Source organism: Agrobacterium sp. CG160-95, from assembly GCF_053521725.1.
In genome coordinates, this window is the sequence record NZ_JBNWDU010000001.1 from 764,008 (window position 1) to 820,859 (window position 56,852).

52 protein-coding genes and 1 pseudogene (1 of these 53 running past the window's edge) are annotated in these 56,852 nt (G+C 59.6%); 26 read left to right on the top strand and 27 right to left on the bottom strand.

Annotated features, from left to right (window positions below; translation table 11 throughout):
* From ACQZ63_RS03865 to ACQZ63_RS03875, 3 genes are all read left to right on the top strand, one after another.
* Positions 1–348: hypothetical protein (locus ACQZ63_RS03865; RefSeq protein ID WP_448799085.1), on the top strand; the 348-nt coding region annotated here is incomplete at its 5' end.
* A 355-nt stretch (positions 349–703) separates the two neighbouring features.
* Positions 704–1,138: a hypothetical protein gene (locus ACQZ63_RS03870; protein WP_025592588.1), complete on the top strand. Its 435-nt coding sequence runs from the start codon at positions 704–706 to the stop codon at positions 1,136–1,138.
* A gap of 261 nt (positions 1,139–1,399) precedes the next feature.
* A complete protein-coding gene (locus tag ACQZ63_RS03875) occupies positions 1,400–1,846 on the top strand; it encodes a DoxX family protein (protein WP_013635551.1) in 447 nt (148 codons plus the stop codon).
* A 63-nt stretch (positions 1,847–1,909) separates the two neighbouring features.
* On the opposite strand, the gene hisG is transcribed toward ACQZ63_RS03875, so the two are convergent.
* From hisG to hisS, 4 genes are read right to left on the bottom strand one after another with little or no spacing between them, the layout of a single operon-like run.
* Positions 1,910–2,602 carry an ATP phosphoribosyltransferase gene (gene hisG / locus ACQZ63_RS03880; RefSeq protein WP_065688313.1) on the bottom strand — a complete coding sequence of 231 codons (693 nt, stop codon included), beginning with the start codon at positions 2,600–2,602 and terminating at the stop codon, positions 1,910–1,912.
* Positions 2,599–3,726: an ATP phosphoribosyltransferase regulatory subunit gene (locus tag ACQZ63_RS03885; RefSeq protein WP_004432209.1), complete on the bottom strand. Its 1,128-nt coding sequence runs from the start codon at positions 3,724–3,726 to the stop codon at positions 2,599–2,601. The genes hisG and ACQZ63_RS03885 overlap by 4 nt, the downstream gene beginning before the upstream one ends.
* Positions 3,727–3,742: 16 nt before the next feature.
* On the bottom strand, positions 3,743–4,111 hold the full coding sequence (locus ACQZ63_RS03890; protein ID WP_065688461.1) for a VOC family protein: 369 nt from the start codon (positions 4,109–4,111) through the stop codon (positions 3,743–3,745).
* A 4-nt stretch (positions 4,112–4,115) separates the two neighbouring features.
* Positions 4,116–5,639 (bottom strand): histidine--tRNA ligase, encoded by a 1,524-nt coding sequence (gene hisS, locus ACQZ63_RS03895; protein ID WP_113555481.1) that lies wholly within the window; start codon positions 5,637–5,639, stop codon positions 4,116–4,118.
* 156 nt (positions 5,640–5,795) lie between these two features.
* Between hisS and relB the strand changes: the two genes are divergently transcribed.
* Genes relB through ACQZ63_RS03910 form a run of 3 tightly spaced genes read left to right on the top strand, consistent with a single transcriptional unit; the run spans position 5,796 to position 7,053 of the window.
* Positions 5,796–6,029: a type II toxin-antitoxin system RelB family antitoxin gene (gene relB / locus ACQZ63_RS03900; protein ID WP_004432214.1), complete on the top strand. Its 234-nt coding sequence runs from the start codon at positions 5,796–5,798 to the stop codon at positions 6,027–6,029.
* Positions 6,013–6,282, top strand: coding sequence for a type II toxin-antitoxin system RelE family toxin (locus ACQZ63_RS03905; RefSeq protein WP_004432216.1), 270 nt, complete (start codon positions 6,013–6,015; stop codon positions 6,280–6,282). The genes relB and ACQZ63_RS03905 overlap by 17 nt, the downstream gene beginning before the upstream one ends.
* A gap of 6 nt (positions 6,283–6,288) precedes the next feature.
* The gene (locus tag ACQZ63_RS03910; protein ID WP_448799086.1) at positions 6,289–7,053 is read left to right on the top strand and encodes a hypothetical protein; all 765 of its coding nucleotides are present in this window, start codon (positions 6,289–6,291) and stop codon (positions 7,051–7,053) included.
* 51 nt (positions 7,054–7,104) lie between these two features.
* Here ACQZ63_RS03910 and ACQZ63_RS03915 read toward each other — a convergent pair whose 3' ends face one another.
* On the bottom strand, positions 7,105–8,022 hold the full coding sequence (locus ACQZ63_RS03915) for a LysR substrate-binding domain-containing protein (RefSeq protein ID WP_004432220.1): 918 nt from the start codon (positions 8,020–8,022) through the stop codon (positions 7,105–7,107).
* Between the two features lie 82 nt (positions 8,023–8,104).
* On the opposite strand from ACQZ63_RS03915, the gene ACQZ63_RS03920 reads away from it, so the two are divergent.
* Complete coding sequence (locus ACQZ63_RS03920) at positions 8,105–9,148, top strand: YeiH family protein (RefSeq protein ID WP_019564245.1); 1,044 nt, start codon at positions 8,105–8,107, stop codon at positions 9,146–9,148.
* 15 nt (positions 9,149–9,163) lie between these two features.
* Here the strand turns inward: ACQZ63_RS03920 and ACQZ63_RS03925 are convergent, their stop codons facing one another.
* Both ACQZ63_RS03925 and ACQZ63_RS03930 read right to left on the bottom strand, forming a co-directional pair.
* Positions 9,164–9,607 carry a hypothetical protein gene (locus ACQZ63_RS03925; RefSeq protein ID WP_004432223.1) on the bottom strand — a complete coding sequence of 148 codons (444 nt, stop codon included), beginning with the start codon at positions 9,605–9,607 and terminating at the stop codon, positions 9,164–9,166.
* Positions 9,604–10,233: a DNA-3-methyladenine glycosylase I gene (locus ACQZ63_RS03930; RefSeq protein WP_065661330.1), complete on the bottom strand. Its 630-nt coding sequence runs from the start codon at positions 10,231–10,233 to the stop codon at positions 9,604–9,606. Before ACQZ63_RS03930 ends, ACQZ63_RS03925 begins: the two co-directional genes overlap by 4 nt.
* Before the next feature lie 237 nt (positions 10,234–10,470).
* On the opposite strand from ACQZ63_RS03930, the gene ACQZ63_RS03935 reads away from it, so the two are divergent.
* Entirely contained in the window at positions 10,471–11,244 is a 774-nt protein-coding gene (locus ACQZ63_RS03935; protein WP_004432233.1) for a L,D-transpeptidase, read from the top strand.
* Between the two features lie 263 nt (positions 11,245–11,507).
* Positions 11,508–12,167 carry an outer membrane beta-barrel protein gene (locus tag ACQZ63_RS03940; RefSeq protein ID WP_013635541.1) on the top strand — a complete coding sequence of 220 codons (660 nt, stop codon included), beginning with the start codon at positions 11,508–11,510 and terminating at the stop codon, positions 12,165–12,167.
* A 236-nt stretch (positions 12,168–12,403) separates the two neighbouring features.
* Here the strand turns inward: ACQZ63_RS03940 and glcF are convergent, their stop codons facing one another.
* The 3 genes from glcF to ACQZ63_RS03955 form a co-directional block, all read right to left on the bottom strand.
* Positions 12,404–13,705: a glycolate oxidase subunit GlcF gene (gene glcF / locus ACQZ63_RS03945; RefSeq protein WP_113157280.1), complete on the bottom strand. Its 1,302-nt coding sequence runs from the start codon at positions 13,703–13,705 to the stop codon at positions 12,404–12,406.
* Positions 13,706–13,708: 3 nt separating this feature from the next.
* The gene (gene glcE, locus ACQZ63_RS03950) at positions 13,709–14,911 is read right to left on the bottom strand and encodes a glycolate oxidase subunit GlcE (protein ID WP_065658317.1); all 1,203 of its coding nucleotides are present in this window, start codon (positions 14,909–14,911) and stop codon (positions 13,709–13,711) included.
* A 91-nt stretch (positions 14,912–15,002) separates the two neighbouring features.
* Positions 15,003–16,451, bottom strand: a complete 1,449-nt coding sequence (locus tag ACQZ63_RS03955; RefSeq protein WP_236762564.1) for an FAD-linked oxidase C-terminal domain-containing protein — start codon at positions 16,449–16,451, stop codon at positions 15,003–15,005.
* Between the two features lie 98 nt (positions 16,452–16,549).
* Here ACQZ63_RS03955 and ACQZ63_RS03960 point away from each other — a divergent pair, with 98 nt between their 5' ends.
* Positions 16,550–17,449, top strand: coding sequence for a LysR family transcriptional regulator (locus ACQZ63_RS03960; protein WP_065703868.1), 900 nt, complete (start codon positions 16,550–16,552; stop codon positions 17,447–17,449).
* Positions 17,450–17,458: 9 nt separating this feature from the next.
* Here ACQZ63_RS03960 and ACQZ63_RS03965 read toward each other — a convergent pair whose 3' ends face one another.
* Positions 17,459–18,733, bottom strand: a complete 1,275-nt coding sequence (locus ACQZ63_RS03965) for a DUF3422 family protein (RefSeq protein ID WP_113555483.1) — start codon at positions 18,731–18,733, stop codon at positions 17,459–17,461.
* 290 nt (positions 18,734–19,023) lie between these two features.
* Here ACQZ63_RS03965 and ACQZ63_RS03970 point away from each other — a divergent pair, with 290 nt between their 5' ends.
* From ACQZ63_RS03970 to ACQZ63_RS04000, 7 genes are all read left to right on the top strand, one after another.
* Positions 19,024–19,797, top strand: coding sequence for a FadR/GntR family transcriptional regulator (locus tag ACQZ63_RS03970; RefSeq protein WP_019564254.1), 774 nt, complete (start codon positions 19,024–19,026; stop codon positions 19,795–19,797).
* Between the two features lie 102 nt (positions 19,798–19,899).
* Positions 19,900–21,246, top strand: coding sequence for a glycosyltransferase family 4 protein (locus tag ACQZ63_RS03975; RefSeq protein WP_004432251.1), 1,347 nt, complete (start codon positions 19,900–19,902; stop codon positions 21,244–21,246).
* Entirely contained in the window at positions 21,243–22,013 is a 771-nt protein-coding gene (locus ACQZ63_RS03980; protein ID WP_111804414.1) for an HAD-IIB family hydrolase, read from the top strand. The genes ACQZ63_RS03975 and ACQZ63_RS03980 overlap by 4 nt, the downstream gene beginning before the upstream one ends.
* Positions 22,014–22,287: 274 nt before the next feature.
* A complete protein-coding gene (locus tag ACQZ63_RS03985) occupies positions 22,288–22,728 on the top strand; it encodes an NUDIX hydrolase (RefSeq protein ID WP_162632874.1) in 441 nt (146 codons plus the stop codon).
* 161 nt (positions 22,729–22,889) lie between these two features.
* On the top strand, positions 22,890–24,395 hold the full coding sequence (locus ACQZ63_RS03990; protein WP_035252035.1) for an inorganic phosphate transporter: 1,506 nt from the start codon (positions 22,890–22,892) through the stop codon (positions 24,393–24,395).
* Positions 24,396–24,415: 20 nt separating this feature from the next.
* The gene (locus ACQZ63_RS03995; RefSeq protein WP_162763579.1) at positions 24,416–25,153 is read left to right on the top strand and encodes a 16S rRNA (uracil(1498)-N(3))-methyltransferase; all 738 of its coding nucleotides are present in this window, start codon (positions 24,416–24,418) and stop codon (positions 25,151–25,153) included.
* 173 nt (positions 25,154–25,326) lie between these two features.
* A complete protein-coding gene (locus ACQZ63_RS04000) occupies positions 25,327–26,700 on the top strand; it encodes a glutamate--cysteine ligase (RefSeq protein WP_113555484.1) in 1,374 nt (457 codons plus the stop codon).
* Positions 26,701–26,907: 207 nt separating this feature from the next.
* Here the strand turns inward: ACQZ63_RS04000 and ACQZ63_RS04005 are convergent, their stop codons facing one another.
* Positions 26,908–27,201 (bottom strand): DUF1127 domain-containing protein, encoded by a 294-nt coding sequence (locus tag ACQZ63_RS04005; RefSeq protein ID WP_003515205.1) that lies wholly within the window; start codon positions 27,199–27,201, stop codon positions 26,908–26,910.
* Between the two features lie 204 nt (positions 27,202–27,405).
* Here ACQZ63_RS04005 and ACQZ63_RS04010 point away from each other — a divergent pair, with 204 nt between their 5' ends.
* On the top strand, positions 27,406–28,356 hold the full coding sequence (locus tag ACQZ63_RS04010) for a LysR substrate-binding domain-containing protein (RefSeq protein ID WP_003515204.1): 951 nt from the start codon (positions 27,406–27,408) through the stop codon (positions 28,354–28,356).
* 80 nt (positions 28,357–28,436) lie between these two features.
* Here ACQZ63_RS04010 and ACQZ63_RS04015 read toward each other — a convergent pair whose 3' ends face one another.
* Positions 28,437–30,875, bottom strand: coding sequence for a DUF1217 domain-containing protein (locus ACQZ63_RS04015; protein WP_113555635.1), 2,439 nt, complete (start codon positions 30,873–30,875; stop codon positions 28,437–28,439).
* Positions 30,876–31,241: 366 nt separating this feature from the next.
* Here ACQZ63_RS04015 and ACQZ63_RS04020 point away from each other — a divergent pair, with 366 nt between their 5' ends.
* The gene (locus ACQZ63_RS04020; protein WP_003515202.1) at positions 31,242–31,808 is read left to right on the top strand and encodes a DUF6101 family protein; all 567 of its coding nucleotides are present in this window, start codon (positions 31,242–31,244) and stop codon (positions 31,806–31,808) included.
* 78 nt (positions 31,809–31,886) lie between these two features.
* Here ACQZ63_RS04020 and ubiA read toward each other — a convergent pair whose 3' ends face one another.
* The 4 genes from ubiA to ACQZ63_RS04040 all read right to left on the bottom strand — a co-directional run bounded on the left by ubiA (position 31,887) and on the right by ACQZ63_RS04040 (position 37,744).
* Entirely contained in the window at positions 31,887–32,840 is a 954-nt protein-coding gene (gene ubiA / locus ACQZ63_RS04025; protein WP_003515201.1) for a 4-hydroxybenzoate octaprenyltransferase, read from the bottom strand.
* 120 nt (positions 32,841–32,960) lie between these two features.
* Positions 32,961–33,761, bottom strand: coding sequence for a MipA/OmpV family protein (locus ACQZ63_RS04030; protein ID WP_003515199.1), 801 nt, complete (start codon positions 33,759–33,761; stop codon positions 32,961–32,963).
* A 234-nt stretch (positions 33,762–33,995) separates the two neighbouring features.
* Positions 33,996–35,252 carry an SAM-dependent methyltransferase gene (locus tag ACQZ63_RS04035; protein ID WP_003515197.1) on the bottom strand — a complete coding sequence of 419 codons (1,257 nt, stop codon included), beginning with the start codon at positions 35,250–35,252 and terminating at the stop codon, positions 33,996–33,998.
* A 167-nt stretch (positions 35,253–35,419) separates the two neighbouring features.
* Complete coding sequence (locus ACQZ63_RS04040) at positions 35,420–37,744, bottom strand: Tex family protein (protein ID WP_113555485.1); 2,325 nt, start codon at positions 37,742–37,744, stop codon at positions 35,420–35,422.
* 201 nt (positions 37,745–37,945) lie between these two features.
* On the opposite strand from ACQZ63_RS04040, the gene purD reads away from it, so the two are divergent.
* The 3 genes from purD to ACQZ63_RS04055 all read left to right on the top strand — a co-directional run bounded on the left by purD (position 37,946) and on the right by ACQZ63_RS04055 (position 42,038).
* On the top strand, positions 37,946–39,217 hold the full coding sequence (gene purD / locus ACQZ63_RS04045; RefSeq protein ID WP_111782790.1) for a phosphoribosylamine--glycine ligase: 1,272 nt from the start codon (positions 37,946–37,948) through the stop codon (positions 39,215–39,217).
* A gap of 157 nt (positions 39,218–39,374) precedes the next feature.
* On the top strand, positions 39,375–39,887 hold the full coding sequence (locus ACQZ63_RS04050; RefSeq protein ID WP_113555486.1) for a plant virulence effector HPE1-like domain-containing protein: 513 nt from the start codon (positions 39,375–39,377) through the stop codon (positions 39,885–39,887).
* A 327-nt stretch (positions 39,888–40,214) separates the two neighbouring features.
* Complete coding sequence (locus ACQZ63_RS04055; RefSeq protein ID WP_025592543.1) at positions 40,215–42,038, top strand: methyl-accepting chemotaxis protein; 1,824 nt, start codon at positions 40,215–40,217, stop codon at positions 42,036–42,038.
* Positions 42,039–42,097: 59 nt separating this feature from the next.
* Here the strand turns inward: ACQZ63_RS04055 and ACQZ63_RS04060 are convergent, their stop codons facing one another.
* The 10 genes from ACQZ63_RS04060 to ACQZ63_RS04105 all read right to left on the bottom strand — a co-directional run bounded on the left by ACQZ63_RS04060 (position 42,098) and on the right by ACQZ63_RS04105 (position 52,300).
* Entirely contained in the window at positions 42,098–42,592 is a 495-nt protein-coding gene (locus ACQZ63_RS04060; protein ID WP_113555487.1) for a 2-thiouracil desulfurase family protein, read from the bottom strand.
* A gap of 230 nt (positions 42,593–42,822) precedes the next feature.
* Positions 42,823–44,976 carry a glycine--tRNA ligase subunit beta gene (glyS, locus tag ACQZ63_RS04065; protein WP_113555488.1) on the bottom strand — a complete coding sequence of 718 codons (2,154 nt, stop codon included), beginning with the start codon at positions 44,974–44,976 and terminating at the stop codon, positions 42,823–42,825.
* A 98-nt stretch (positions 44,977–45,074) separates the two neighbouring features.
* On the bottom strand, positions 45,075–47,012 hold the full coding sequence (locus ACQZ63_RS04070) for a DUF2207 domain-containing protein (RefSeq protein ID WP_113555489.1): 1,938 nt from the start codon (positions 47,010–47,012) through the stop codon (positions 45,075–45,077).
* A 23-nt stretch (positions 47,013–47,035) separates the two neighbouring features.
* Positions 47,036–48,313 (bottom strand): 3-phosphoshikimate 1-carboxyvinyltransferase, encoded by a 1,278-nt coding sequence (locus tag ACQZ63_RS04075; protein WP_080799348.1) that lies wholly within the window; start codon positions 48,311–48,313, stop codon positions 47,036–47,038.
* A gap of 84 nt (positions 48,314–48,397) precedes the next feature.
* Positions 48,398–48,949, bottom strand: coding sequence for a LemA family protein (locus tag ACQZ63_RS04080; protein WP_113555490.1), 552 nt, complete (start codon positions 48,947–48,949; stop codon positions 48,398–48,400).
* Between the two features lie 78 nt (positions 48,950–49,027).
* Entirely contained in the window at positions 49,028–49,990 is a 963-nt protein-coding gene (locus tag ACQZ63_RS04085) for a glycine--tRNA ligase subunit alpha (protein WP_013635520.1), read from the bottom strand.
* 100 nt (positions 49,991–50,090) lie between these two features.
* Positions 50,091–50,285: an NfeD family protein gene (locus ACQZ63_RS04090; protein ID WP_003515179.1), complete on the bottom strand. Its 195-nt coding sequence runs from the start codon at positions 50,283–50,285 to the stop codon at positions 50,091–50,093.
* A 20-nt stretch (positions 50,286–50,305) separates the two neighbouring features.
* Positions 50,306–51,175 (bottom strand): S49 family peptidase, encoded by an 870-nt coding sequence (locus tag ACQZ63_RS04095; RefSeq protein WP_448799108.1) that lies wholly within the window; start codon positions 51,173–51,175, stop codon positions 50,306–50,308.
* An 87-nt stretch (positions 51,176–51,262) separates the two neighbouring features.
* Complete coding sequence (locus tag ACQZ63_RS04100; RefSeq protein WP_013635518.1) at positions 51,263–52,063, bottom strand: tRNA1(Val) (adenine(37)-N6)-methyltransferase; 801 nt, start codon at positions 52,061–52,063, stop codon at positions 51,263–51,265.
* Positions 52,064–52,069: 6 nt separating this feature from the next.
* On the bottom strand, positions 52,070–52,300 hold the full coding sequence (locus ACQZ63_RS04105; RefSeq protein WP_003515173.1) for a putative signal transducing protein: 231 nt from the start codon (positions 52,298–52,300) through the stop codon (positions 52,070–52,072).
* 111 nt (positions 52,301–52,411) lie between these two features.
* On the opposite strand from ACQZ63_RS04105, the gene ACQZ63_RS04110 reads away from it, so the two are divergent.
* The 4 genes and pseudogenes from ACQZ63_RS04110 to moaB all read left to right on the top strand — a co-directional run.
* Positions 52,412–53,428 (top strand): polyprenyl synthetase family protein, encoded by a 1,017-nt coding sequence (locus ACQZ63_RS04110; protein WP_026330625.1) that lies wholly within the window; start codon positions 52,412–52,414, stop codon positions 53,426–53,428.
* A gap of 191 nt (positions 53,429–53,619) precedes the next feature.
* Entirely contained in the window at positions 53,620–55,464 is a 1,845-nt protein-coding gene (locus tag ACQZ63_RS04115) for a tetratricopeptide repeat protein (RefSeq protein WP_013635516.1), read from the top strand.
* Positions 55,465–55,470: 6 nt separating this feature from the next.
* Positions 55,471–56,352, top strand: a pseudogene (locus tag ACQZ63_RS04120) (4-(cytidine 5'-diphospho)-2-C-methyl-D-erythritol kinase); the annotation flags it as partial.
* Between the two features lie 29 nt (positions 56,353–56,381).
* On the top strand, positions 56,382–56,852 hold the 5' portion of the coding sequence (gene moaB, locus ACQZ63_RS04125; RefSeq protein WP_113555491.1) for a molybdenum cofactor biosynthesis protein B. It continues 75 nt past the right edge of the window; only the first 471 of its 546 coding nucleotides appear in the window; its start codon is at positions 56,382–56,384; its stop codon lies off the right edge, out of view.

The following is a 56,852-nucleotide window of genomic DNA, read 5'->3' on the forward strand; positions in this document are numbered from 1 at the left end:
CGGATCGCCCTTTTTTCGTTGCCGCCCATGCCTTTTGGTGATCTGGCGTCGCAAGCGCGCCAGACGGGCGGCATGGACTTCCAATCAGTCCTGTCACTGAAATACGAAAGGGCGGTCTTCGGATCGCCCTTTTTTCGTTGCCGCCCATGCCTTTTGGTGATCTGGCGTCGCAAGCGCGCCAGACGGGCGGCATGGACTTCCAATCAGTCCTGTCACTGGAATACGAAAGGGCGGTCTTCGGATCGCCCTTTTTCGTTGCCGCCCATGCCCCTTGGGACAGCTGGCGCGATATCTTCACTTGCCGGGATCGGGCTTAAAAAATATTGTCTCTTTTTGAAACAGCGATAACTTTAGTCGGCTTGTTTTTGGCAGCGCGTGCAATAATCGGGTGCCGATAGAGGCGAATCACAATTGCCGATGGGGCGGATTTTCGCCCTCTCCAGTTTATAAGCACGACATTTAGTTGTCTTTTTTTCATATATTTCGCGATTACGATGAAGGAATACATATTATTTTTGATTTTCTCTCTGACAGGTTGTTGTGGGTAGAAGAAAATAAACTATAAGTCAGCGCCCGTGAGGGTGCCGCGGCGGGATGCAAGCATTGAAGGGGTTCGATGCTTGGCAGGCACGCTCGAATGCGGATGGCGATGAAAAATCAACTTGGCAGCGACGCTTGAGATTGCAGCGCTGGTACGATGTTCATGCGGGGGCGCGATTTGTTCGAAATATCAAGACGCAACGATGCTCTGCCTGCGGCCGCGACAACCATGCCGGATACTCAGACCCTCTCGCATTTCTTTATTTCGGAGGAATGGAGCGGCGATCTTTCGAGCGGCGTCATCAAGCTTGGCGAACATGCATCTTTCATGCATGGGCTGCCGCAGGGTGAGTGCGGCCTGCTCAGCCTGATCCGCTGTTATGATCGGGGTCACCACGACCGCGTGCTCGAAATTTTCGAACAGGCTTCCGCCGCACCCTCACGCTTCTGCTTTTCCACCGGCCTGTTCACCCTGCCGGCAATGCGGCAGCCGCTTATTTGCATGGGCGAATCCTCGGGTTTCGAGATCGGCCAGCAAGGGCGCATTTCGGGGCTCTTCCTGTTTCCGCGTTTCGAGGATATGCGCTTCGCCGCCTAGCGCGTTTCCAGTAAAACTGCGCAGCGGCTTTATGTCAGGAAAATTTGTTAAAACAAATAGATAGATCGAGTCGAATGGTCCCGTTCAAACGGGGATGCGCGCTCAATGTCATTGAACGACATTGTTGGTCGTTCACAAAATGAAGACAATTTGTCTTCTATTGTTCATCTTTATAGATGCATGATTTTCGGTCATTGATATCTCCAGACATCACCTTGCAGTTTAACCGGCGACACGCCGATCACTTACCGGAGATACTCCATGTCCAGCAGCCAGAACGCTCTCGTTCTCATCGCCCGCATTCTGCTTTCCTTCATCTTCATCTATTCCGGCTTCGGCAAACTCACCGATCCGGCTGGCACTGCCGGCATGATCTCGGGCGCCGGCATGCCTGCCGCAACCGCGCTTGCCTATCTTGCCGGCCTGTTCGAACTCGTTGCCGGTCTTGCCATTCTCGCCGGTTTCCAGACGAAGATCGCCGCATGGGCGCTTGCAGCATTCTGCGTGTTCACCGGCCTCGTATTCCACAGCGGCACCGTTGCCGTTCCCGGCTGGCCTGAGCCTGCTCTCGGCTGGATCAACACACTGAACGGCATCATGCTGATGAAGAACATCACCCTTGCCGGCGCCTATATCCTGCTCGCAACCTTCGGTGCAGGCGCCTACTCCGTCGACGCAAAGCGCGGCTTCGTTACCGCCCGCGCCTGAACCCATAGGCTGACCAAGAAAAAAGCCGCCGGATCGCTCCGGCGGCTTTTTTCTTTTATGCTATCAGACAGCCGCTTTTATTCGCGCCGCGATCTCCTGAACCGCCGGATCACCTTCGTGGTCCGGCTTGCGGGCGCGCACGAAACAGGCTTCCGAGCGGACGATGATGCCGTCGGAGAGGATTTTCAGGTGGTTAGCTTTCAGCGTCGAGCCGGTGGAGGTGATATCGACGATGATATCCGCCTGCCCTGCCGCCGGAGCACCTTCGGTGGCGCCAAGGCTTTCGACAATACGGTAAAGCTGAATGCCGTGCTGGCGCGAAAAGAACTGCTGCGTCAGCCGCCAGTATTTGGTTGCGATTGCCAAACGGCGACCATGACGGGCACGGAATTCCGAGGCCACATCGCCGAGATCGGCCATGCTGTCCACATCCAGCCAGATTTCCGGCACGGCGACAACGACATCGGCATGGCCGAAACCGAGGCGGGCGCAGAATTCCACCTGCGCATCGGCGTTGGTCAGCCCCTCTCGTACCAGGTCTTCACCCGTCACGCCGAAATCCACGCTGCCAGCACCAATTTCGCGGGCGATCTCGGAGGCTGAGAGATAGGCAATCTCGATATCGTCGCGCCCTTCGATGCGGCCGCGATAGGACCGGTCGTTACCGACAGCTGCGACCTTCAGCCCGGCGCGTTCCAGAACGGCGGAGGCGTCTTCCTTCATCCGGCCCTTGGAGGGCAAGGCAATGGTGATCATGGCTTATCGCTCCCGCGCACCGTTTCGATGCGATCCAGCCAGAGGGAAAAGCCCACGGCCGGTATTTTTTCCTGCGCGCCAAGCAGCGTCAGCAGTCGGTCAAAACGGCCACCACCGGCCAGAACGCTATCGCTACCTTCTTCCATCACCTCGAAAACGAGTCCAGTATAATAATCGAGCGGACGGCCGAAGGCCGCGCCGTAGCTGACTGTTTCGAGATCGACCCCGGCATTCGCAAGGGCCGCGACACGCTTATCGAAAGCGGAAAGCGCACCGTCCAGTTTCAGCTTAGCCTTTGCGGCAAAATCGGCCAGAACTTGCGAGGCCTGCGGCAAGGGCGCCTGCAGGGCCAGAAACTGCTTGAGCAGTTCGAAACTCTCATCCGGCAGACGCGTGGCGGCAAGCGCCAGCTTTTCCCGCAGACGGCGGGCGATTTCCTGCGGCGAGCGGCTGGCATTGGTGGAATAGCCGGTTTCCTGCATTACCGTGTCGAGATAATCGACCAGCACCGCCTCTTCGCCCGTCGCCAGAAGGCCGGCGACCCGCGCGTCAAGGCCGGTCATGGGCTTGGGGTGCACAAGACTTTCCAGCAGCGCGTCGAGCTGCGCCATATCGCCGAAAGCCTGCACCAGCCGTTTCTGCCAACCGAGCGGCAGGCCGAGCGCTGCAACGACCGCCTCGAACACCTGCTGGTCGCCCAGCGTGACGGCGAGCGAACGGCCAGGCAGAAGGCGTTTCAGAATGGCGGTTGCATCAATCACGGCGCGGGCATCGGCGGCGGCGATATCGGTATCGCCAAGATCCTCGATGCCGGCCTGATAAAACTCGTTCGCACCCTCCCGGCGCTGGCGGAAGACCTCACCCAGATAGGAGTAACGCTTCGGCGTACCCGTCGCTGTCTCGATATGGCGCAGGCAGACGGGAATAGTGAATTCCGGGCGCAGACAAAGGCTTTCACCTGTCTCGCTCTCCGTCATGAAAATACGCCGGCGCAAATCCTCGCCCGCCATATCCAGAAACGGTTCGGCAGGCTGGATGACAGGCGTATTCACACGACTTGTGCGGCGCGCGGCGAATTCTTCCAGTAGCTCTCCGGAAAATTCCGGCATGTCGATCAGGGGCATGGAACGGTACTTTTCGTCACGGTTCGAGCGGCTGCATCATTTCGATGCGGTTTCCGAAGGGATCAAGGACATAAAACCGGTGATATCCTTCGAGCGGCTCATCCTCAACCACATGGTAGCCTGCAGTTTCAAGTGTTTTTCGCAAGATATTGAGATCGTCTACCAGAAAGGCAGGATGGGCTTTCCTGGCAGGTCTGAAATCCTGATCGATGCCGAGGTGGAGTTTTATCGGTTCAGATGAGAACCAGCATCCGCCGCGCGCCGCCAGATTGGCGGGTTTCGCCTGCTCCGCAAAGCCGAGCAGGTCGCCATAAAAGGCTCGCGCCTCGTCTTCCCGGCCGACGGGCATCGCCAGTTGAAGGTGATCGAGCGCGAGGATCGCCATCGCCTCAGCGCCCTTCAGCGGCGCGGCGAACGTCCTCTGCATGATGTTCCAGAATCTCGCGAACCTTCGCCACCAGTTCCGTCTCCGGCGCGGTGATCTGTGCCACCCGCGCTTCGCGCCAGCTGGCATTGTCCTCGATCTCGCCGGAGAGGCGCTTGCCTTCGATCAGATCCTTGATCTGCACGACGCCTTCGGCGCGCTCGTCACCGCCCTGGATGATGGCGATGGGGGAGCCGAGACGGTCGGCATATTTCAGCTGATTGCCGAATTTCTTCCAGTTGCCCTGGTACATTTCGGCGCGGATGCCCTCGGCACGCAGCGCCTGTGTGAAGCGTTGGTAACGGCCCATGCTGTCCACATCGCCATCCATGACGGTGATGAGAACCGGGGCGAGCGGCTTGACCTGACCGAGTTTGCCGAGGTTCTTCAAGGCCGTCATCAGACGGGAAACGCCGATGGAAAAGCCTGTTGCCGGAACCGGCTGACCCATGAAGCGAGAGACGAGACCATCATAACGGCCGCCACCGCCGACCGAGCCAAAGACGACCTTTTCGCCCTTTTCGTTGGTGACGTCGAAGGTCAGTTCGGCCTCATAGACAGGGCCGGTGTAATATTCGAGACCGCGCACGACGGAGGGATCGATCTTGATACGCGTCGCATCGTAACCGGCACCGGAAACCAGAGAGCCGATGATGTTCAGTTCATCGACGCCTTCCGCGCCTTTGGATGTGCCCGCAACCAGTTTTGCAAGATCATCGGCGCTTTCCACATAATCCTTGATGCCGACGAAAAACAGAACCTTTTCGATCTGCTCTTCACCGAGACCCGCACCCTTGGTGAAATCGCCGGACTCATCCTTACGGCCGGGACCGAGCAGCAGCTTCACGCCATCAGGGCCGAACTTGTCGAGCTTGTCGATGGCGCGCAGCACGTTCAGGCGACGACCGGCATTTTCCACGCCACCAAGGCCGATGGCCTCCATGACGCCGTCCAGCACCTTGCGGTTGTTGACGCGGATGACATAATCACCGCGCGCAATACCAAGCGCTTCCAGCGTATCGGCCATCATCATGCACATTTCGGCATCGGCGTGCACACCGGCAGCACCGACCGTATCGGCATCAAACTGCATGAACTGGCGGAAGCGGCCGGGGCCGGGCTTTTCATTGCGAAACACATAACCGGCGCGATAGGTACGGTAGGGCAGCTGGATTTCGTTGAAATTTTCCGCGACATGGCGGGCAAGCGGTGCAGTGAGATCGTAACGCAGGCTCATCCACTGGTCGTCGTCATCCTGCAGCGAAAATACGCCCTCGTTCGGACGGTCGCTATCAGGCAGGAATTTGCCGAGCGCATCGGTATATTCAAACAGCGGTGTTTCCACCGGATCGAAGCCGTAAAGCTCGTAGACCTTGCGGATCTTGTCGATCATTTCATTGGTGGCATGGATATCGGCAGCAGAACGGTCCACGAAGCCACGCGGCAGGCGGGCTTTCAGTTTCTGAGGCTTTTTTGCTTTTTCGCTCATGATGCCGATCCGATATTTTTCTGAAATTATGCCGGTGTATTAGATGATGAAGCCCGGTGCGGCAAGCCGCAAAGCCTCTGGTTCCACTGGCCGCACGGGGCAAACAATGCTATATGGGATGCATGTATCCCATTTTAGTCGAAAAGGGCGCAAGCAATGAGCAAACAGACTGCCATCCGCCTGCCGGACGAGACCTATGAACGGCTGAAAGCGCTTTCCGAGCGCACGGGCCGTACGTCCGCATACTATATCCGCGAGGCGATTGAGAAACATATCGAGGATATGGAAGATCTCTATCTAGCCGAAGAGGCGACGCGACAGCGCATTGCCAATAAAGAGCGCACCTATAATCTGGAAGAAGTGATGCGCGATCTTGACCTGGAAAATTGAATTTCAGCACCGAGCCGTCAAACAGCTTGGAAAGTTGGCAAAGCAGGACGCGAACCGCATCGTTTCTTTTCTGGCGGACCGGGTCGTCCAGGACGACAATCCCCGCCAGACAGGTGCCGCCCTGCAAGGCTCAGAACTCGGCAGCTTCTGGCGTTACCGGGTAGGCGATTACCGTATCATCTGCGATATACAGGACCACAAGCTTGTCGTGCTGGTGGTGGAAATTGGCCATCGCCGCGAAATTTACCGTTAGGCATCAATGATCCTCGAAGCCCTGCAATATGCCGCCACGCGTGCGGCCACGCCGAAACCATTCCGGCCGCATATCCGCTATTCCGTCAATCTATGGGCGCGCGCCAATCGCTGCGCAACAGCATGGGCGGAGCATGAAAACAACAGCCAGCAATTTGTGCTGCAATCGGCGAGAAAACTCAAACAGAGACGGACGGCGGTGGTGCTCGGGTCGGGTCTGCTGCGCGACGTGCCATACGATGCGCTGGTGGCGATGTTCGATACCGTGGTTCTGGTCGATCTGGTGCATCTTGCCAGCGTGCAGGCGAAGCTACGCTTCAATTCCAAAAAGAATGTGCGCATCGTCAACCGCGATCTTTCCGGTTTTGACGACATCGTTGCAGGTAAAGAACCGGAACCGCTCGAGTTCCTGCGGCGGGTGCCCTATCTGGATTTCGTCGTCTCGGCCAACCTCCTGTCACAGATCGGCACCGGCGCGCGGCATCGGCTGGAGCGGGAGAAGATTGCCGGCGCGCCTGATGACCTTTTGCCGAGGCTCATTCAGACGCATCTGGATGCGCTGGCCGCCCTTCCCTGCAAGGTGTGCCTGATAACGGACACATCCTTTGACGTTATCGGCAAAGACGGCAGCCTGCACCAGCACGAGGACTTGCTGCACGGTGTTGATCTGTCCGCGCCGGCCGCCGCATGGGAATGGCCACTCGTTCCGTTGGGAGAGGAAAGCAGGGACTATCGAATCGTTCATCACGTCGTTGGGCATGAGCTGACGTGATAGGCTCTGCCCGCGCACCGCGATCCCGATAATGCCGCGCGGCCTTTCGACCTACAAACCGGCAAGACCGGCCTTGTAGTCCTCCGAGGCGGCACGGCTGAGGCGTTCCAGTTCCATGGCGGCACGGCTAGTGTGACGTTCCTTGTGGCGCAACAGAGCAAAATTGCGGGCGGGCAGATCGATGCCGGCGCGGACCAACAATCCCTGGCGTAAGAAGAGGGAGGCGACGGAAGCGGAAACCGCTGTCGCCGCGCCGCCGGAGCGTGCCGCCATCACCACGGCCTCGTTGGAGGGCAGTTCCAGCATCACGGAAAGATCTGCCGGGTCGACACCCATCTGCCGCACCGCCGCCTCGAAGGCGGAGCGGGTGCCGGAACCCTGTTCGCGCAACACCCAGGACGTTCCGTATAGAATATCGAGGGCGGTGAGATAACGGCCGTCGGCGAAGGGGTGGGCGGAGCCGGTGACGACCAGAAGCTTGTCGGATACCACGGGCTGCACCATCAGCGCCGGCTCGTCGATCTTGCCCTCGATGAAGCCGACCTCAGCCAGCCCATCGAGCACGGCCTGCGTTACCGTTTTCGTATTGCCGATATCGAGTTTCAGCGTCACACCCGGATAAAGCTTCTTGAATTGCATGAGGATCGGCGGCAGCCAGTAGCTGGCAATGGTCTGGCTGGCGCAGACAGTGATTTCGCCGCGCGTCAGACCGCCCATTTCGGAGAGAATCAGTTCGGCGCTGCGTACACGCGCCAGCGTCGCCCTGGCCTCACCCAGAAACACCCGTCCGCTTTCGGTCAATTCGATATTGCGGCCGACGCGATGAAACAGCTCGACATTATAAAAGGCCTCGAGATTCTTGATAGCGGAACTGACAGCCGAGGCGGTCAAACCGATTGCCTGCGCGGCCCTTGTCAGGTGCTCGCGTTCGGCGACGGCGATGAAAATGCGGAGTTGTTCGAAGGTCATGGCTTTTTCATTCGATTTTATCGAATAATATATGCCATATTATTTGATAGAATAAAACAGGCCATTCCGGCATTGTCTGGCCATGGCACAGCATCGCACCCTCACTCATCCCTTCCAGTCTTCTTTTCGTTCGCTGACCCCGCTTCTGCCGGGCATTCTGCTTTGCGCGGCGGTCAGTTGCGCTGCCATTCTGGCGGAACGATTTCAGGTGCGGCTTGCCGGACATGCATGGCTCGGCGATCTGGTGCTGGCTATTCTGATCGGTACGCTTTTGCGTTCGCTCGTGTCGCTGCCAGCGGTTGCGTCGGCCGGCATCAAGTTCAGTGCCAAGACCCTGCTCGAGATTGCGGTGGCGCTTCTTGGCGCATCCTTGAGCCTTGCCATTCTAAAAGGCGCCGGCGGTTTGCTGATCGGCGGCATCGCTGTCATCGTCGCCCTGTCGCTGATCTTCAGCTATGCCGCCGGACGGATGCTGGGGCTGCCACCCAAACTCGCAACCCTTATCGCCTGCGGCAATTCCATCTGCGGCAATTCGGCCATTGCGGCGGCAGCGCCCGCCATTGGCGCCAAGCCAGAAGATGTCGCCGCCTCGATTGCTTTTACAGCCGTTCTCGGTGTCGCCGCCGTTCTGCTGATGCCGTTTCTGCCGCAGCTTCTCGGTCTTGATGCCACCCAATATGGCATCTTCGCTGGCCTGACGGTCTATGCCGTACCGCAGGTGCTAGCAGCCACCGCCCCGCTCGGCGCCGTTGCGGTGCAGACCGGGACAATCGTCAAGCTCATACGCGTCCTGATGCTGGGGCCGGTCATTGCTGCCCTCTCCGTCATCCACGGCCAGTCCGGCAAGGGCCGGCTGAAGTTGCAGCAGATGGTTCCGTGGTTCATCATCTGCTTCGTGCTGATGATCATGGCCCGTTCCTTCGGCCTTATTCCCGAGGTTCTGCTCGGCCCCCTCGCCTCGCTCTCCAACATCCTCACCATCATGTCGATGGCGGCGCTTGGGCTGTCGGTCGACATTCGCAGCCTTCGCCATGCCGGGGGCAAGGTCATCGTCGCCGCCAGCCTCTCGCTCGTGCTGCTTGGAATCTTGAGCTTCGGCCTGATCGCGCTGACGCAAACGGCCTGAAGGTGCGGCGGGCCGTTATTTCTGAGTGCTGACCGTCAGGATATAATGCGCGCCGAGCCCGCGACGCGGTGATCCCAAGATAAGCGTCGGGCGGATCAGCCATTCGGTATCCGCCTTCGGCGTCAACGTGGCGATTTTACCTTCGGAGTCGCTGAAAAAGATCGCGTCCTGATCCGGCGTCGAAAAATCAAAGATCGCCATCAGGACAAATTCGCTGGAAGAGGTAAGCTCGACCTTCATCGTCTGCCCGGCCTTGACCTTCAGGCGGTAGACATCGCCACGGCCGCGCCGTGTCCAGCCATCTAGTTTCAGCGGCCCGGTGGGCGGCAGGGCAACTTCCTTGAGCCTTTCGCCGTCGTCCAGCCAGATGCCGTCGACGTTGCGGCTTTCCGCAGAGGATGGATGCGGCACGGCCGCCACGGCCATGGCAAAAGCCAGAAGAAGGGACTTTGCTTTCATGGACGTACAAACTCCCGCCGCATGGCCTCGATCGGCTCACGGCAATGACAGCCTTCGATATGATCGTTGACCATACCCATGGCCTGCATGAATGCATAGACGGTCGTCGGGCCGACGAAGGTCCAGCCGCGCTTTTTCAAATCCCTGGAAAGACGAATGGACGCGTCGCTGGTGGGGTTGGCCCTTAACGTCGCATAGTCCAGCCTTTGCGGCCTTTCTGCGGCGGAAGGCTCGAACCCCCAGAAATAATGGGCAAGCGAACCGAATTCGTCCCGGAGCGCTATGGCGCGACGGGCATTGTTGATGGTTGACACGATCTTGCCGCGATGACGGATGATGCCCTTGTCCGCAACACAGCGCTCAATGTCGGCTTCACCGAACTCCGCCACTTTTTCGAATTCGAAATTGGCAAAGGCAAGACGGAAAGCCTCGCGCTTGCGCAACACCGTCAGCCAAGAGAGCCCGGACTGGAAGCCCTCGAGACATATCTTCTCGAACAGGCGACGATCGTCGGTGACGGGATAACCCCATTCTCTGTCATGGTAGCGGCTGTAATCCTCAAGTCCCTGCTGCCAGAAACACCGCACGCGGCCATCCGCGCCCGTTTCAAGTCCCGCCTCGTTCATACCGCAACCACCCTTTTTCGCTCCCGCCCGTGACCGGCGTGATGCGCGCACTTACCACTCATTCACCACGTTTCAAAACGGGTCGCTAACCTTAAATCCAGCTTTTTCTAATCAAGCGCTTTTTAATGAACAGCCATTTACGATTCGCTGGCGTCAAGGTGCGAACGTAGCCGGCAAGGCGGGCGAATGATCCCGCAATTGCTATTGTTGCGACATACCGCAGAGAGAGTCCACCCGATGACGATGAAGTCCGTTTTTCTGGCGCTGAGCCTCGTTTCCACCTTCGCCGCCCCGGCCGCCGCAGCTGGTGAGCGTTACCGGGAGCGCCCGCCTGTCGTCGTCAGTCCAGACCTTTCCGCCCCCTGGGTAACGCAGCTTGGTGGCGGCAATGTGCGGCCCGTCGTTTACCCGCGCGCGCCAGCAGCCCGCCAGCCTTTCTTCCAGCAGCGCCAGGCCGCCATGCCGCAGCGCCCAAGCTCCGGCGTCACCTCGCAGCGCCCGGCCCGGGTACAGAACGCCGCCGTTCGCCCGAATGCGCCGGTGCGCACGCAGATCGCCCCGCAATTCCTGCCCCAGATCGTGAGCTACCAGACCACCCAGAAGCCCGGCACCATCGTCATCGATACGCCGAACCGCTTCCTCTATCTCGTCATGGCGGATGGCAAGGCCCGTCGTTACGGGGTCGGTGTCGGCAAGCCCGGTTTCGAATGGGCCGGAACGCACAAGGTGACCCGCAAGGCGGAATGGCCGAGCTGGACGCCCCCGAAAGAAATGATCAGCCGCGAAGCGACCAAGGGACACTACCTTCCGGCCTTCATGGAAGGCGGCCCTGCCAATCCGATGGGCGCGCGCGCCATGTATCTCGGCTCCACGCTTTACCGCATCCACGGTACCAACCAGCCCTGGACGATCGGCAGCAACAATTCCTCAGGCTGCATCCGCATGCGCAACGAGGATGTCACCGATCTTTACGAGCGTGTGAACGTCGGAACAACAGTCATTGTGATATGACGGCAACGGTGCCGCTAATACGCGGACTTGCAGCCCACACCGCGGCAGATCGCGCTTGAATTGATGCCCCGCAGCGGTACAATCGCTACTAGATTGATTGAAGGAGACTTGGCGGGGGACGCCAGGCGCCGGACCTCTCTCAGGGGGATGATGGAACGGCCTTGAAACGGGTGGTCAACTGACCGCCCGTTTTTAGTTTCTGTCATTTAAATGTTACTAAAAAGCGGTTTGGTGTGTCCTCAACACCAAACTGGATTCTCCCCATGCTGCGCCACGTTTCCATTCTTTGCGCCCTGCTGCTCAGCGGCGTTTCCTTCTCTTCCGCAATCGCGGGGGAATTTGAATTTTCCGGTTACGGCGGCTGGCAAAGCGCCCCGCACAGCGATGTCACGGTTTCGGACGGAACGGACTTCCGGGCGGGGTGGGAAGGCAAGTCATTTTCGAGCCCGGCCTATTGGGGGGTGCGCGGCACGTACTGGTTCGAGGAAGGCCAGCTCAACAATCTCGGCATCTCGCTCGATTACACCCATGACAAGGTCTATGCCGACGACCAGACGCTGGCGCGTTCCGGCTGGTCGCATTTCGAGTTCACCGACGGCCTGAACCTTTTGACGCTGAACGCGCTCTATCGTTTCCCGCTGGAGACCTGGCGCCTGACGCCTTACGTGGGCGCGGGCGTTGGCATCAACGTGCCGCATGTGGAGGTTACCCGGGCTTCCGGCAAAACCTTCGAATACCAGTTCGGTGGCGCAACCCTGCAGGCGCAGGCCGGCCTTAGCTACCGCATAACCGACAACTGGTCGACCTTCGTGGAATATAAAGGCACCTACTCCTTTATCGACGTGGATATCGACAATGGCGGCAAGCTTAAAACCGATATCATGACCAATGCGGTGAACTTCGGCGTGGCCTACAAGTTCTAAAACTGGGATGGAAATAGAGGGCGCTTTCCGACAGGTGCCAAGCTACCCTCAAACCTCACTCCTGTGCTTGTCACAGGAATACATCCGACGCGCGTCTGCGCTTCAAGAAGAGGCCTTCAAGCCCAAGGATCTGGGCTGACTGGATCCCTTCGACAAGCACAGGGATGAGGAGAGCGAACGACGCACCGGCCCGAGCCTTGTGTCGGGTCCCATGGCCCTTACAAGCGAACGGCGCTCTAAGCCAAAAGCCTCGCGGGTTTCGGTCCGCCATAAGCCCAGTCCAGCAGCTCGACCGTGTGCAGGATCGGCATTTCCGTGCCAGTCGCGATCTGAGTGATGCAGCCGATATTGCCGGTGGCAATGACATCCGCGCGTGTGGCTTCGATGTTCCTCACCTTGCGCGCCTTCAGCTTTCCTGAGATCTCCGGCTGCATGATGTTATAGGTTCCGGCCGACCCGCAGCAGAGGTGCCCTTCCGCCGGATCGCGGACGGTAAAACCAGCCGCTTTCAGCAATTGCTTCGGTGCCATGGTGATCTTCTGGCCATGCTGCATGGAGCAGGCCGAATGATAGGCAACCGTCAGGCCCTGGCTTTCCTTTTGCGGCAGGTCGAGCGTGGCAAGATATTCGGTGATGTCCTTCGCGAGTGCCGATACCCGTGCGGCTTTGTCCGCATAGGCCGGATCAAGCCGCAGCATATGGCCGTAGTCCTTGATGGTCGTGCCGCAGCCGGATGCGGTGATGATGACGGCATCGAGGCCGCCATTTTCCATTTCACGCATCCATACATCGACATTGCGGCGGGCGGCGGCGAGCGCCTCGGCCTCGCGCCCCATATGATGCACCAGCGATCCGCAGCAGCCTTCCCCCTTCGGCACGACAACCTCCACGCCAAGCCGCGCCAGAAGACGCAGCGTCGCCTCGTTGATACCAGGGTCAAGCACCGGCTGGGCGCAGCCGGTAAGAATGGCGACACGTCCACGCTTTTCACCTTCGGCTGACCGTTCACCCGGACGGGCAGAAGCTGAAACGGCGGGCACGGAAGCCGGGGCGAGAGCGAGCATGGATTGCAGCGGTTTCAGCGCGGGAAACTTCGCGAGCACACCGGCGAAGGGTCGCGTGATCCGTGCCAGATGCAAGGCCAGCCGGAAGCGACCGGGATAAGGCAGAACCGCAGCCAGAAGATTGCGGGTCAGGCGGTCCATGAAGGGACGTTTATAGGTTTGTTCGATATGGGCGCGGGCGTGATCGACCAGATGCATGTAATCGACGCCGGACGGACAGGTGGTGGTGCAGGCAAGGCAGGACAGGCAGCGGTCGATATGGGTGACGACTTCGCGGTCTGCCGGGCGGCTATTTTCCAGCATGTCCTTGATGAGGTAGATGCGGCCGCGCGGACTGTCCAGCTCATTGCCAAGCGTGACATAGGTGGGACAGGTGGCGGTGCAGAAGCCGCAATGCACACATTTGCGCAGGATTTTTTCGGATTCCGCCACTTGCGGATCAGCCAGTTGCTCGGGCGTGAAGGATGTTTGCATGGTTCAGACGGCCCTTCCCATCTTGCCAGGATTGAAGATGCCCGCCGGATCGAGCTTTTCCCTGATGCGCGCAGACAATATGGCCTCCGCCGCCGGGCGCGGTTCGAATGCCGGCACGGTGGCGCGCACCGCGTCGCTCGCCCGTATCAAGGTGGCGTGCCCGCCGCCGAGCGCGCGGATGGCACCGCGCAGCAATTCCGCTTCCGGGTCCGCCTCCATCTGCATCCAGATGAGACCACCCTGCCAGTCATAAAAGGCATCGATGCCCGCTTCCATGCGCAACGCAGCAACCAGCCTGTGGCCTTCGCTCGGCGCGACCGAGACTTTCCAGAGCGGTTTGGCATCTTGCCCGGCATAGGGCGCGACATTCCGCACCTGCCGCCATAAAACAGCACTCTCCTCGCCTTCCAGCAGCGCCCATGGGCCAACCCGATCCATGACGGATAGGAGTTTCGCCGCGCGCGCCTCGACGGAAGCCCCGAGCCCTTCCAGCCGCAGGATTGTCGCAGGACCTTCCGGCAGCGCGCCTGCGATGAAATGGGAGCGAACGCTTTCCGGCAGATGGGCCGCACCGGAAACCTCGACGCTCATCGCCATCGCTGCCGCCATGATCCGCGTCGCGGCCTCGTCGTCCAGACCGCAGACAACCACGGTTTTTTCCGCTGGCGGTTTCGGCAACACGCGGAAGGTTACTTCCGTGAGAAAACCGAGCGTGCCGTGTGAACCCGCCAGAAGCTTCGAAAGATCTAGCCCGGTGACATTCTTCATTACCCGGCCGCCCGCCTTGATGACTTCCGCCTTTCCATTGACGAAACGGATGCCGAGCAGGCTGTCACGCGCCGCACCAGCCACATAACGGCGCGGGCCGGAAACATTGGCAGCAAAGACGCCGCCGATGGTCGGCTCGCCTGTGGTTCCCATGATCGGGCGGTGATCCATCGGCTCGAAGGCCATCATCTGCCGGTTTTCGGCAAGGGCGGCCTCGACGGTGGCGAGCGGTGTGCCTGCTTTGACCGTCATGACCATTTCAGCAGGGTTGTAGGCGATGATGCCAGACATTGCGCGGGAGGAAAGCGTTTCATCTGCCTCGACCGCATTGCCGAAACCGGAGCGGGTGTTGCCGCCGATGATTTTCAGCGGGGTTTTTCGGGTTGTGTGGTCGCGGATGATGTCGGCGACCTGGGTTTCTGCATAAGGGGTCAGCATGGGGTGCGCCCCGAGCAAGAGATACCCTCCTCTGCCCTGCCGGGCACGGAGGGGTGAGCCGCACCCACCAAGGCTACAAAGCTAAAGTACATCATCCCCTCCCCTCCAGCGGAAACACCTTGGAAGGGTTCATCAACCAGCCCTCGTCAAAAGCAGCGCGAACCGCCATCTGCTGGGCAAGATCAGCCTCGGCATATTGGTGCCGCATCAGGTCGCGTTTTTCGATGCCGACACCGTGTTCGCCGGTGAGGCAACCGCCCGCATCGACGCAGAGCTTCAGGATTTCATTGCCCGCCTCTTCGGCCCGGGCGGCGTCTTGCGGATCGTTGGCGTTGAACAGGATCAGCGGATGCATGTTGCCATCGCCCGCATGAAAGACATTAGCGACGCGAAGGCCGAGGCGGTCGGTGATTTCGCTTGTTTTTTTCAGCACATAGGAAAGCTGGGAAAGCGGCACCGTGCCATCCATGCAGATATAGTCCGCGATGCGGCCCGTTGCGCCGAAAGCGGATTTCCGGCCCTTCCAGATCGCCGCGGCCTCCATGGCCGACTGGCATTCCCTGACCGTCTTCACGCCGTGTTTTTTCGCAATGGCGACAATATCGGCCAGCATGGCGTCCATTTCCGCCTCCGAGCCTTCGACCTCGACGATCAGCAGCGCGCCGACATCCAGCGGATATCCGGCCCTGGCGAAGGCCTCGCAAATCTCGATTGCCGGCTTGTCCATGAATTCGATGGCGACAGGAATGATGCCCGCGCCGATGATATCGGCCACGCAGGAGCCAGCTTCTTCGGAGGTTTCGAAACCAAACAGCACCGGGCGCGCGCCCTCCGGCTTGGCAATCAGCCGCACCGTCGCCTCTGTGACGATGCCGAGCTGGCCTTCCGAACCGCAAACGAGGGCGAGAAGATCGTAACCGGCGGCGTCAAGATGCTTGCCGCCCAGCTCCAGCACCGTGCCATCGACAAGCACCATTTTTACGCCGAGCAGATTATTGGTGGTGACACCGTATTTCAGGCAGTGCGCACCGCCGGAATTCATGCCGACATTGCCGCCGATGGTGCAGGCAAGCTGCGAGCTTGGGTCCGGCGCATAAAAGAAGCCTTCCGCACCGGCCGCATCGGAAATGGAGAGATTGGTGACGCCCGCCTGTACCCTTGCCGTGCGATTGTAAAAATCGAGTTCGAGGATCGCGGACATCTTCGAAAGGCCGATCACCACCGCATCTTCCTGCGGAATGGCGCCGCCGGAAAGCGAGGTGCCCGCGCCGCGCGGCACGACAGGAATGCCGTAACGGTGACAATATTTCAGTACCGCTGCGACCTCTTCGGTGGTCTTCGGCAGGGCGACGGCCAGCGGCAGGCGGCGGTAGGAGACGAAAGCGTCGGTCTCGAAAGGCACGAGCTCACGCGGCTCGTGCACGAGACAGTCCTCGGCCAAGATATCCTTCAGATCGGATATGATGCGGTCACGGCTCGATAAAACCGCCGCACGCGGCTCCAGAAACTTGATCGGCTGCGTCACCGCCCCCTCCTCCATGCACGTCTTGCCAAGTGGTATTGTTTCTTTACCACTTTGAAGGAGCGCAATCAAATGCTAAGGATTTTTTCCGTTCTGGAAATAATCGGGAGGCAACTGTGACAAATCTGGGCGATCTGGAGGTCTTCGCAACCGTTGCCGCCTCCGGCAGCATGTCGCTTGCCGCCAAGGAGCTTGGTTATTCGCCCGCTGTTATTTCCAAGCGCATCAAGCGGCTGGAAGAAAAGCTCGGCGCACGGCTGTTCCAGCGCACGACAAGGCAGATCTCACTGACCGAAGCGGGCCAGGGCTTTTACGAACGGGTACTTGCCGTGCTGGAAGGGCTGGAGGATGCCGAGGATTTCGTGTCTGGGCGCGCCAACACCGTCAACGGCACGCTGAAAATCTCAGCTCCCACCTCCTTCGGTCGCATGCATATTGCGCCGCATCTGAAGAGGTTCATGGAGCGCCACCCGGACCTGTCGGTCAATCTGGTGCTCAGCGACGAATTCATCGATATCATCGAAGGCGGTTACGATCTGGCGATCCGCATCGCCGATCTCAATTCCTCCAGCCTCGTCGCCCGCCGGCTGGCGCCGGTGCGCCGCGTGCTATGCGCCTCGGCGGAATATGTCACTGCCCACGGCATGCCGGCGACGATCGAGGACCTTAAGAAGCACCGCTGCCTGCCAGCCCACAACAACGATATCTGGCGATTGGAAGGACCGGGCGGGGCGCTCAGCATCCGCCCGGAAGGCATGCTGGTCACCAATTCCAGCGAAGTGATCCGCGAGGCGGTGATATCGGGACTGGGAATTGCGTTGCGCTCCACCTGGGATATCGGCCACGAATTGCGCGCCGGCCGGCTGGTGCAGGTTCTACCCAGCTATGAGGGATCGCGAAACGTCACGCTGTCGGCGGTCTATCCAAGCCGCCAGTTCCTGCCCGCGAAGGTGCGGCTGTTCATCGACTATCTCGCCGGACTTTACGGCCCCTCACCCTATTGGGAGCATGATTGACGCCGGTATTCAGTGCCCGCCCTCGACATGGGAGCGGCGAATGCGGCGCACCACCCACCAGACGCCCAGCACGGCAAAGGGAACGGAAAGACCGGTGACCACGGCGGGATCAACCGGCAGCACGTCGTGGCTGATCGCCTTGGTGAGATAACCGATCAATCCGACGACGTAATAGGAGATGGCGGCGACGGACAGGCCTTCCACCGTCTGCTGCAGGCGAAGCTGCATGGCGGCGCGCTTATTCATGGTGTTCAGGAGCACCGTGTTCTGCCGTTCCAGTTCCACGTCGATCCAGCTTCTGACGAGTGCCGTAGCGCGATAGAGCTTGCGCGACAGGTTGGCCTGCCGCTCCTCGACCGACTGGCAGGTGCGCATGGCGGGCGCCAGGCGCCTTTCCAGAAAGCTGCCCATGGTCTCGTGCCCCTGAACCGGCGTTTCCGCAAGCGCGCGAATACGTTCATGCACGATACCGTCATAGGCGCGGCTGGCGCCAAAACGATAGAGGCTGAGCGCGGCATTGGCTTCCAGTTCCGCCGCAAGCCGGGTCATCTCCGCCAGCAGCGCATCGGCCTCGTCGCGCGCGCCGTTTTTCATGCGCTGGGTGATTCCCGTCAGGCCATCTTCGATGCGACGGATTTCCGGCGACAGCGTCTGCGCCATCGGCAGTCCAAGCATGGCGAGCGTGCGATAGGTCTCGATATCCAGCATCCGCTGCACCAGCGCACCGCGGCTGTAATCGCTCAAGCCACGGTCGATCACCAATATCTGCGTCAACCCGTCGCGATCCTGACGGAAATCGGTGAGGATCGCCGCCTGCCCGTCGCGCACGTCGCTGTAACAGAGGCTCGTCGGCTCGAACATGGTCTCCGCGTTGGGCGCCGTTGCGCCTTCTGGACGGATTTCCAGCCGTATGCCTGATATCAGGGAGCCGGGTGGTGAAAAACCGTCGCCGAACGGATCGCCGACAATATCGCCGCCGAATTTTTCCGGCGCGGGGCCATCCCAGAACCATGTAGAGAATTCGGTATGCCGCTCCCAGCGCAGCGTGCCCTGCCCCCAGGGCATGGCATGGTGGCGGGCATCGCGTTCCGGCGGCGCGACACCCCGGCTGCGCGACATTTCCGCAATGACCGAGTGATGCACGGCAGAACCGCCATCCATCATGAAGGCAAGCTGGACGATGATACGCGACGGCGCAAGAAGCACGGTCGGCCGCGCATGAACCTCGCCGAGAGCCAGCGATCTTTCCGGCGCGCTTGCGAAAGCAAATCTACCCTTGGCCATTGCGATATCGTCCCCGCCTGTTTCGCCGGTTTTCTAGAACATCCATCGCGATGACGACACCGCAATCGAAGCAGATGTAATTGTTTTGATGCACCTGACGGAGAAAAACCGCCATCACCACCCTGTGCGGGTGCTTTAACAAAAGCCAGTTTAAAAAGGCAGGTGCCGTGTTGCCGCAGGCATGGCGCAGAGCTTACGGCAGAACTGGACAGAATATTTGACCAGTGCGATGCTTCGCTGATAATTTGCCTCATCGAATACGGGGCGGGACTTCGCCGGAGAATGTTGCGATGGACGAAACACTGTTCGCCCGAATAGAGCACAGCCGCACATCGCAGGAGGTGATCTTACGTTTCGAGGAGCTCATCCTCGACGGCATATTGCGGGATGGCGACCGGCTGCCCGGCGAGCGTGAACTGGCGCAGAAGCTCGATGTCTCGCGGCCAATCCTGCGGGAAGCGCTGAAGGAACTCGAAACGCGCGGCCTTCTCACCAGCCGGCACGGCGGTGGGACTTATGTGGCCGATATTGTCGGTCCGGTCTTTTCCGATCCCTTGAGCGCGCTGATCACACGCCACAGCCGCGCAACGCGGGATTTTCTGGAATATCGCCGATATATCGAAGGCATGACCGCCGAACTTGCGGCACAGCGGGCGACGGAACCGGACAGGCGCAACCTTGCGGCTATCGTCGAAAAAATGCGGGAGGCCCATGAGGCTGGCCGCTTCGAAGAAGAACTTGCAAGCGATGTGGAATTTCACAACGCCATCGGCGAGGCGGCACATAATATCGTGCTGATGCACACATTGCGGTCCTGCTACCGGCTCCTGAGCGACGACATCTTCTATAACCGCCATCTCATATTCAGCGTCGCAGGTGCGCATGACGAGGTGTTGAGACAGCATATCGCCATCCACGAGGCCATTGCGGGCAGTAATGCGGCAGGGGCAAGGGCTGCGGCGGAAACCCATATCGATTTCATCGTGGACACCACATCAAAGGCGCATCAGGCAAGGGAATGGGACCGGATTTCACGCCTGCGACAACAGCAGCGCAACGCCTGAAAACAGCTTCAGACGAAATGCGGCATCGCTTTTCTTCAGATTTTATGGAACCTTTTGTCCTCTTTGGTCTTTTTCTGGGGTTAATTGGAAAAATTTACCAAGATGGGACCCATGACGACCACGAGCGAAACTGAACGCTATCCAAGGATAGCTCTCATATCGACGCATGGCTATGTCGCCGCGCACCCGCCACTCGGCGCAGCGGACACCGGGGGACAAGTGGTTTATGTGCTTGAGCTTGCACGCAAACTCGGCCAGCTCGGTTACACCGTTGATCTCTATACCCGCCGCTTCGAAGACCAGCCGGAATTCGACGAGGTTGACGAGCGCGTCCGTGTGGTGCGCATTCCCTGCGGCGGGCGCGATTTCATTCCCAAGGAATATCTGCACCGCCACCTGATGGAATGGTGCGAAAACGCGTTGCGCTTCATCAAGAAAAACAACCTCAACTACTCTTTCATCAACAGCCACTACTGGGATGCGGGCGTTGCCGGGCAGCGGCTTTCCGAGGCGCTGAAAGTCCCGCATCTGCACACGCCGCATTCGCTCGGCCTCTGGAAAAAACGCCAGATGGAAACCGATTACCCGGAAAAGGCCGATACCTTCGAACTCGAGTTCAATTTCAAGGAACGTATCCAGCACGAACTCATCATCTATCGCAGTTGCGACATGGTGATTGCGACGACGCCGGTGCAACTCGACGTCCTGATCGAAGATTACGGTCTGAAGCGCAAGCACATCCACATGATCCCGCCGGGTTATGACGACAACCGCTTCTTCCCCGTCTCTGATGCGACGCGGCAAATGATCCGGCAGCGTTTCGGTTTCGAGGGCAAGGTGGTGCTGGCGCTTGGACGCCTTGCCACCAACAAGGGTTACGACCTTTTGATCGACGGCTTCTCGGTTCTTGCGGCGCGCGAACCGGAAGCCCGCCTTCATCTGGCCGTCGGCGGCGAGAATATGGACGAGCAGGAAACCACCATTCTCAATCAGCTGAAAGAGCGGGTCAAATCGCTCGGGCTGGAGGACAAGGTGGCGTTTTCCGGCTATGTCGAGGACGAGGATTTGCCTGATATCTACCGGGCAGCCGATCTTTTCGTTCTGTCGAGCCGTTACGAGCCATTCGGCATGACCGCAATCGAGGCGATGGCGAGCGGAACTCCGACCGTGGTAACCATCCACGGCGGGCTGTTCCGCGCCGTCAGCTACGGCCGCCACGCGCTGTTTGCCGATCCTTTCGATAAGGAAGACCTTGGCATCACCATGATGAAGCCGTTCAAGCACGAGCGGCTGTATGGGCGGCTTTCCCGCATGGGGGCGCACAAGGCGCGCAGCCTGTTTACCTGGACGGGAATCGCGCAGCAATTGCTGGCGCTGGTGGAAGGCAGGCCGCTGATGCCGGTTCTGGAAGAATCCGATTGGGCAGAACCATGGAACGACGGCGATTGAAACCGCTTCGCTTGTTTTCCACCGATCTCGACGGAACCGTCGTCGGCGATAACGCCGCTACGCGCCGGTTCCGCGATTTCTGGCATTCGCTACCGGACGATCTTCGCCCGGTTCTGGTCTTTAACAGCGGCAGGCTGGTCGATGACCAGCTCGCCCTTTTGGAAGACGTCCCCTTGCCGAGGCCCGACTACATTATCGGCGGGGTCGGCACCATGCTGCACGCAAGAGAGCGGGGCGAGCTTGAAAGCGCCTATACGCATTCGCTCGGTACGGGTTTCGACCGGCAAAAGATCGCCGATGTCATGGCCGGCCTGCCGGGTGTGACCATGCAGGCGGAACGCTATCAGCATGGCCTCAAATCCAGCTGGTTCCTGCATGGTGCGGATGAGAAGACGCTCAGTGATATCGAAAACACGCTCGTTGCGGCGGATATCGATGCCCGGATCGTCTATTCCAGCAACCGCGACCTCGACATATTACCCAAGGCCGCAGACAAAGGTGCGGCATTGGCGTGGTTATGTGGACAACTGCACATTGGTCTCGACGAATCAGTGGTTGCGGGCGATACTGGCAATGATCGGGCGATGTTCGAGTTGAATGGTATTCGCGGTGTGATCGTTGGCAATGCCCTGCCGGAGCTTCTTTCGCTGGCGAACAATGACAGCCGTTTTTTCCTCTCGCGCGCGACCGAAGCTGACGGTGTGATCGAAGGTCTCCAGAATTGGGGATTGCACACTGGCCAACGCAGTTCCGGCAATAATTCATAGCGGTTTTGCGTTCTGAATAGCGTAAAACAGAAAAAATGCAGTATTCCCGCGATCGGTCGCTGACGGTTACGTACCGGGCAAAGCCTTCGTTCGCACCCCTGCCACATCCCCTGCTGCCTACGATCTTCAACGGCATGAAGACAATCGTGGGTTATGCGTGAGAGGGGATTGGCGGGACATAAAGGATATCTATATTAGCAGTTACGACTAACAGGCGAAGAAGGATCCACACGGATTGAAGATTTTGAATCGATTGGCGACAGATGTAGGCTTGATGTTGCGCAGACCGCCGCGACAGCAATACGCAGCGCTGTGCTATCGATCGTCCAAAAAACTTCGTGAGCCGGAAGTCCTGTTGCTGACAAGCAGGGATACGGGGCGCTGGGTCATTCCCAAAGGCTGGCCCATGGCCAACAAGAAGGCGCATGCAGTTGCCGAACAGGAAGCCTACGAGGAAGCCGGTGTCAAAGGCAGGGTGGATAAGGCCCCCTTCGGCTTTTATGAGTATGAGAAAAAGCTGAACAGCGGCATCAATGTGCTGTGTAAGGTTCAGGTACATCTGCTCGAAGTGGCGGAGCTGCAGGACAGCTTTCCCGAGAAGGATTCCAGACGGCTTGAATGGGTCACTCCCGAAGAGGCCGCCAAACGGGTCAACGAGCCGGAACTGAAAGCGCTCATGCTCACTTTCGACAAGCGGATGGCGCTTTCGAAATAGCGTCCACGCCCGAATAGTGGCAATCTGCAGTTTGTTTTTCCAACATGGCTTTTACTGTCTTTCATTTTGGAAAGATGTGCGAGATGTAACAGTCTTTCTGTAAATTGCCTTCAGCCCGCGACATTGCCGGACGAATGGGAATGCTGGCGAACGAGGTCTGAATGGCAATGAAGCCGCCACCGAACATGAAGCCGACGCTCGACAAGGATCTCGAGAAGATCACCCGTGTCGAAGAGGCGACGCTGCACGTCACGCAGCAGCTTGCCGGCCTTGGTGCGGGGGTGATGTTCGTTGTTCTGGCGGCGATATTTGCCGGCGCCTTCGTCACGGGTACGGCGGGCGCCGTCATCATCATCGCAGCCGTTGCCATCGGCGCCTATATGGCAATCAACATCGGCGCGAACGATGTGACAAACAATGTCGGCCCGGCGGTCGGCGCCAAGGCGATGCCGCTTGCAGCGGCACTCATCATCGCCGCCATCTGCGAAATCGCGGGTGCCTTGATCACCGGCGGCAACGTCGTCGAGACCATTTCCAGCGGCATCATCAACATCCAGACCATTCCCGACCGCACCGTGTTTTCATGGGCTATGTTGTCGGCCCTTCTCGCCGCCGGTCTTCTCGTCAATATCTCGACCTGGACGAAAGCGCCGATTTCCACCACCCACACGGTGGTTGGCGGCGTTGCGGGGGCTGGAATGGCGGCCTATGGCATCCGGGCAGTCGACTGGCTATCGCTTGGCAGCATCGCCTTTGCCTGGGTTCTAGCGCCCTTTATAAGCGCGGCCATCGCCATCGCCCTCCTTGCCTTCATCAAGGAATTCATCATCTACCGGGAGGACAAGATCGACGCCGCGAAGCGTTGGGTTCCTGTTCTGATCGGCATCATGACCGGGGTCTTCACCGCTTATCTCATCTGGGTTGGGCTGAGGCAGATCGTGCATGTCTCGCTTGGCCATGCAAGCGGCATCGGGCTTTTGACCGGCCTCGTCGCCTGGCGGCTGTGCGTGCCGATCATCCGCAAACAATCGGTGGGATTGGAAAACCGCAACCAGTCGCTTCGAACGCTGTTTCAGTGGCCGCTCGTTCTTGCGGCTGGCCTCATGTCCTTCGCGCATGGGGCAAATGACGTTTCGAACGCCATCGGCCCGGTGGTGGCAATCGTTCGTGCGCTGCACGACGAGGCGGTGGAGACGTCCGCCCGCGCGCCGCTCTGGGTGATGCTGGTCGGCGCATTCGGGCTTTCCTGCGGTATTCTTCTCTATGGCCCGCGCCTCATCCGCCTTGTCGGTGAACAGATCACCAAGCTCAACCCGATGCGCGCTTTCTGCGTTTCCGTGGCTACGGCTCTGACGGTTCTCGTCGCCTCACGCTTCGGCCTGCCGGTCAGCACCACCCATACGGCGATCGGCGCCGTGTTCGGCGTCGGCTTCTTCCGCGAATGGTACACGCAGGCGTCTCGACGGCGGCAGGAACTCGTCCAGGCCGGCACCAGTCAAATCCGCCGGGCCGATCGATATCTGGACAATCCTTCCGAGATACGCCGCCGTTATCTCGTCCGGCGATCCCACTTCATGACCATCATCGCCGCCTGGCTGGTAACCGTTCCCGCAAGTGCTACGCTTGCAGCACTGTTATATTGGCTTATGTCCTTCCTCTTTCTCTGACGCTGAAACAGAAAAGTCCCATGCGCGCAAATTTCCGGATGCAACGCCTGTTCGTCGAAACCCCGCTTGTCGCGGGCGCGGCGCAGGAAGCGACGACCGAACAGTTCAATTATCTCGCCAATGTGCTGCGCATGACCGATGGCGCGGAAATCCTGCTGTTCAACGGCCGCGACGGGGAATGGAAGGCGAGACTCTCCTTTCCAAGCCGCAAGAAGATCACCCTCATCCCTCTGGAACAGACACGGCCCCAGCCGTCGGCATCAGATCTGCACTACCTGTTTGCGCCGCTGAAAGTCGGACGCATGGATTATCTGGTGCAGAAGGCGGTCGAAATGGGGGCCGGTCTTTTGCAGCCGGTGATGACACAGCATGTGCAGGGCAAGATCCACAATACCGAAAAGCTGCGCGCCAATGCCATCGAGGCCGCCGAGCAATGCGGCATCCTGTCGTTGCCTGGCGTGGCCGAGCCGGTGAAACTGAAAGACATGCTCGAGACCTGGCCCCAGGATCGACGGATCATCTATTGCGACGAGGGCGACGCGGGGCAAAATCCGCTGCCTGTCCTGCAATCCATCAAGGAACGCAAAATCGCTCTTCTGGTCGGCCCGGAAGGCGGGTTTTCCGAAGAGGAAAGAGAGTTGCTGCGCAGCCTTGCCTTCGTCACCCCCATTCCGCTCGGGCCGCGTATCCTCAGGGCCGATACGGCTGCGGTCGCAGCCCTTGCGGTCATTCAGGCATCGATCGGCGACTGGAATTGACCTATCTGGCACATGTCTTTATCGCAAAACCGCTGCACAGTTTTACGCGACATGCGCTGAACCATTGCGCTTCATGCATCTTTAAAAGAAATTCATTTGCCTCCGGATACGATCCGGCTCTATCTGCCACACATATGCCTCGCCGCAACAGAGACGTCATAACAAGGTAAGCCATGGCACGCGATACGACCGACCAGACACCCCTCTCCTCCGTCACGGAGCTTACAGATTATCTGGCCGGCGGTTGCAGAGCTGAAGCCGACTTCCGCATTGGCACCGAGCACGAGAAATTCGCCTTTTTCCGCGAGGGCAACCGGCCGGTTCCCTATTTCGGCGAGGCCAGCATTTCCGCTCTGCTGAAGGGCATGCAGGAAAAGCTCGGCTGGGAGCCGATCATGGATGGTGAAAACATCATCGGACTTGGCGAACAGCACGGCATGGGCGCCATTTCCATCGAGCCGGGCGGCCAGTTCGAACTGTCAGGTGCGCCGCTCGAGAACCTGCATCAGACCTGCAAGGAATCCAACCAGCATCTGGCGACCCTGCGCGAAGTGGCGGAGCCGATGGGCATCCGTTTTCTCGGCATTGGCGGCAGCCCGCTGTGGAGCTATGACGAAACACCGCGCATGCCGAAATCGCGCTACGCGATCATGACGCGCTACATGCCGAAGGTCGGGACCAAGGGTCTCGACATGATGTACCGTACCTGCACCATTCAGGTTAACCTCGACTTCTCTTCCGAAGCGGATATGCGCCAGAAGATGCGCGTTTCCATGAAGCTCCAGTCGCTGGCAACCGCACTGTTTGCTTCCTCGCCCTTTACCGAAGGCAAGCCGAACGGCCTGCTTTCCTGGCGCGGCGATATCTGGCGCGATACCGACAATCGCCGCTCCGGCGTGCTGCCCTTCACCTTCAATGACGATTTCGGCTTCAAGGATTATGTCGAATGGGCGCTGGATGTGCCGATGTATTTCATCGTGCGCGACGGCAAGTATCACGATTGCACCCATGTCACCTTCCGCCAGTTCATGAACGGGGCGTTAAAGGGTGAAATCGCCGAATGGGAACCGACCATGGGTGACTGGACGAACCATCTCTCCACGCTGTTCCCCGATGTGCGCCTGAAGCGCTTTCTGGAAATGCGCGGTGCCGATGGCGGCCCATGGAGACGCATCTGTGCCCTGCCCGCTTTCTGGGTCGGCCTTCTCTATAATCAGGAAGCGCTTGACGCAGCCGATGCGCTGACAGCCGGCTGGAGTTTCGATGAGGTCATCGCCCTTCGCAATACCGTGCCGGCCAAGGGGCTGACCGCGGAGATCGCCGGCAAGCCGCTTCTCGGTTTCGCCCGCGAGGTGCTGGACATTTCCCGCACCGGCCTCAAGAACCGCAACCGGCTGAACGGCGAAGGCCAGGACGAAACCGTGTTCCTGTCATCGCTGGACGAGGTCCTTGCCAAGAAGACCACGCTCGCCGAAGACCTGCTTGCGCTCTATAACGGTCGCTGGGGTGGATCGGTGCTGCCAGTATTCGATGAATATCAGTATTAAAGCATTTCGCTGAAACTGCGCAGCGGCTTTACGTCCGGACAATGCGCAAGACAGGCAAGGCGTTGCCATAAAAAAACCCGGTGCGGCCGAGGGGCCTGACACCGGGCAAAGGCAGGGTTATTGGCAAATCACCCTGCGGGGAAAACCTTATCGGTTCGCGAGCAATCCCGGCGTCTGGAGGTACGCCGGAATTGCGCGAACACAAGCCTAGAGCGTCTTGAACCGCGTGACTGAGCGCGTGCGTGCGGCGCGGGTCAGATGGGCGGTCGGATCTTCCAGCAAGCCGGTATTGAGCGCGTTGGTCACATCCGAGCGCGCCAGCCCGATATCGGCGAGCAGGCGATCGTCAAGCTCCGTGAGACCATTTGCGACGATACGATTGTAGATGCGCTGCACAAACGTTTTCACGGTGGAAGCAACGCCGAAAGCGATGCGACGCAGGGTGTCGCTCTGCTGGCCGGTTGCGAATTCCAGTTCCATTTTCCGTTCTGCCGTGCGCATAACAATGATCCTTCCGTAACGGCACGATGCGGCACCGCTCCCGACGCACCGTGCGCGGGAAGCTGCCTTGGGTTGGGGGCCTGACGATGTGCCCGCCCCGGGGTTGAGATTGATTTGCTGGGTGTCAAAATGTCGCAAGACTATTGATCAGTCCAACGAATGTTTCTAATGTGAGACATCAATCATTCTGATGGATGAGTATCAATGTCCGCACCTCTCGACATAGACCAGCTGCACACCTTCATCGCCATTGTCGATACCGGCAGCTTTACCAAGGCCGCTGAGCGCGTTTTCAAGACGCAATCCGCCGTATCCATGCAGATGCGGCGGCTTGAGGAGCGGATCGGCAAACAGCTCTTTGCAAAGGACGGGCGCGGCAACCGCCTGACGGCCGAGGGCGAGAAACTGATGAATTATGCCCGCCGCATCATTCGCCTTAACAACGAGGCGATTGCGGCCTTCGATGACAACAGGCTAGAGGGCACGTTGCGTATCGGCACCCCGGACGACTATGCCGACCGCTACATGCCAGAGATCATCGGGCGTTTCGCCAAGACGCATCCGAATGTCGAGCTTTACATCGTCTGCGAACCTTCGGTGAGCCTTGCCGAAAAAATGGCGCGCGGCGAGCTGGATATAGCACTCGTCACCCACAATCCCCGCGCCCGCTCCTCCGATGTCGTGCGCACCGAGCCACTCTGCTGGGTCACCTCCGCGAACCATCCGCTGAAGGATGATGCGCCAGTGCCGCTGGCTGTCGGCCGGCGCGACTGTCACTGGCGCCAACTTGCCTGCTCGGCGCTCGATGCCGACGGGCGGGATTATCAGGTGCTGTTCACCAGCTGGTCTTCCACCGTGGTTGCCGCCGCCGTGCTGGCAGGCATGGCGGTTTCCGTGCTGCCGGAATCGGCGCTGCGTACCGGCATGAAGGTTTTGACCGCCTCGGACGGTTTCCCACCGCTGCCGCCGGTCCAGATCGGCCTGATGAAACGGCCGGGCCTATCGCCCTCGCTGGTGAACGCCATTACAGACCACATCACCGCCTGCCTCGACAACATCTCTCCGATGAACGTCGCCGATGAGCTGGATAACGATGTGAAGACCTACCCGAAGATGCCGCGCCTGCGCGCCGGGCACATGCTGCCGGGCTGGTGAATGGGTCCGCAAATGCGGTCGTGTGAGACACCTTAACCGGGTAAGCTCGGCCTTTCCATCGTCCGTCCTCGCTTTCCAGCCTACCGCGCACGCAGCGATGCGACAGCCAGCAGCGTGTCGCCGCTGATGCCCACCGAGCCGCTGCCGTTGAACAGCATCATGATCGGGTTGGTGGTGTTCTGCTTGTCGTCATACATGATGGTAAAACGGGCGATCAGCTTCTTGACCTTATCGGGGTCCTGAAAGTCCTCGATGTCGAAATATTTCTTCATCATCGCCACCTGCGTATCGACCCCGGCATTGCCGAGTTCATCGGGAATGCCAAAGGTGGTCGTGATGAAGTTCTGGATCGCGGTGTCGGCGAGAATGGAGTAATAGGACGTTGTTCCCGCCGCCATTCGCTTGAAATAGAGCGCCAGACGCACGCCCGCATTTTCTTCACCTGCCTGCGTCTCCAGCGTCTGCGTCAGATAATTGTCCAGCGTCTCGTAGAGGCCGCGACGAGTCTGGATGGAGCTTCGATCCTCGCGCAGGATATTACCGTCCGTGTCGAAATTGAACGCGGTGACGAGACGGCGAAAAGCCGGGTCCATCTCCTTGTTTAGATAGCTGTCCTTGTCATCCAGATTGGACGTGAACATTTTTTGCAGCTGGTCCTTGGTGACCTTCGTCGGGTCGATGCCAAGCGATTCCATCGCGAATTTCGTCAGGCGATCATTCCCCAGAAAATCGCTGAGCGTCTTGACCTTCTGTAGCTCCGAACGGAAAAATTCCGCCTCCTTCTTGGCGGCTTCCTTTTCCTGGTCTGTTCCGAAGGCTGATTTCTTCTTGATGTAGTCGACCGACATGCTCTGAATTTCAAGTTCGGACTGCGCAAGAACCGGAGAGCCTGGCGATCCGTCAGACTTGAAGTTGAAGAGTTCCGCGAGTTTGACGTAACGGTCGTCTTTCAGCGCATAAACGTAGCTCTTCTTGTCCAACAGGTCGCTGGTCAAGGCTTTACGAACGTCCGCAATATTCACCTTCGTCGGATCGAGGCCGACCGCCTTGAGCGCATAGGTGTAGACCGCGCTGCTTTCCAGGAAGTCCGCAACGGATTTGACGTTGGCAATATCGCTTTTGAACAGCTTCAAAGCGTTTTCGTCAGCGGCTTCGTCCTTGTCGTTATAATGGTTCATGTACCCGTTGGTCGTGGTAACGGTCTGGGTCGTCGTCTGTGGTGCCGTACCGTCCGGCAGCGTTCCATCCGCCTTGAAATTGAACGCTTCACGCAATGCGATGTAACGTTTGTCGCCATTGCCGAACTTGGCGATATAGTTGTTGGGATCGCTGAGATCGCTGGTCAAAATGTTCTCGATCGTCGCATTGACTATGGTCAAGTCATTCAGGTCGAATGCGACCTTGATGTAATTCACCAGACGCGGGTCTGCCATTAACTCATCGACGGTCTTGATCGAACCGATCTTCGATTCGAAATAATCCCTGTTCAAGGTGGCAACGGTCGGGGTCACACGCGGGGCACTGCCGACATAGGCCTGGGTCAGGATCTTGACGTTGTCGGCCGTCTGCGCCTGGCCGGCCGCAACGCTACCGTCATTGGCAAATTCGAAAGCCTGGGCCATCTGCGCCATCGTATTATATTGCGAGACGGTATTCGAGAGCTGGGTCTGCTCCGCCGTGATGGAGGCAAGGGTCGCCGCCCACTGGTCCTTCGGCGGCAGCACGGCTTCAAGCTGGGTGAGCTGATCCTGCCGGGTGGTTTTCTCTGTTTCAAGGGCGGTTCGCTGTTCGGCGGTCAGCGTGGTATCAGCCAGCGCGGTATCGATGGCCGTTATCCGATCCGTCACATCCCCATGCAACTCGATATTGCCCTTGGTCGTAAGCTTTTCCACGGCAGCGTAATAGGCCGCGCCGAACTTCTGGTTCAGATAGCTGTTCGGGTCATCGATATCGCTCGTCATCAATCCCTTGATGTGGGAATAGCTGTAGGTCTTCTCATCAATGCTGAAGACCTCGAAGATGTAGGCGCGGGTTCTATCGTTCTGAAGCAGCTGGTCGACGTTCGTGACCGTTCCGATGATCGCCTTATAATAACGGGTTTCTTCGGACAGGCTGTCATCGAGGTTGGTGATCGAGGTGTCGTAAAGCCCGATCATCTTGTCGAGCTGCGCCTCCGTCTGCACCGTGGTGGTGGATTGCGTGAAGTTGAAGGATGCGGCAAATTCGCGATAACGTTCATCCGTCAGCTTGTTGGCAAAGCTGTTCTGGTCGTTCAGGTCGCTTTCCAGCACCTTCTTCATGAAGGCCTTGGCGTAGGTCATCTCGCCGAGACCGAAGGCATCCATGGCATAGGAATAGAGCTGGTAGTTATTGAGGAACTCGTCGACGCTTTTTACATTGCCGATGTTTTCCTTGTAATATTTCGTCTGCCGCTCGACGATCCCCTGCTGCGACACGCGTGAAATGCTTGCCTTCATATCGCGGTTGATGAGGTCGTAGCTCAGAAAAGTCGATACCATGCGAATGCCCCCTGGAGCACCGCGCATCACGCTGGATACGGCCGGCTCCGGTTTTGAATTCGCCCACCACACCTCCATCCGGACGCACGGCAGGCCTTGGCGCGACTGTGCATGACGCGCCTTGCCCGGAGCTTGAAAGAGCACAGTTTCGGGACTGAGAAAAATCGCATTGTCTCAATCGGCTTTACCTCAGCGAAACCATGCCACGGTGGGTTTTGCTAACCATTTGGGAATGCAAAGTTTTCTTAACCGCGATTTTTAAGCAGTCTCGAACATGCGGCGGATATTCTCCTGACATCAGAGGACGAAAAGTCCCGATGAGAAGACCGGAAACCGGCTCTCAGGTAAAACAAGGGTAGAATAAACATGACCAAGACCGTTCTGAAGCCCGACTGGGCCGTCGCCACACTCAGACTCGACCCGGCACGTTTTCCGCAACAGGTCACCTATGGCAGGGGCAATGGCGCAACCGATGTTGCCGTCACGCTCGATGAACGGGGCGCCGTTCTGCGAAAGGTCCTGTCCTCTTCCGGCTTGCCTTTGTCCTTCGCCCTGCCAGCCCGCGCTTTCAAGGGCGTTGCCGCCCGCGCCATCGACCATGGTGATGGACAGGTGACGGTGACGCTGGAGCTTCACCACGACGATCCGGAACTTTGCGTTCCGCTTCTCGTCGCCCATGATCTTTGCGACATCGCCGCCGACTGGCGCAGCTGGTCCGAAGCCTACCGCATTCCGATGCTGATGGTGGAGGCCGATGGCGTCGCCCGTCCGCTGGAAGAACATCTCGGCAAGGTGCGCACCAAGAACAGCCGCCCCCGTCGCCGGCACTCCTATTTCGCGGATCGTCGCCCGCGCTTTCTCGTTCGCCGCTCCACCGGTTCTCTCGGCATGAGCATGAAGATCGAGGGCAAGGAAATCATCGCCCGCAGCTGATAATCTTCAGACAAAACAATAAAAAGCCCGGCGCGGATATCGCGGCCGGGCTTTTTTGCATCTTGCCTTTCAACAACCTCACGCCAACAGAAGCGGCAGAATGAGGCCGGCGAAAATCAGCACGCCGACGCGGTTGTTGGATTTAAACAGCACAAGGCATTGGGCCACGTCGTCGATATCGAGCACCCAGACCTGCCGGAAAAGCATGATGGCGGCGGCGGCAAGGCCGCTATAGGCGATCAGGTTAACGCCCGCTCCCCAGAAGGACAGGGCGATCATGACAAGGGCTGTGCCATAAAGAAAAACCAGCCAGCGATGTGTGTTGTCTCCAAACAGCAGCGCAGTTGAACCGATGCCCACAGCCGTGTCGTCTTCCTTGTCCTGATGAGCGTAGATTGTATCATAACCGATCGTCCAGGCGATGGAGCCGACATAAAGCAGGACAGCAGGCCAGGCGATGGACCCGAACTGCCCGGCCCAGCCCATCAGCGCACCCCAGGAAAAGGCAAGGCCGAGAAAAAATTGCGGCCAGTTGGTGAAGCGCTTGGCGAAGGGATAGATTGCCACGAAGACCAGCGAGAATATGCCGGTGGCAATCGCAAATCCGTTGAACTGCAACAGCACCACGAGTCCGGCGAGCGCCTGCAACACGATGAAGACCTTCGCCTGCGCCCTGCTCACGCGACCAGATGGCAGCGGCCGCGAGCGCGTGCGCGCCACGGCCATGTCGATCTTGTGGTCCGCAAGATCGTTATAGGTGCAGCCTGCACCGCGCATCGCCACCGATCCGATGAAAAACAGCGCCAGATGCCAGATCAGCGTGCCCCAGGAAAAACCGCCGCTTGCTACCGCGGCATTGGCCGCGAGTGCTGCGGACCAGAAACACGGCCACATCAGCAATTGCCAGCCGATGGGGCGGTCCCATCTTGCCAGCTGCGCATAGGGCCAGAGGGGTCTCGGCAAAATCCGATAGACCCAGTTGTTGGATGGTGCGTCGGAGACGCGGTCTGACAAATCGCTGTGGTGAACCATGGGGATGGTTCTACAGCATCGGCGGGCGAATCGGAATCGATTTCATCACTTGGCCGTAGCCACAAAAAAGCCCCGCAACGCTTTCGCGGCGGGGCTTGGGGTGGGCATATTCGCCTCGCCTCAGGGCAGCGTGAAGCCGAATTTGTAGCTTGCCTGGACGCCGACGACGAACTGGTTCTTGGAGCCGCGCTCACGCACCAGCGAGCTGTCGGCGGCATCGCCCGTCAGGCGGCGATATTCGGCGAAGGAACCAACTTCAGCGGCTTCCGTGACCTTCCAGGTGATGGCGGCGCCGACGCCGGCGGAATGCAGGCCGCCGCCGGGGCTGTAGGGCGATGGCGCGCCGGCCGCTGTCTGCGCGGCGCTTACGCCGTAATAGCGTTCATTGTATTTGCTGCTGACCCATGTGGCGCGCGGGCCGGCGGAAATCTGGATACCGGGGGCGATATCGGTGAAGACGTCGGCCGAGAGGTCGGCGACCACGCCGCTATGGCTGCGGATGCCCTGACGGGCTTCGCCGCGAATACGCAGCCAGTCGGTGGGATAAGCCTCGGCGAAACCGCCAAGCTCGCCGCCGCGCTTGATGCGGGTCATGCCTTTCAGATCGGCCGAATCCTTCTGATCACGCGGAGACACCAGCTTTCCCGCAAGACCCATGCTGATCGGGCCATTGTCCAGCAGCGAGATCGAGGCGCTGTCGTTGCGCGAGGTGAAACGCGCGCCCTGACCCTGACGGCCGAGAGAAATGATGGGCGAAAAGCCGAATTCGTTCTTGTTGTCGCCCTGATATTTCGGCGCAGAAAAACCCGAACCGCCGAGCTTCAAATACCAGTCGCCGGAAAACCAGCCATCGGCATGGGCGTTACCGACGGCAAAAAGCGATAAAACACAAGCGGCGACGGCCGCTGATGGCTTGAACATGAAAATAACCCCAGGAAACGCAATACAAACAGGTAAGCTTAGAATTAGAGGGATTCCGTTTCCATTCCATTAACCAGCGCGAGAAGGCGGCGATTAGCTCTTCCGTCATTCCGGCCCTGAGCCGGAATCCAGCCGTCGCGCGTCTGCGCGGCGGGAAGCCTTCTTTCAGCCCGAGGACTTGGGCTGGCTGGATGCCAGATCAGGTCCGGCATGACGGTGGCGAATGGACAAGCCTTAGAACATAACCTTCTCAAGCGGCGGCCGCGTCTTTTCGAACTCCAGCAGCTTTTCCTCGTTGCGGGCAATGTAGTCGCGATTATGCGGAACGGCGTCGCGATCCTTGGCGAGTTGGATCTGGAAAATATGGAAATTTTCGTGGGTAAAGGCCATTTCGGACCCCGCCAGATAAAATTCCCACATGCGGAAGAAACGTTCGTCATAAAGTGCTACCGCCTCTGCCTTGCGCGCCACGAAACGTTCGCGCCAGTGCCGCAGCGTATGCGCATAATGCATGGGCAGGATTTCGATATCCTTCACCAGCAGCCCCGACTTCTGGATGGCCGGCAGCACCTCGGCAAGCGAGGGGATGTAACCACCGGGGAAAATATATTTTTCGATGAAGGGATTGGTCGCCAGTGCCGGACTGGGCTGGCCGATGGAATGCAGCACCATCACGCCCTTGTCGTCCAGAACCTCCGCCACCTTGTCGAAATAATCGCGGTAATGGGTCGGCCCGACATGTTCGAACATGCCGACCGAGACGATACGGTCGAATTTCTTCGAGGCAGGCAGGTAACGGTAGTCCTGCAATTCGAAACGAACATTGCCGGCAAGCCCACGTTTTGCTGCACGGTCGCGGGAAACGCGCAGTTGCTCCTCGCTGAGCGTGATGCCGGTCACATCGGCACCTGCACTTTCGGCAATATACATCGCCATGCCGCCCCAGCCGGATCCGATCTCCAGTACGCTCTGGCCCGGCTCCGTCATCAGCTTGGCGGCGATGTGCCGCTTCTTGGCGACCTGCGCCTCATAAAGGCTGATGCCCGGCGGATTGAAATAGGCGCAAGAATATTGCCAGTCCTCATCAAGGAAGATGTCGAACAGCTTGGCGCTCAGATCGTAGTGATGGGCGACGTTGCTCTTGTTGTGGTTTACCGGCAGATGCATCCTGATGCGGGCGGCGATGATGCGGGCCATACCACGCCACACCATGCCGAAGGACAGCGCCTCGCTTAGCGTGTTGCTTTTAACCAGCGCCAGAAAGTCGTAGATGTCGCCCTCGACGACCTGCATACGGCCTTCCATATAAATTTCGGCGAGTTTCAGCGCAGGATCGGCAGCGATCTCCTGCATGGCAGCTTCGTCGGTGAAATTCAGAACCACCCTTGTTCCGGTACCGTTACCAAATGTACGGCTACCACCCGGGCTATTGACGACAAGATTACCGTTCTTGATTATCTTTTCGAGAAGAACATGCAGAGACGACGCCATGGCACCCCCAATTGCTAAGTCTCACTTATCAATTTTTCTGACCGTATTCCTTTCGGCACAAGTTTCAAGATAGTCTTATTTCAAAAAAATTGAACGATTTCATCAAGCAAAAAGCCCCACCGGGGTTTCCGGCAGGGCTTTTCCATAGAAATCATTTCAACCGGAGGTCAGCGTCGCTTCATCGCTTCGGCCATAGCCGCAGCAAGAGCACCACCGGATTGCGACCCTTCGTTGTGTCCCTGCGGTTTGGAATTCGCGTGGCGCATGGCGCCCGCATTGGCCTTTTCGCGCATTGGCTGGGGTGCCGCCTCGCCGCCGTCCTTGCGCATGGTGAGGGCAATACGCTTGCGCTTCACATCCACTTCCACGACACGGACCTTGACGACATCACCCGCTTTCACGACCTCATGCGGGTCTTTCACGAAACGGTCGGCCAGCTGCGAGACATGCACGAGCCCGTCCTGATGCACACCGATATCCACGAAAGCGCCGAAGGCGGCGACATTGGTGACGGTACCTTCCAGCAACATGCCCGGTTTCAGATCGGTGATCTCGTCCACGCCGTCAGCAAAGGTCGCCGTCTTGAAGCTTGGGCGCGGGTCTCGGCCGGGCTTTTCCAGTTCGGCGATGATGTCCTTGACGGTGGGCAGGCCGAATTGCTCGTCGATGAAGCGCTTCGGATCAAGCCCCTTCAGCGTGGCGCTGTCACCCATCAGCGTGCGCAGGTCGCGACCGCAGGCGGCAACGATCTTTTTCGCAACGCCATAGGCTTCGGGGTGCACGGAGGACGAATCCAGCGGTTCCTTGCCGTTGGGAATACGCAGGAAGCCGGCGCATTGCTCGAAGGTGCGCTGGCCAAGGCGCGGCACCTTCAACAGCTCCTTGCGGCTGGCAAAGGGGCCGGTCTGGTCGCGGTGTGCGACGATGGCATCGGCAATCGAAGCACCGAGGCCGGAAACCCGCGCCAGAAGCGGCGAGGAGGCGGTATTGAGATCGACACCGACGGCATTCACCGCATCTTCCACGACCGCGTCGAGTGAACGGCTGAGACGGCCCTGATCGACATCGTGCTGATACTGCCCGACGCCGATGGATTTCGGCTCGATCTTCACCAGTTCGGCCAGCGGGTCCTGAAGGCGGCGGGCGATGGACACCGCGCCACGCAGGGACACATCGAGATTGGGGAATTCCGCCGCCGCCCGTTCCGACGCGGAATAGACAGATGCGCCCGCCTCCGAAACGATGACCTTGGTGGGCTTTGCGCCGGAAGCCGAAGCCGGCATCTGTGTCAGCAGATCGGCGACCAGCTTTTCCGTCTCACGGCTGCCCGTGCCGTTGCCGATGGCGATCAGCTCGACATTGTGCTTGCGGATGAGCATGGCGAGTTCCGCCTGCGCGCCGCGCACGTCGTTCCTCGGCTGGAAGGGATAGACCGTCGTGGTGTCGAGCAGCTTGCCGGTGCCATCCACCACGGCCACCTTGACGCCGGTGCGGATGCCCGGATCGAGCCCCATGGTGGCGCGTGAGCCCGCCGGTGCGGCCAGCAGCAAATCCTTGAGATTGCGGGCGAAAACATTGATCGCCTCTTCTTCCGCACGTTCGCGCAATTCGCGCATGAGATCGAGCGAAAGCGACATGGAGAGCTTCACCCGCCAGGTCCAGCCTGCCACTTCCATCAACCATTGATCGGCGGGGCCGGCATTGCGGATATCGAAGGCGGCCGCGACGGTACGCTGCGCGGGTTTGACCGGAGAGGGATCATCCGCATCGACATCGATGGTCAGCGTCAGAATCTCCTCGTTCCAGCCGCGCAGCATGGCCAGCGCGCGGTGTCCCGGCACCGTCGCCCAGCGCTCGAAATGATCGAAATAATCGGAGAATTTTTCGCCTGCCGCCTGCTTGCCGTCGACCACCTTGGCGCGGAAAATGGCGTTCTGGCGCATATAGTCGCGCAGGCGTCCAAGAAGATCGGCGTTTTCCGTCATGGTTTCCGCCACGATGTCACGCGCGCCTTCAAGCGCTGCCTTCACATCCGCCACCTCGCCCTGCACATAGGCCTCGCCAAGCTTTGCCGGATCGGCTGCGCGGTTTGCCCAGATCGCTTCCGCCAGCGGACCGAGACCGCGCTCGCGGGCGATTTCGGCGCGGGTGCGGCGCTTCGGCTTGTAGGGCAGATAAAGGTCTTCCAGCTCCGCCTTGGTGCCTGCCTGCATGATCTTGACCATCAGGGCGTCCGTCATCTTGCCCTGACTGTTGATGGTATCCACAATGGAGGCGCGGCGCGCATTGAGTTCACGCAGATAGACGAGGCGTTCGGCAAGCGTTCGAAGCTGGGTATCATCTAGCCCTCCCGTCGCTTCCTTGCGGTAACGGGCGATGAAGGGCACGGTCGCTCCCTCGTCCAGCAACGCCACTGCCGCCTTCACCTGATCGGCGCGGGCGTTGATTTCGGAGGCGATGAGCGTGGCGAGGCGGGCATTATCTGCGGTCATGGGGTTCTCTGATGTCACATCTGGAGCGGCGAACATAATGTCTGATTGTGGCGTGACAACAAGAGGCGGCAACGATTCCACAGGAAAGGCTGAGTTCGAGGGAAAGACGGGCATTTGAGGCGCTTTCTCCTTGACCTTTCGCCCCCCTGCCCTTAACGCCCCTCAAACAAGGTTACAGGCGAATTTGCAGGGGTGTTGACCATGAAAGTTCTGTTGATCGGTTCCGGCGGACGCGAACATGCGCTGGCGTGGAAAATCGCCCAGTCTCCCCTGCTCGATGAACTTTATGCCGCTCCCGGCAATCCCGGCATCGCCGACCATGCGACACTCGTTTCGCTTGACGTGGAAGACCACGCCGCCGTTATCGCCTTTGCCAGGGAAAAGGCGATTGACTTCGTCGTCGTCGGACCGGAAGCGCCGCTGGTTGCCGGTCTGGCAGATGATCTGCGTGCGGCTGGTATTGCCACCTTCGGGCCTTCGAAAGCAGCCGCTCAGCTTGAGGGTTCCAAGGGGTTCACGAAGGACCTATGCGCCCGTTACGATATTCCAACCGGGGCTTACCAGCGTTTCAAGACCGCCGAACCGGCAAAGCAATATGTCCGTGAACAGGGCGCACCCATCGTCATCAAGGCCGACGGGCTTGCCGCCGGCAAGGGCGTAACGGTTGCCATGAGCGAGGCGGAAGCGCTTGCCGCCATCGACGACTGTTTCGACGGCGCTTTTGGCGCTGCCGGCGCCGAGGTTGTGGTGGAAGCTTTCCTCGATGGTGAGGAAGCCAGTTTCTTCTGCCTTTCCGATGGCAAAACCGCGCTGGCGTTGGCAACAGCCCAGGACCACAAGCGCGTGGGTGATGGCGACACCGGCCCCAACACCGGCGGCATGGGCGCCTATTCCCCCGCCCCGGTGATGACACCAGCCATGGTGGAGCGCACCATGAAAGAAATCATCGAGCCGACGATTTCTGGCATGGCGAAAGACGGCAATCCCTTCTCCGGCGTATTTTTCGCCGGTCTGATGATCACCGCCAAAGGCCCCGAGTTGATCGAATACAATGTGCGTTTCGGCGATCCGGAATGTCAGGTGCTGATGATGCGCCTCAAGAGCGACCTGCTGCCGATCCTCTACGCCACTGCTACCGGCACGCTGGACAAGGTGGAAGCGGAATGGCGCGACGATGCGGCGCTGACGGTTGTTCTAGCTTCCAAGGGTTATCCCGGTGCCTACGACAAGAACACGCCCATTGCCCATATTCCCGATGCCAGCGAAGAGGCAAAGGTGTTCCATGCCGGGACGGCGCTGAAGGACGGCAGACTGGTGGCGACGGGCGGACGCGTACTGAACGTCACCGCCTTTGGCAAGAACGTGACGGAAGCGCAGGCGCGCGCCTATGCGCTGGCGGCCAAGGTGGAATGGGAAAACGGCTTCTGCCGTCGCGATATCGGCTGGCAGGCCGTGGCGCGCGAAAAAGTCTGACCATTCAAGGCATACAGCGGCCGGGGCGCAGATTTCGCTCAATTTTTACCAAGTTTGCTGACCTGATGGAAACGAAAGACCGATAATATCTGCCGAACATTGAAGGGCGCATTCTGTCTCGATCGTGAGGCTGCGCCGTCATTTCGGGGGTTTTTCGATGCGTCGTCTTCTTTTGACAGCGGTTGTCGCGCTGACCGGCGGGTCTGCGATGGCGTCTTCCATCGAATATGTAAACGGCACCCACACCAGCAATGGCAGCTTCGTTCGTCTCCACTGCGCCCGCTGCCAGCCCGTGAAGGACAACCCTGCCCCCGATGGCTTTGCCATCCCCTCCATCGAGCCGGGCACGCAGCACACGGAAATGCGTGAAATCGAGGGTAAGCGCACGCTGGTGCGCACCGAGGCCTGGCTTGGCGGCGCGCCCGTCACCTTCGTCAGCACCAATCCCGCTTGGATGCCGCAGGAAACCCCCGGCACCGCAATTGCCACCTATGATGAGGGTGAAGCTGGCACGCCCCCCGAGGAAACGGCAGCCACGCCAGCAGGCATAGACATGACCGCGACCACGGCAGCGACGAAGACAATTTCGGCGACCAATGCCACGGCACCGTCAAGCGCATCAGTAATAGCGACACCCGATTTCCAGGATTTCAAATTGCGCGGCAATTGACCGACAGTGTCGGCGACCTCTTTGATGACAAAAGTCAAATAATCGCGTCATCGCTGCATTTTTCGAAGTGCACGGCAACCATCCGGTGAATAATAAATTATGCATCCATTATTCTGCCAAGCACGCTCATAAAGCTTTTGCTAATTAAATATTTATTCAAATTTTTTGCCGCTAAGTGACCTCATAGTGCGATGCAGCACGACATGAGGGCTTGGAGCAGACTTTCGCTTTCAGGCTGATCACAGCGCATCAGGCGCCTTCCCATTTTCGAAACTTCGGCAGCGCGCGGCTTTTTCCGGCTCGCGACGCAAAAGCTTGTGAGCGCCCATGAAGAATCTTTCCATTTCCCGTCAGCTGATCGTGCTCGTGGTGGCCCTTATGGCCGCCTTCGCAGCAGCAACGTTTTACCAGCTGAAATCTGCCACCGACGCGATCTATGAAGAACGCTACGGCATGCTGCGGACACAGGTGCAATCCGCCATTTCCATCCTGCAATCCTTCCACGACAAGGAAAAGGCCGGGACGCTTTCACGCGAAGACGCCATGAAGCAGGCCTTCGCCACCGTCAGCGCCATGCGGTTCACCCCGGATGGCTATCTGTTCGGTTACGACTACGACGTGACGATGAAATTCCATCCCGACGCGAAGCGTGTCGGCGAGAACTACAAGGGCAAGCCGGACAGCAAGGGCTTCCAGTATCGTGACGAGCTCGTACGGCTTGGCCGCAACGGTGGCGGCCAGACAGATTTCTACGGTCCGAAGCCCGGCATGGAAGGCAATGACTACGCCAAAAGCTCCTACGCCCTTGCTTTTGAGCCCTGGCAGGTGGTGGTCGTGACCGGCGTTTACATCGATGATCTGAATGCCCAGGTTCGTGGCGAGGTGATGAGGGCGCTGTCCATCGGTGCCGCCATCTTCGTGCTGGCACTTGCCGCCGCCTTCTACGTCATCCGGGGCATCTCGAAGCCGCTCGGCGACATTCACAGGGCGCTGGGTGAAGTCGCCAATGAGAACGTCTCGCTCACCATACCCCATACCGGGTTGACCAACGAGGTGGGCATGATGGCGAAGGCCACGGCCTCGCTTCAGGACAAGGTGCGGGAGCGCCACGCTATGCAGCGCCGGGAGGAAGAGCAGCAGCAGCAGCTCAACGCCGAGCGCCAGAACAACCTCGACATGCAGCGCGACGAGGCCGCATTGCAGGCGCGTGTCGTCACCACCATTGGCGAGGCGCTGGAAAAACTCGCCGGCGGTGATCTGACCGTGCGTTGCGCCGATCTCGGCAACCGTTACGCCGCGCTGCGCGACAACTTCAACGAGGCATTGACCCATCTCGACGCCGCCATGGCCAAGGTGAATTCCAAGAGCATCGATATCGGCGGCTCGAAGGAAGAAATCCGCAAGGCCTCCAACGAGCTTTCGCAGCGCACCGAACGACAGGCGGCAAATCTAGAGGAAACCTCTGCCGCGCTCGACGAGTTGACGGTTGCGGTACGCCAGACGGCTGAAGGTGCAGCCGACGCCGCCAAGCGCGTCACGACAGTCAGTTCCGAAGCGATGCGCAGCGACCGGGTGGTGGAAGAAGCGATTGCGGCGATGAGCGGCATCGAACAATCTTCCGATCAGATTTCGAACATCATCGGCGTGATCGACGACATCGCTTTCCAGACCAATCTTCTGGCACTGAATGCGGGCGTGGAAGCGGCGCGTGCCGGGGAAGCGGGCAAGGGCTTTGCCGTGGTGGCACAGGAAGTGCGCGAACTGGCGCAGAAATCCGCCGCCGCCGCCAAGGAGATCAAGGACCAGATCGCCCGCTCTTCCAACCAGGTGGAAAACGGCGTGCGTCTTGTCGGCGAAGCCGGTGACGCGCTGAAACGCATCTCTGACCAGATCAAATCCGCCAACGAGATCGTCGGCAAGATCGCCCATTCGGCGGCCGAACAGGACACGACGCTGCGCTCTATCTCCACATCGCTCAACCAGCTCGACGTCGCCACCCAGCACAATGCGGCGATGGCGGAAGAGACCACGGCTTCGGCGGAAGCGCTGGCCGTCGATACCGAAGAGCTGCTGAACCTCATCCGCGGCTTCCGCGTCTCCTCCGGCAACCAACTCCACGGCATGGCAGAGCAGATGCGCATGGCGGGGTGATAGACGCTGAGGTGATGGATAAACGAAAACGCCGGAGGAAACTCCGGCGTTTTTTTGTTTCAACGTGTCAAAGTATCCAGCCGGTCGATATCGGCAGGCGAAAAGACCGTAATTCCCGCTCTTTCACGCAGCGCCGCCGTCACGCCATTGCCCGCATGTTTGATGCCGGAGAACGAGCCGTCATAGATCGCAACCGATCCGCAGGACGGGCTGCCGTCGATCAACAACGAGTGCGTGCAGCCATTGGCTTTAGCAAGGGCCAACGCCTTTTCCGCACCGGCAATAAATTCCGCCGTGACATCGCCGCCGGTTACTTCCAGCACCCGGGCGCGGCCTTCCAGCACATCGAGACCGGAAGCTCCCTTCTCGATCTCTGCCGGCGGGCGCGGCACGGACATGCCGCCCGCCATTTCCGGACAGATCGCCACCAGCCTGCCTTCATCCCGCCAGCGGTCTATCGCCGGGTGGACGAGAGTTTTGCCCTTGCCGTCATAGCGGACCGCCTGGCCGAGGAGACAGGCGCTGATGAGGATTTTGCGGGGCGTGTGGGTCATTGGAAAAACATCCTGTGGGAGTCGCGGCTGTAGCTTACCCCCCTCTGCCCTGCCGGGCATCTCCCCCTCAAGGGGGGAGATCGAATCGTGACAACGTGCCGATCATTTTCGACGTTGCAAATTTTTGCGGGGAGCGACCGTCTTGCCGATCTCCCCTTGAGGGGAAGATGTCCGGCAGGCCAGAGGGGGTGAACCAAGAACGCTACCGTCCATGTTCACACCCAATCCCCTCACCCCGTAATCTTCGAGAAATCCGCAACCGTTCCGGTGGCTTCACGAATGGCCTTCAACAGCGCCAGACGGTTTGCGCGGATGGCTGCGTCCTCGTCGTTGACGAGAACATCCTCGAAAAACTTGTCGACGGGCGCGCGAAGCGTCGAGAGCGCCTGCATGGCGGAGCGGAAATCTTCCGTCTCGACGGCCTTTGCGGCATCGGCGGAAGCGGTCTTGATCGCCGCGTAAAGCGCCTTTTCGGCGTCGAGCTTCAGCAGTTCTTCTGAAACGCTGTTCGCAACCACGGTGCCCTTCTTTTCCTCTGCGGCCAGAAGCTGGGTGGCGCGCTTTGCACCGGCCAGCAGGTTCCGGCCATCTTCGCCGGTGATGAAGGCGGTCAGCGCCTCGACACGGCGGGCGATCATCAGCAGGTCGTCGGATTCCGGTGTCAGGACTGCATCGATCAGATCGTAGCGGGCGCCAAGATCGCGCAGATAGACCTTCAGGCGGTCGTGGAAGAAGGAAAGGAGGTCAGTATCCTTCGCGACGCTCAAGAGCGGCAGGCGCACATTCTTTTCAAGCAGAATACGAACTACGCCCAGCGCCGCACGGCGCAGTGCGAAGGGATCCTTCGAACCGGTAGGCTTTTCATCGATGGCCCAGAAGCCGACGAGCGTGTCGAGTTTGTCGGCGAGAGCAACCGTGATCGCCACCTTGTCGGCTGGCAGGCGGTCGGAGGGACCCTGCGGCTTGTAGTGATCCTCGATCGCCGCGGCGACACTTTCGTTTTCGCCCTGCAAGGTTGCGTATTTTCGGCCCATCAGGCCCTGAAGCTCGGGGAATTCGCCGACGGCTTCGGTGCGCAGGTCAGCCTTGGCCAGCACCACGGCGCGGTCTACCAGCGTCTCATCTGCCCCGACGACGGGGGCCAGAGCCTTGGCCAGTTCGCGAATGCGGGCCACACGCTGCCCTTGAGTGCCGAGCTTGGCATGGAAGGTAACGTTCAGCGCATCGAGCTTGGCCATGCGCTGGTCGAGCGGCTTCTTGAGATCGAGGCCAAATTTCGCAGCCGAATCCTTGAGCGTCTCCAGATCGGGCAGATCGCCCTGGTCACGGTTCCAGAAATGGCGGGCATCCGACAGGCGGGCGCGGACGACCTTGCCGTTGCCATGGATGATTTCCTTACCGCCGTCGCTTGCCTCGATGTTCGAGATCAGGATGAAGCGGTTAGAAAGACCCTCTTCCGCACCCTGATTGCGGGTGACAAAACACTTCTGGTTGGTCTTGATGGTCAGCCGGATGATTTCCGCCGGAATTTGCAGGTAATCCTCTTCGAAAGTGCCCATCAGCACCTGCGGCCATTCAACGAGGCCGGAGACTTCTTCCAGAAGGCCTTCGTCTTCCACCAGCTCAAGGCCGTTGGCAAATGCCAGATCCTTGGCATCGTGCAGGATGATATCCTTGCGGCGGTCGGCATCGAGAATGACCTTCGCCTTTTCAAGGCTGGAGACATAATCCTCGAAACGGCGCACGGTGATCGGACCCGGCGCATGGAAACGGTGGCCATAGGTGACGTTGCCAGCGACGATGCCGTCGATGACAAAGGGAATGACCTGGGTTTCGTCATGTTCGGGGCCGAACAGGCAGACGATGGATTGCAGCGGGCGCACCCAGCGCAGGCTCTCCGAGCCCTTGCCTTCGATGCCGGCATAGCTGGAACCCTTCGGCATGGAGGCCGGGCCGGAGCGCATGGATTTCGGCCAGGGGAAGGAGCGGATGATGCCGGGCATCACCTCGGCGATAATCTCTTCCGCCGGGCGGCCGGGCTTGTTGATGATGGCGATGTAGAAATCGCCTTTCTTCGGATCGGAAACGACCTGAGCCTCGGAGACATCATTAAGGCCAGCGCCGCGCAGAAAGCCCTCAATCGCCTTTTCGTTGGCATCGGTGCGCGGACCCTTCTTTTCCTCACGCACATCGGCGGAGCGGGCGTTGAGGCCCCGAATATCCAGCGTCAGGCGGCGCGGCGTCCAATATTCGCGCGCACCCTCATAGGTCAGCCCTCTCTCCACCAAGGCGTCAGTGACGAGTTTCTTCAGATCGCCCGCCGCCTTACGCTGCATGCGTGCGGGGATTTCCTCGGAGCGAAGTTCAAGCAGAAGATCGGGCATGGGATAAGGACTTTAATCTGTTGCAAAAGAGTGTCGCGGACTTAGCAAGACCAGCGGCAAAAGTCATCAGCTATCGGTTAAATTACCGCCGGCGGACGTTACCAGCCGCCACCACCACCGCCGCCGCCGCCCGAACCGGAAGAACCACCGCCACCGCCACCTGAAAAGCTGGAGGAAGATGAGCTGACAGGCTGGGGAATGGTGGAAGCGATTGTATTCGCCATGGAAGTGGAGAACCCACCAATCCGGTCTCCGAAGCTGCCGTAATTGCTGCCCAAATACCAGCCGGGCGCATAACTTGCCGTGGCGGCACCAGCGGCGGCTGTCGCGAGCCAGGTCTCGAAGGTGCGGCTCCAGGGTTTTTCCACGCCGAGCGCGACCGCATAGGGCAGCAATGTCTCAAAATGCTGCGGCGACATGGCGGGGGCGTCCGCCATATTCATCCGGTCCTTTTCCGCCAGCGTCAGATAGGTTCTGAGGCCCTCGATGCCGTCCATCAGCTTGCGGCCGAGCGGCGTCGGCGCACCCATCAGGAACAGGAACAGCGCGTTGGTAAGCACGATGCCGCCGATGGCGGCCAGCGCCAGCGACTTGGTGTCATGCGTCACATCCAGCAGGATCTGCGTGGCAATGCCGCCAATGACCGAGAAAGCCACAAAACCGGCAAAGGCCAGCATAACGATGCCGCCGATGCGCTTGCTCAACGACGCGCCACGCGAAAACTGTCGGCCGATGCCGATCGACAGGATGCTGAAGAAGAAGGCGAAAAAGCCGAAGACCAGCACGGCGGCAATGGCGCTTTCATCGAGATCACCGAACACCAGCGTCGCGACGATGATGGCGACGCTGAAGAAGATGCCGAAAACGATGTAACCGGCGTTGCTGCGGTAATATTTGCCGCGGTGCTCTTTCTCTATCGCCGCGCGAAACTGCTTGCCGACTTTTTCGACTTCCGTTCCATGCGCCTTGTCGATGGTGAGCGTCTCGCCCGGACCGCCGATGGAGGACAACAGCGTCTTCTGCCCGCTCGGCAACTCCGCCCCAGCCTGCTTTTGCGTGCGGCGGATGACGATGGAGTTCTTCAGATCCTCCAGAACGACATAACCCTTGACCGCCAGATCAAGTGCCGAGGCGGACAGCGCTGTCCAGCCTGCGCCGGAAAAACCCCTGTTATCAACGTAATTGACCAGAGCCGGCGACAGCCCCTCCGGTGCATCCCAGCGCGGCACAACTACACCCCTGGCCGGATCACGGCCGACCGCGAACCATGCTCGCAGATAATAGAGCAGCACTGCGAAAAGCCCGCCTCCCGAAATCAGGATGGCGAGATTGTCACGTAGCCACCAACCTGCCTCCTGGGAGGAGTCGGGGGCGGCAATGGCGCCCTTCGGTAACTTCACGGCAACTGTCATGCCTTCGCCCACTGAAAACGGGCGGGTAGAGGCAAAAAAAACCTCGTTGCCTTCGCTCAAAATGCGCGCATCCTTGCCCTTGGCACCGAGTGGACCGGTGAAAACGGCAGTATCGGTGGCCTTCACGCCCTGTGGCAAAGTGATGGTGGCGGAAATCTCACCCATCGGAAACTGCCAGCCATTGCCGGTGACATTCCAGGTGAGTTCGTCATAGTCGCTGAAATAACGGATCTGCCGGGCGGTGGTGTAGGTGATCTGGAAGATATGCTCGCCGGTCGGAAGAAAACGGTCGGCGCTGCCGGTATAAATGCGGATGCCGCCATCGATATTCTCGGTGCGCCAGTTCTCCGGCGCGCCATCGCGCTCCACGGAAACGACGTTAAAATCCACCTTGGTGCGTCGGTTATTCGCATCCAGCGCATAAAGCGGGAAATCGCGAAAGATGCCGCGCTTGATGTTCTGACCTTCAGCACGGGCGGTGATGGTTTCCGTCACCGTCAGTTCGCCACTCTTCGCAACCTCGACGACGGAATGATAGGAGCGGATGAATTCTTCCGCAAAGGCCGGGCAGGTCGCGCCCAGGAAGACAAGCAGCGCGAGAAGTCTTGCGGCGATGGTCTTCACGGGGCGGTCTCCTCCAGCCGGTTTCAGTGCTGCGGCTCGGCAGCACTTTCCTTTTCGGTATAGTCGACGCCGAGCGAGGCGAGCGCCTTCCAGTAGCCCGGATAGGTCTTGCCAACGCAGGCAGGGTTCTGGATGGCGATGCCGCCGATCTTCAGAGCCGCGAGCGCAAAGCTCATGGCGATGCGGTGATCGGCAAAAGTATCGATGGAGGCATCGACCGTCTGGCCCGCCAGCGCCGGGTCGGCATGCACGATCAGGTCGTCGCCTTCCTCATGCGCCAGACCGTTGCGGATTTCGTTGAGGCCGAGCGAGACGGCACGGATACGGTCGCATTCCTTCACACGCAGATTGGCAATGCCGACGAAACGTACCGGCGTTTCGTTGAACGCGGCGAGAACGGCGATGGTCGGAATGGCGTCCTGCATCTGCGAACCGTCGATTTCAGCGGGCAGATGCGGAAACTGCGCCATGACCTCATAGGCCTTGGCATCCGGCTGGGTGAACTTGTCGGCGGGCGTGCCGATGTCGATCGCACCGGCGGTAAGAAGCTCCGCGCCCCAGAGATAGGTGGCGGCGGATGCATCCGGTTCGATATGGAAATCGGTCGCGGTATAGCCGGTCGGATGTACGCGCCAGATGGCGTTGCTGACCCGCTCCACCTTCGCACCGAAAGCTTCCATGGCTGATGTGGTGAGGTCGATATAACCCTTCGCGCCGATTTCCTCGCCCTTGAGGATGATATCGACAGGCTTATCGCCGCAGGCGGCCGCCATCAGAAGTGCCGACACATATTGGCTGGAGAGGTTGGCGTCGATTGTGACGCTGCCCTTCGGGAAACCCATGCCCTTGCCCCGCACGGTAACTGGCGGGCAGCCGGTCGGCGCATCCGCTTCGACGCCGAGGGCGCGCAGCGCTTCCACCAACGGCATGATCGGGCGTTTGCGCATGTGCTCGTCGCCATCGATGATGACGGCGCCATCCACCAGTGCTGCAGCCGCAGTCAGGAACCGCGTGGCTGTGCCGGCATTGCCGAGAAAAAGCGGCTTTTCCGGCTGTTGAAGCACGCCTGTACCCTCCACCACGAAGGTCGTGGCGTCAGGTTCTGTCACCTTAACGCCCATGGCGCGCAGGGCTTCGGCCATATAGAGCGTATCGTCGCTCTTCAACGCGCCGGTTAGGCGGCTTTTTCCCTTGGCGAGGCCAGCCAGCAGAAGCGCGCGGTTGGTGATGGATTTGGAGCCGGGCGGCTCTACCTTGCCGGAAAGCGGGTGGCCGGGCGGGGTGATGGTCAGTTCGATCATGATCGTCGTCTTGTCAAAGAATGCGGCAGAGAGCCGGGATACAGGAATGTCGGCGGGAGGATTTGGCCCCGGGGAACGGTCACCTTAGAATTTCACGGTCGGCACGGCACGGTCTGCCGGGTTTTCGATCTCGAAATAAGGCGCCTTGGCAAAACCGAACTGGCCGGCGATCAGATTGGATGGGAAGCTTTCCACCCTGACGTTCAGATCGCGCGCGGCGCCATTGTAATAACGGCGCGACATCTGCAGTTCGCCCTCGATGGTTTCCAGCGAGCGCTGCAATTCCAGAAAGTTCGTGTTGGCTTTCAGATCAGGATAGGCTTCAGCCAGCGCAAAGAGCTTGCCGAGCGCCTGCGACAGCATGCCTTCCGCCTGGGCGCGGCCTTCGACATCGCCAGCCGGCACGGCTTGGGCCCGGTTGCGCATGGCAATCACCTCTTCGAAGGTGCTTTTTTCATGCGCCGCGTAGCCCTTCACGGTCTCGATGAGATTGGGAATGAGATCGGCGCGGCGTTTCAACTGCACGTCGATGCCCGACCACGCCTCTTCCTTCATCTGCCTCGCCTTGACGAGGCCGTTATAGATGAAGACGACATAGAGCGCGATTGCCGCGACGATTACCAGCGTGATGAACATTCCCGACCCCTCCTCAAGAGGCGCAAGCGCCGCAACGGCACCCGCACGTTAGACTGTTGCCCCGCCTTACATAAAGGTTCAGGCGGCCCTGTTCCAGTTCAACCCGCCCGCATCCGTGAGCAGGAAGGCTTCGCCGCAGGCTTTTGCCAGCGTGCGCACGCGCAGGATATAGCTCTGGCGTTCCGTCACCGAGATCACGCCGCGCGCATCCAGCAGGTTGAAGACATGGCTTGCCTTGATGCACTGGTCATAGGCCGGGAACACGCATTTATGCAGGCGCTGATTATCATCATCACCCGGCGCGCCCGCGGCGAGAAGCGCCAGGCATTCCTTTTCCGCGTCGATGAAATGGCGATGCAGCATGCCGGTGTCGGCAAATTCGAAATTATGGCGGGAGTATTCCTGCTCGGCCTGCAGGAAGACGTCACCATAGGAGATCTTCTCTTCACCCTCGCGGCCGTTGAAGTTGAGATCGTAGACATTGTCGACGCCCTGAACATACATGGCCAGACGCTCCAGACCGTAGGTCAGTTCGCCAGCGACCGGCGAGCATTCGATGCCGCAGACCTGCTGGAAGTAGGTGAATTGCGACACTTCCATACCGTCGCACCAGCACTCCCAGCCGAGACCCCAGGCGCCGAGCGTCGGGCTTTCCCAGTCGTCTTCGACGAAGCGCACATCATGCAGCAGCGGATCGAGACCGATGGCCTTCAGCGAACCGAGATACAGTTCCTGAAGGTTGGAAGGGTTGGGCTTCAGAATGACCTGATACTGGTAATAATGCTGCAAACGGTTGGGGTTTTCACCGTAGCGACCATCAGAAGGCCGGCGCGAGGGCTGCACATAGGCAGCCTTCCATGGCTTCGGGCCCAGCGCGCGCAGCGTCGTTGCCGGATGAAACGTACCAGCGCCCACTTCCATATCATAGGGTTGCAATACCGCGCAGCCCTTGTCGGCCCAGTAATTGTGCAGCGTCAGGATCAGCGCCTGAAAGGAACGCTTGGGGTTCATATGGTCTGGAATATCGGTCATTGCAGTCATCGCGGCGTTGTGAGGATAAGTAAGCACTGACTTACTTCGGATGCGGACTGGTGCCACGGCATGGCGAAGGGGTCAAGGATTTATGCGTGGAGACACCGGCTTACGTCTCATCCTCACGCTTCACGCGGTATTCGCCGGTTTCGGGATCCTTGATCAGCGTGCCGATGGCGCCGGTTTCGCGTTCCTTTTCGCGCTGCTTCGATTTTGCCGAAAGCTTTTCCGCATCGCGAACGAAGCGGCGGTAGAGGATGACGGATCCCACCACCAGAAGAACAATTGTAATAAGCTGCGCCATAAGGCCCTATTCCTGCGACATCATAGACCGAAACGCGACCACAATGCCTTTTCTTCGGCAACTTCCGCAAGTCCCGAGACGGCGCCTGCCGCAAGCCTTTCGGCATTGAGGCCGAGTGCCGCATTCACGCCCGGCACTTTTTTGCCGAACAGCGAGCGCCCACCGGTGACGAGCTGAAGCTTGACCTTTGTCCCGTAACGGCGACGAAGAACCTCCCTCATGTCGCCCAAGCCGTCGATCAGGCCGAGATCAAGGCCACGCATACCGGTCCAGAACAGGCCGGAGAAGACCGTCTCATCGCCCTTCAGTTTTGCACCGCGGCGCATCTTGACCATATCGATGAAAACATTGTGGATTTCGACCTGAAGCGACTTCAGATATTCGATGTCGCCCGCTTTTTCCGGCTGGAAGGGATCGAGGATGACCTTGTTCTCGCCGGCCGTATAGACGCGGCGCTCCACCCCGATCTTCTTCAACATTTCCGGGAAACCGAAACCACCGGAAACGACGCCGATCGATCCGACGATGGAGGTGGGGTCGGCGATGATCTCGTCGCCGGCAAGCGCGATCATGTAGCCACCGGAGGCCGCCACATCCTCAACGAAGATCAGGACCTTCTTGTCCTTTTCCTCGGCAAGCTGGCGGATGCGATTATAGATCATTCGCGCCTGCACCGGCGAGCCACCGGGAGAATTCACGGAAATGGCGACAGCTGGCGCGTCCTTGATGGCAAAGGCCTTTTCCAGCAGCGGTGCATAGGAGGCAAGATTGAGAGCGGGGCGGAACTGGTTGCCGCCAGCCATGATGGCGCCATGCATGCGCACAACCGGGATGACGAGTTCTTTTTTGCGAAAGCGCTTCGGCACCAGATACTTCAGAAAACCCACAATTCACTCCTCGCAGCATTTGCCTGTTCGTCACGGATGTATGTATTGCCCTGCAAAACACAATGGTTTGCGGCCGGAGGAACGGCGAATTTATAGGCCAGGCCCGATTGCCTTTACATTACGGCGATAGGCGGTGCGGCCATTATTCAGGTCATCCACGATGGGCGTGAAGGCATGGCTGCCGGTCTCGTGCATGACGAGCGGCGCCCGGAACGACAGCCGCGCCCGTGAGCCCTTGATCGCCGTTACGAGCATGCGCACCGCGTCCTCACCGGGGCGTGGGTGGATGAGTGTGATCTCGATGCCGCCGAAACGGCTGCCACACGCGGCAATGATCTCCGCCACCGATTGCGGCCGTGCAATAAGGGAAAGCTGCCCGCCTGGAACCGTGATAGCACCTGCGGTCCTGATCCAGTCCTCGAACAGGCCCTCCGTCATGGCGTGGGCCTCAGCCCTCAGCGCATCGGGCGTGCGGCGGTCGCCTGCATCATTATAGGGCGGGTTCATGATGACGTGGTGAAAATGCCCGTCCGGCAGTCCGGCCTCGACGCGCGCCTTGCCACGCAGTGTCACGTCGGCCTCACGCACGCTGACACGGGCGGAAAAAGCGGCATTTTCCGGCAATGCCAGGCTGCGGCAGGCAAATTCCACCATTTCCGGCGAACGTTCGAACAGGGTCACTTCGGCCTTTTCAAGCCGCGTGGCGACAGCAAAACCTGCCGCGCCCGCCCCCGCGCCGAGATCGGCTATGCGGCAGGCGCGCTCGTCCGCCACCATCGAGGCAAGAAGCATGGCGTCCATGCCGGCGCGGTGCCCCCTGCCCTTGGGCTGGAGAATGTGAAAACGGCCCCGGTGAAACGCATCCAAAGTTTCCGAAATCTCGCCGCCCACGTTCGTTTACGCCTCTTCGTTGCGCAATTCGTCGCCCAGACCGGCATCCACGAGAATGCGGCGGGCCTCACCGGCGCGGTCTTCCTCCACCAGGAACCGGCGGGGCAAAAGACCGAGCGAACCTTCCAGAATGCTCATTGCCTGATCGGCGACAAGGCAATGGATGCCAGCATCCTTCATCAGGCTTTCGGCGAAGGATAACAGCACGGCATCGTTGGTACGGATCAGTTCACGCATGGATAAGCCCCAAATTCCCATTTTTTTGAATGGCTAGCGGCAATTCGCCCCTTGCCGCGACAGGCGCCAGTTTTTATTGTCGAACTCAAATTCGAACAGGAGTCCTGTCCCTTGGGCGTCGTCATACCGCTTGAAGAAAGCAAAAACAAACTCGCATCCGTCAAGCCGCTTGTCGACCTGACCCGTGCCGACATGGAACGGGTGAACCAGCTTATCCTTTCCAGAGCCGGTTCCGATGTCCAGATGATACCTGAGGTGGCCAACCATCTGATCTCGTCCGGAGGCAAACGCCTGCGGCCGATGCTGACGCTGGCCTCTGCCTCGATGTTCGGTTATGAGGGCGACCACCATATCAAGCTCGCCACCAGCGTGGAATTCATGCACACGGCGACGCTGCTGCATGACGACGTGGTGGATGAAAGCGATCTGCGCCGTGGCAAGTCCACCGCCCGCACCATCTGGGGCAACCAGGCAAGCGTTCTCGTCGGCGACTTCCTGCTCGGCCAGGCCTTCCGCATGATGGTGGACGTCGGCTCGCTGGATGCGCTCGACGTGCTGTCCACCGCCGCTTCCGTCATCGCCGAGGGCGAAGTGCTGCAGCTTTCGGTCGCCAAGAACATGGAAACGACCGAGGACGATTATCTGCAGGTGATTCGTGCCAAGACGGCCGCCCTTTTTGCAGCGGCCGCGGAAGTTGGCCCCATCGTCGCCAAAACCGACAAGGCAAGCCGCAGCGCGCTGAAATCCTACGGCATGAATCTCGGCCTCGCCTTCCAGCTCGTTGACGACGTGCTGGATTACGGCGGCAAATCCGCCGATCTCGGCAAGAATACGGGTGACGATTTCCGTGAGGGCAAGATAACCCTGCCGGTCATCCTGTCCTATCGCCGCGGCACGCAGGATGAGCGCGCCTTCTGGCGCAACGCCATCGAAAAGGGTGAAAGCAGCGACGAGAACCTCGAAAAAGCGCTCGGTCTCATCACCAAATACAACGGTCTTGGCGATACGATCGGCCGCGCCACGCATTACGGCACCATTGCCCGCGATGCGCTTGCACCGCTGCCGGAAAGCCCGTGGAAAAACGCGCTTCTGGAAGTCATCGACTTCTGCATCGAGCGTCTCAACTGACGCTGGAGGCCTCAGGCAAACGGCGGATGGACAAGACCGTCCGCCGCTGTTTCGGACTGGGTGTCCCGCAAGGGGAGATTGTGGCGCGGGCCATAATTTCTTGCGGGGTTGCTTCAAAAAAGCCATTCTATCGTGACCAAACAATGGAAACTGATTTTTCCGTGCTTCTGCACAAAGGCAAAGGTTCCCTCATGCGGCGTAAACCAGCACTTCGTCTTCTCTGCAGCGCGGCTCTTGCCGCCGCTCTCGCACTTGGCGCGGGTGCAAGCCCCGGCTTTGCGGAGACGAAAACGGAAGCCAAGGCCGTTACTTTCGATCCTGCCAAGGTAAATACCTTCTCCGGCGCATTCCTTGCCGCGCGCAATGCCGATGTCGATCAGGATTACCCCACCGCGATTTCGCTCTACAAGAAGGCGCTGGAATTCGATCCGGCCAATTCGGAAATCCGCCAGCGCCTGATGATCGCCGAACTGTTGAGCGGCAATTTCGAGGCTGGCGCCAAGATTGCCGATTCGATGAAGGACGATACCTCCGTCGAACGCGTGACGACCATCGTGCGCGGCCTCGACGCCATCAAGGACAAGGAATTCGTCAAAGCCGAGAAAATCCTGAAATATACCGGCCCGAACGATCTCGACCGCATGGTCAACACGCTTCTGACGGCATGGGCGCGCGCCGGTTCAGGCAAGCCCAAGGAAGCGCTGGCCCTCGTCAACAACATGAAGGGTCCGGGCTGGATTTCGATTTTCCAGAAATACAATGCCGCGGCGATCGCCCTTGTCTCCGGCAACACAGATGCTGCCCGCAAGAGCCTCAATGAGGCCGTGACGGATCGTGAAGGCGGGGCAACCGCTTCCGACACCTATATGCGCGCGGTGATGGCGCTTGCACGGCTGGAGGCTTCAGCCGGCAACAAGCAGAAGGCGCTGGACGCAATTGCGGTCGGCGACACTTTTGCGCCGAACTATGCGCCGCTCAAAGCGCTTCGCCAATCCATCGAGAAGGGCGAGAAGCCGCCGCAGCAGATCACCAATGCCGTTGAAGGCGCGGCTTCCGTGATGTTTTCCATCGCGGGTGCGCTGAACCGCGAAGGTGCCGAAGAGATCGTCACGCTTTACCTTCAGACCTCGCGGGCGCTCGATCCGCAAAGCGCCGATACGCTGATCCTTCTCGGCGGACTTGCCGAGGCGATGAAACAGCCCGACCGCGCCATCGCCTTCTACCGCGACGTGCCGAAGGATTCGCCGATGCACCGCATCTCCGAGCTGCAGCTCGGGCTGACGCTGGCGCAGACGGGCAAGGTGGAGGAAGCGCGCAACCACCTGCAATCCCTGCTGCAATCCGATCCGAAGGATATCCGTTCTTACCTCGCCTATGGCAGCGTGCTTTCCGACGCCAAGGACTACAAGGCCATGGCCGAAAACTACGACAAGGCTGTCGAGGTGATCGGTGCCGTGCCGCAGAAGTCGGACTGGACCGTGTTCTTCCAGCGCGCCATCGCCCATGAGCGCCTGAAGGAATGGGACAAGGCCGAGCCGGACTTCAAGCGTGCGCTCGAACTCAACCCGGAACAGCCGCAGGTGCTGAACTATCTCGGCTATTCCTGGGTGGACAAGGGTATCAACCTCGACGAAGCGATGAAGATGATCAGCCGCGCGGTCGAGCTTCGGCCGAATGACGGCTATATCGTCGACTCGCTTGGCTGGGCGCATTTCCGGCTGGGCGCGTTTGACCAGGCTGTCACCGAACTGGAGCGGGCAATCGAGCTCAAGGCCGGCGATCAGACCATCAACGATCATCTGGGCGATGCCTACTGGCGTGTCGGCCGCAAGATCGAGGCCGTGTATCAGTGGAACCGCGCGCTGATTGGCGACAATGACGATCTGGACAAGGCCAAGGTGAAGGAAAAGATTGCCAACGGCCTGCCGCCGCTGGAAAAGGACGCCGAAAACACCGCCAAGAAGGAGGCCGCGCCGCAGCCGCCGGCTCCGCCAGCACCGGCCCCTGTTGCCCCTGCCCCGGACAAGAAATCCTGACGCGACATGCGCGCGGATGACATTACCGGGGCTGTCGAAACAACCGAGGCGGCCCCGGCCAAGATCAATCTGGCACTGCATGTAACCGGTCAGCGGGCAGATGGTTATCATCTGCTCGAGACGCTGGTGACCTTCACCGAAGCAGGCGACGCGATCCATGTTCGCGATGCCGATGCCGACACTTTCTCCATCTCCGGCCCGTTTGGCGATCTGCTGCGGGCAGGCGATGGCGGCAACAATCTCGTCGTCCGTGCCAGAGACCTTTTGCGTGATGCGCTTGTGGCGGCAGGTCAATCGGCACGCCCGGTTGCCATCCATCTCGAAAAGAACCTGCCAGTCGCCTCCGGCATTGGCGGCGGCTCAGCGGATGCGGCAGCGACACTGCGGGCGCTGTTGCGGCACTGGAATGCCAGGATTGTTCCTGAAAATCTCGCACCCATCGCGCTTGCGCTTGGCGCTGACGTGCCGATGTGCCTTGAAAGCCGCCCACTCATCGCACGAGGTATCGGCGAGGATATCGAGCCGGTCTCCGATCTGCCGGAATTCTTTCTGGTGCTGGCCAACCCTCTGAAAGCGGTCTCGACGCCGGAGATTTTTCGGCGATTGCTCGACAAGGCCAACCCGCCCCTGCCGGAGCGCAAAGAAGGCGGCTGGATGGATTTTCTGGCGCAAAGCCGAAACGATCTGGAAGTCCCCGCCAAGGCGCTCCTGCCGGAGATCGGCGCAATCGCCGGCATGCTGTCGCAGGAAGGTGCTTCCCTTGTGCGCATGTCCGGTTCGGGTGCCACCTGTTTTGGATTATTTCATTCCTTCGAGGCCGCCCGAAAAGCGGAAACATCGCTTCGAAACAAGCGCCCCGGCTGGTATTTTCAGGCGACGCGGACCATCCGAAGACAACACAATTCGAGGATAAGGCCATGGCAGGCGAAAGACCCTTCATTCCCCTCGGCATCGCGGTTCTGACCGTTTCGGACAGCCGCACGCTTGAGAATGACAAGTCCGGCGACACGCTAGTCGCACGCATAGAGGAAGCCGGACACAAGGTCGCCGCTCGCGCCATCGTGGCAGACGACAAGGCTGCTATTTTCAACACCGTGCGCGACTGGACGCTCAACGGGAGCGTGGATGTGGTCATCACCACCGGCGGCACCGGCTTTACAGGCCGCGACGTGACACCCGAGGCGCTGGAACCCCTGTTCGAAAAGCGCATGGACGGCTTTTCCGCCATCTTCCATCGCATTTCCTATGAAAAGATCGGCACCGCCACCATCCAGTCACGGGCGACCGGCGGCGTGGCAAACGCCACCTTCATCTTCGTGTTGCCCGGCTCTCCCGGCGCCTGCAAGGATGCCTGGGACGGTATTCTCAAAGCCCAGCTCGATTACCGC

Bases quoted from the DNA above. Each gene is read 5' to 3' on its own strand.
- ACQZ63_RS03870 (WP_025592588.1), top strand. From the start codon at position 704: ATGCGGGGGCGCGATTTGTTCGAAATATCAAGACGCAACGATGCTCTG.
- ACQZ63_RS03875 (WP_013635551.1), top strand. From the start codon at position 1,400: ATGTCCAGCAGCCAGAACGCTCTCGTTCTCATCGCCCGCATTCTGCTT.
- hisG (WP_065688313.1), bottom strand. From the start codon at position 2,602: ATGATCACCATTGCCTTGCCCTCCAAGGGCCGGATGAAGGAAGACGCC.
- ACQZ63_RS03885 (WP_004432209.1), bottom strand. From the start codon at position 3,726: ATGCCCCTGATCGACATGCCGGAATTTTCCGGAGAGCTACTGGAAGAA.
- ACQZ63_RS03890 (WP_065688461.1), bottom strand. From the start codon at position 4,111: ATGGCGATCCTCGCGCTCGATCACCTTCAACTGGCGATGCCCGTCGGC.
- hisS (WP_113555481.1), bottom strand. From the start codon at position 5,639: ATGAGCGAAAAAGCAAAAAAGCCTCAGAAACTGAAAGCCCGCCTGCCG.
- relB (WP_004432214.1), top strand. From the start codon at position 5,796: ATGAGCAAACAGACTGCCATCCGCCTGCCGGACGAGACCTATGAACGG.
- ACQZ63_RS03910 (WP_448799086.1), top strand. From the start codon at position 6,289: ATGATCCTCGAAGCCCTGCAATATGCCGCCACGCGTGCGGCCACGCCG.
- ACQZ63_RS03915 (WP_004432220.1), bottom strand. From the start codon at position 8,022: ATGACCTTCGAACAACTCCGCATTTTCATCGCCGTCGCCGAACGCGAG.
- ACQZ63_RS03920 (WP_019564245.1), top strand. From the start codon at position 8,105: ATGGCACAGCATCGCACCCTCACTCATCCCTTCCAGTCTTCTTTTCGT.
- ACQZ63_RS03925 (WP_004432223.1), bottom strand. From the start codon at position 9,607: ATGAAAGCAAAGTCCCTTCTTCTGGCTTTTGCCATGGCCGTGGCGGCC.
- ACQZ63_RS03930 (WP_065661330.1), bottom strand. From the start codon at position 10,233: ATGAACGAGGCGGGACTTGAAACGGGCGCGGATGGCCGCGTGCGGTGT.
- ACQZ63_RS03935 (WP_004432233.1), top strand. From the start codon at position 10,471: ATGACGATGAAGTCCGTTTTTCTGGCGCTGAGCCTCGTTTCCACCTTC.
- ACQZ63_RS03940 (WP_013635541.1), top strand. From the start codon at position 11,508: ATGCTGCGCCACGTTTCCATTCTTTGCGCCCTGCTGCTCAGCGGCGTT.
- glcF (WP_113157280.1), bottom strand. From the start codon at position 13,705: ATGCAAACATCCTTCACGCCCGAGCAACTGGCTGATCCGCAAGTGGCG.
- glcE (WP_065658317.1), bottom strand. From the start codon at position 14,911: ATGCTGACCCCTTATGCAGAAACCCAGGTCGCCGACATCATCCGCGAC.
- ACQZ63_RS03955 (WP_236762564.1), bottom strand. From the start codon at position 16,451: ATGGAGGAGGGGGCGGTGACGCAGCCGATCAAGTTTCTGGAGCCGCGT.
- ACQZ63_RS03965 (WP_113555483.1), bottom strand. From the start codon at position 18,733: ATGGCCAAGGGTAGATTTGCTTTCGCAAGCGCGCCGGAAAGATCGCTG.
- ACQZ63_RS03970 (WP_019564254.1), top strand. From the start codon at position 19,024: ATGGACGAAACACTGTTCGCCCGAATAGAGCACAGCCGCACATCGCAG.
- ACQZ63_RS03975 (WP_004432251.1), top strand. From the start codon at position 19,900: ATGGGACCCATGACGACCACGAGCGAAACTGAACGCTATCCAAGGATA.
- ACQZ63_RS03985 (WP_162632874.1), top strand. From the start codon at position 22,288: ATGTTGCGCAGACCGCCGCGACAGCAATACGCAGCGCTGTGCTATCGA.
- ACQZ63_RS03990 (WP_035252035.1), top strand. From the start codon at position 22,890: ATGGCAATGAAGCCGCCACCGAACATGAAGCCGACGCTCGACAAGGAT.
- ACQZ63_RS03995 (WP_162763579.1), top strand. From the start codon at position 24,416: ATGCGCGCAAATTTCCGGATGCAACGCCTGTTCGTCGAAACCCCGCTT.
- ACQZ63_RS04000 (WP_113555484.1), top strand. From the start codon at position 25,327: ATGGCACGCGATACGACCGACCAGACACCCCTCTCCTCCGTCACGGAG.
- ACQZ63_RS04005 (WP_003515205.1), bottom strand. From the start codon at position 27,201: ATGCGCACGGCAGAACGGAAAATGGAACTGGAATTCGCAACCGGCCAG.
- ACQZ63_RS04010 (WP_003515204.1), top strand. From the start codon at position 27,406: ATGTCCGCACCTCTCGACATAGACCAGCTGCACACCTTCATCGCCATT.
- ACQZ63_RS04015 (WP_113555635.1), bottom strand. From the start codon at position 30,875: ATGGTATCGACTTTTCTGAGCTACGACCTCATCAACCGCGATATGAAG.
- ACQZ63_RS04020 (WP_003515202.1), top strand. From the start codon at position 31,242: ATGACCAAGACCGTTCTGAAGCCCGACTGGGCCGTCGCCACACTCAGA.
- ubiA (WP_003515201.1), bottom strand. From the start codon at position 32,840: ATGGTTCACCACAGCGATTTGTCAGACCGCGTCTCCGACGCACCATCC.
- ACQZ63_RS04030 (WP_003515199.1), bottom strand. From the start codon at position 33,761: ATGTTCAAGCCATCAGCGGCCGTCGCCGCTTGTGTTTTATCGCTTTTT.
- ACQZ63_RS04035 (WP_003515197.1), bottom strand. From the start codon at position 35,252: ATGGCGTCGTCTCTGCATGTTCTTCTCGAAAAGATAATCAAGAACGGT.
- ACQZ63_RS04040 (WP_113555485.1), bottom strand. From the start codon at position 37,744: ATGACCGCAGATAATGCCCGCCTCGCCACGCTCATCGCCTCCGAAATC.
- purD (WP_111782790.1), top strand. From the start codon at position 37,946: ATGAAAGTTCTGTTGATCGGTTCCGGCGGACGCGAACATGCGCTGGCG.
- ACQZ63_RS04050 (WP_113555486.1), top strand. From the start codon at position 39,375: ATGCGTCGTCTTCTTTTGACAGCGGTTGTCGCGCTGACCGGCGGGTCT.
- ACQZ63_RS04055 (WP_025592543.1), top strand. From the start codon at position 40,215: ATGAAGAATCTTTCCATTTCCCGTCAGCTGATCGTGCTCGTGGTGGCC.
- ACQZ63_RS04060 (WP_113555487.1), bottom strand. From the start codon at position 42,592: ATGACCCACACGCCCCGCAAAATCCTCATCAGCGCCTGTCTCCTCGGC.
- glyS (WP_113555488.1), bottom strand. From the start codon at position 44,976: ATGCCCGATCTTCTGCTTGAACTTCGCTCCGAGGAAATCCCCGCACGC.
- ACQZ63_RS04075 (WP_080799348.1), bottom strand. From the start codon at position 48,313: ATGATCGAACTGACCATCACCCCGCCCGGCCACCCGCTTTCCGGCAAG.
- ACQZ63_RS04080 (WP_113555490.1), bottom strand. From the start codon at position 48,949: ATGTTCATCACGCTGGTAATCGTCGCGGCAATCGCGCTCTATGTCGTC.
- ACQZ63_RS04085 (WP_013635520.1), bottom strand. From the start codon at position 49,990: ATGACTGCAATGACCGATATTCCAGACCATATGAACCCCAAGCGTTCC.
- ACQZ63_RS04090 (WP_003515179.1), bottom strand. From the start codon at position 50,285: ATGGCGCAGCTTATTACAATTGTTCTTCTGGTGGTGGGATCCGTCATC.
- ACQZ63_RS04105 (WP_003515173.1), bottom strand. From the start codon at position 52,300: ATGCGTGAACTGATCCGTACCAACGATGCCGTGCTGTTATCCTTCGCC.
- ACQZ63_RS04115 (WP_013635516.1), top strand. From the start codon at position 53,620: ATGCGGCGTAAACCAGCACTTCGTCTTCTCTGCAGCGCGGCTCTTGCC.